Genomic DNA, 57,671 nt, shown 5'->3' on the forward strand with positions numbered 1-57,671 from the left:
GTCAGCGCGGCAACGAATTGCCTGGAGACGTTGCCGGACCAGTAGATGTAGGTTTCCAGATTGATGCTGCGCCGGGCCGCGTGGATCGAGGCCAGCATCGCGGGGAAGATCTCCGCGCCATTCTGGAAGTCCTGCACCGCATTGCCCGTGCTGACGCCGGTGCCCAGCAGCGCGCTCATCTCGCGCCGGAACTGCACGCTCTCCACCGCGCTGACGTGGCCTATCCGCTGCTGCAGGCCGCGCGTGTGCGGCCACAGGTTGAGCAGCACGATGCCCGCCAGGCACGTGGCAAGCACGCCCAGGCCCAGCCACAGCAGACGCCGCCGCCATCGCACCGCTGAAACCATCGTGATTCCTCATCCGGCAGTGGCACCAGCCTGCCTTCGAGGATGCAACGGGAGCGTGATGCAGGTGCGCGGACCACGCTCAGCGCGAGCGGGGCCGGGTCACCGTTTCAGGCTTCCCCGAATCACTAATAGCCCGCCGCCAGCCCCGCCGGCCGACGCGGATCGTTGGCGCCCTCCAGCAGGCCGGTCTTCGGGTTGAGCAGGATTGCCTCGACCGCACCGCCGCTGAACTGCTTGAACGTATAGCCCATCGATTCCAGCGTCTGCTGCGATTCGGGCGTGAGCAAGCCCTGCCCCGCGTAGACCACGTCGGGATACCACTGCTGGTGCAGGCGCGGCGCGTTGACGGCCTGCTGCATGTTCATGCCGAAGTCGACCACGTTGAGGAAGCTGCCCAGCACCGAGGAGATGATGGTGGCGCTGCCGGGGCTGCCGGTAAGCATGAACGGCTTGCCGTCGCGCAGCACGATGGTCGGCGTCATCGAGCTCAACGGCCGCTTGCCCGGTTCCACCTGGTTGATCACGCCCTGCACCAGGCCGGCGCCGTTGGCCACGCCCGGCTTGCCGGTGAAGTCGTCCATCTCGTCGTTGAGGAAGAACCCCGTGTCGCCCGCGATCTGCTTGTTGCCGAACAGGAAGTTGACGGTGTACGTGGTGGACACGGCATTGCCATCCTTGTCGACCACCGAATAGTGCGTGGTGTGATGGCCTTCCGGTGCGCCGAGGCTGCCGGTGATCTCCGACGACGGCGTGGCCCTGTCCGGCCTGATGGTGGCGCGCAGCTTCGCCGCGTGGGCGTCCGAGAGCAGCGTGTCGAGCGGGTTCTGCACGAAGGCCGGATCACCGAGGTAGGTGTTGCGATCGGCAAACGCGCGACGCTCGGCCTCGACGATGTAGTGCACGCTGTTCACCGAACCGTAGCCCCACTTCGCCAGCGGATACGGCTTGACGATCTGCAGGATCAGGCACAGCGTGGTGCCGCCCGAGCTGGGCGGCGGCGCCGACACCACGGTGTAGCCGTGGTATTCGCACTGGATCGGCTTTTCCCACTGCGCGGTGTAATCGGCGAAGTCGCGCAACGACAGGATGCCGCCGTTGGCATCGCTGCCCTTGACCACGGCTTTGGCGATCGGGCCCTGGTAGAACGCCTTGCTGCCGCCGTTGGCGATCAGCTCCAGCGTATGCGCCAGGTCCTTCTGCACCAGCCGCTCGCCGACCTTGAACGGCTTGCCGTGGTTGAGGAAGATCGCCGCCACGTTGGCATGTTTCGCGAAGCCGTCGTTGCCGGAACGCAGGCTGTCGACGTCGCCCTGCTGGAGGATGTAGCCCTCGCGGGCCAGCTTGATGGCCGGCGCGATGACCTGCTTCAGCGACATCGTGCCGTAGGCCTTCAGCGCGGTGTCGAAACCCATCACCGTGCCGGGCACGCCCACACCGAGATAGGTGTCGGTGCTGCGGCCTTCGACCACGTTGCCTGCGGCATCCTGGAACATCGTGGGCGTGGCCCTCGCCGGCGCCTTCTCGCGGAAGTCGAGGAACAGGTTGCGGCCGTCCTTGAGATGGATGGTCATGAAGCCGCCGCCGCCGATGTTGCCGCAGCATGGATGCACCACGGCCTCGGCAAAACCCACCGCCACCGCGGCGTCCACCGCATTGCCGCCGCGCTTGAGGATGTCCACGCCGACCATCGTGGCCAGGTGCTGCGCGCTGACCACCATCGCATGCTTCGCGGTCACCGGCCTGGCGTTCTGCAAGGCCTCGCGGGTGTTGGCCGGCTCATGTCCGGTCTCGTCGGGATTGACCTGCTGGGCCGGCGCCGGCGCGACGAACGCCGTCAGCATCGCCACCAGCAGGGCGCGACGTGGCCAGCGGCGGTGATGGAACGCCCCGGCGGCGGTGGCTGGGCTGCAATCGATGCGCGGCGTGTTCGTATCGGGCATGGCTTCATCCTCGGCAGTGATCGATCCAGCATAGCCCCACCCGCCCGCATCATGAAAAGCCGCAGTATCTTTCGCCAGTCTCCCCCGACTGGAGTGGGTCATGGCCCTGCGCTGGATCGTCTGCCTGCTGCTTCTTCTCTGCGCCGATGCCCGCGCGGACAGGCCCGCGACCGGCGGGCCCGCGTCCAGGGAACCCGTGGCCAGCGTGCGCGTGGCCTTCGATCGCGACGGCGTCACCGCCACGCGGGTGCATGGACTGGCCGACAAGGCCACCGGCCGCAAGCTCAGCGCGGACGATCCCGTGCGCATTGCCTCGATCTCCAAGCTGGTCACCACGCTGGGCGTGATGCGGCTGGTGGAGGCCGGCAAGCTCGAGCTGGATGCGGACGCCTCCGACCTGCTGGGCTGGCGCCTGCGCAATCCGGCGTTTCCGCAGGCGCCGATCACCCTGCGCCTGCTGCTGTCGCACCGCTCCAGCCTCACCGACGCGGCCGGCTACTGGCAGACGCCGCTGGGCGGCCAGCTGCGCGACATCGTCGAGGATCCGCGCGCGTGGGACACCCGCCATGCGCCGGGCACCTACTTCCGCTACACCAACCTCAACTTTCCGCTGGTGGCGCAGATCATGGAGCGCGCCACCGGCGAGCGCTTCGACCAGCTGATGGAACGCCTGGTGCTGCAGCCGCTGGGCATCCACGGATGCTTCAACTGGGACCGCTGCGACGCGGCGACCGCGGCGCGCGCCGTGGTGCTGTACGACGCGGACGGCAAGCCGGTGAAGGACGACAACCATGGCCGCAAACCCGATTGCCCGGTGACGCCGGCCGCCGACGGCAGCTGCGACCTGTCGCCATGGCGAGCCGGCGACAACGGCGCGCTGTTCTCGCCGCAGGGCGGCCTGCGCATTTCCGCCAACGGGCTGGCCCGCATCGGCCGCCTGCTGCTGGGCAACGGCAGCATCGACGGCCGGCGCCTGCTCAAGCCCGCCTCCGTGCAGGCGATGATCACCCCGCAATGGCGCTACCGTGCCGGCAATGGCCTGACCTACGAAGAAGATACCGGCGATGCCGATGCCGGCTTCTTCTGTCGCTACGGCCTGGCCGTGCAGACCCTCGCCACGCCCGTGCCGGGCTGCCGTGACGACCCGTTCGGCGACGGCGTGGCGCGCATCGGCCATTCCGGTTCCGCCTACGGACTGCAGGCCGGGCTGTGGGTCGACCGCAACAGCGGCACCGGCGTGGTGTGGTTCGCCACCGGCATGCCGGACGAGCGCACCGGCGGGAAGTCGGCGTTCAGCGCGGTGGAGGAGGCGCTGGCGCACTGAGTCCCCGGTCGACGCCTTGACGCCATCGTCGTCGATCGACCACCTCGCGTTAACCCGGCGCCGCCTAGCGTGCTTCGCTCCATCCCGTGAAGGAGCAGCGTCATGTCCAAGGGCGACAAGTCGTCGTACACCGACAAGCAGAAACGCGAAGCCGCGCACATCAAGCAGAGCGAGAAGAAGGAGGGCAAGTCGGAAAAGACCGCCGAGCGCATCGCCTGGGCCACGGTCAACAAGCAGGACGGCGGCGGCAAGAAGTCCTGAGCCACCGGGCATGCCTGGCCGCATCGCGGAGCTTGTCGATTCGGCCGCGGGTCGTTCGTCGTACAGTCGACGCTCCACGAGCGTAGAGTCTCCACACTTCGTGCCACCCGGGGAATGCCGCCATGACCAAGAAGATCTTCATCAGCCTGCCGATCGCCGACCTCAAGGCCTCGGTCGATTTCTACCGCGCCCTGGGCTTCGAACAGAACCCGCAATTCAGCGACGACAGCGGCGCCTGCATGGTGTGGAGCGAGGCGATCCACGTGATGGTGATCACCCACGCCAAGTGGCGCACGTTCACCGATCGGCCGTTCCCGCCGGCGGGAAGTTGCAACTCGATGCTCTCGCTGGCGCTGGACAGCCGCGCGGCGGTGGACGCGATGAACGAAGCTGCGGCAGCCCACGGCGGCCAGGCTGACGTGAACCCGGCCGAGGACATGGGCTTCATGTACACGCGCGATCTCGCCGACCCCGACGGCCACATGTGGGCGGCGCTGTGGATGGACCCGGCGGCGATGCCCGCCGCCGAACAGGGCTGAGTCCCCGTCCACGGTGCCGTCGATGGACGCCACCCGACGCAAACTGATCGTCGCCATCATCGTGACGACGCTGATGGCACTCATCGTGGTGATCGCCGACCTGGCGAGCGGTGGCCGTCCTGATCCGCCGGCGCTGCGCGCGGCGGCGACCCTGCTCGATGGCACCTGGCGATTCCATGCCGGCGACGATCCGCGCTGGGCCGACCCCGACATGGACGATACCGGCTGGGAAGTCATGGACATGACCGCCCCGCCCGGCAGCCACGACGGCGACGTGGGCCTGCCCGATTACGTCGACGGCTGGATGGCGCATGGCCATCCCGGCTATCGCGGCTACGCCTGGTATCGACGCGCGGTGACGGTGCCGGCGGGAAGCACGGCGTGGGACATCCTCGGCCCCACCCTCGTCGAGGACGGCTACGAGCTGTACTGGAACGGCCAGCGACTGGGCGGCTCGGGCAAGCTCGGTCCCGCCCCGCGCCTCGTCGGCACGCGGCCGCTGCGGTTTGCCCTTCCCGCCGGTGCGGCGGGCACTCGCGGCGTGCTCGCGGTCCGCGCCTATATGCTTCCCGCTTCAGCGATCAGCGCCACCGGCGGCGGCATGCACAGCGCGCCCATCCTCGCACCGCGGCCGATCGCCGCCGCACTCCACCGCGTGCAATGGCAGCGAACCATTGCCGGCTATATCGTCGACGTGATCGAGCCGATCGCCATGCTGGCGCTGATCGGCCTGGCGCTGGCCTGCGGGTCGCGCAGCCGGCGCAGGGGCTTCCTGATCTTCGCCGGCATCGCGCTGGCGCTTGCGGCAGCCAGGCGCCTCGACAATGCGATCGTTTCATGGACCGACCTGCAGGACCTGACCACTTACGCGTGGCTGGCGTCGGTGCTGTGGGTGCCGACGATCACCGCCTGGTTGCTGGCCTGGAACCGCTGGTGCCTGCGCCCGTGGCGAAGCATCGATGTGCTGACCGTCGCGCTGGCGATGGCCGGGACGGTCGGCGCCATGACGCACTCGGCGAGCTGGACCAGCGGCAGCCGGCTGGGCGCGATCGCGCTGTTCGTCGTCATCGCCGCGCGCATGCTGCGCCACGGCCCGCTGCGAATCCTGTCGCTGCTCACGCTGGCCTCGATCATGGCCGGGCTGTTCGGCGGCGAGCTGCTCGATCCGATCGGCGTGCCGGGCATCTGGTTTCCTTTCGGCATCGGCGTGTCACGCACGCAGTACGTCTACGCGCTCGCCATCCCGCTCCTGGCCCTGCTGATCGTGCGCACGCTCGCCCCGGGCACGGATCGGAGGATGAGCGATTCGGTCGGGTGACCTGTTTCGACTGGTCAGTTCAGCCGCCGGCGTCGACGAAGGCCCAGACCCGGGAGATCACCACCGAGCCCTCGCCGACGGCCGAGGCCACGCGTTTCACCGATCCGCTGCGCACGTCGCCCACGGCAAAGATGCCGGGCCGCGAAGTCTCGAACGGCGAGCTGGCGCCGACCGCCTCGCCGGTGAGCACGAAGCCCTTGTCGTCCAGCTTGACCAGATCCGTCAGCCAGTCGGTATTGGGGGCAGCGCCGACCATCACGAACAGCGCCCGGCTCGGCACCGTCTCTTCGGCGCCGCTGGCGGCATGGCGGATCGTCACCGCATCGAGGTGGTCGTCGCCGTGCAGCGCACTGACTTCGACGCCGTACTCGATGGTGATCGTGGGCTCGGCCTCGAGCCGGCTCGACAGGTAGCTCGACATCGACGCGGCCAGTGACTGGCCGCGCACCAGCAGGCGCACCCGGCTCGCCGTGCGGCTGAGGAACATCGCGGCCTGGCCGGCCGAATTGCCACCGCCGATGATGATCGCCTCGGTGCCCTTGCTGTAGCGGGCCTCGATATCGGTCGCGGCGTAATACACGCCGGCGCCTTCGAACTCGGTCAGCCGCGGAATCGGCAGGCGGCGATACTGCACGCCGGTCGCTACCACCACCGCCTTGCCCCGGACCCGCTTGCCGTTGTCGAAGGTGGCGCAGAAGCCGCCGTCCGGCAGCGCTTCGAGCCGGGCCACGCGGCGCGGCATGGCGAAACGCGTGCCGAACTTCATCGCCTGGATCTGGCCGCGCCAGACCAGGTCGGCACCGGAGATGCCGGTGGGAAAACCCATGTAGTTCTCGATCCGGCTGGACGTGCCGGCCTGGCCGCCGATGGCGACGTCCTCGGTCACCAGCGCACACAGGCCCTCGGCGCCGGCATAGACGCCGGCGGCCACGCCCGCCGGCCCGCCGCCCACGATCAGCACGTCGAAATCCTCGTCGTCGACCAGGTCCAGGTTCAGGCCGAGCAGGCGCGCGATCCTGTCCGGCGTCGGGTTGTCGATGACGGTGTCGCGGCCGAAGATCACCGCGGGCCGGCCGGGCGCCAGCGAACAAGTGGCAGCCAGCGCATCCGCCTCGGTGCTGCCCAGCGCATGCGAGGCGTAGGGAATGCGGTTGCGGTCGGCGAATTCGGCGATGCAGCGGACCTCGCGGTCGCGCTCCTCGCCGATCAGCACCAGCGTGCTGTCCCGCTGCTCGATCTGCCGGCGGCGACGCGCCGCAAAGACGGTGATGATGATGTCCGACATCTCGGGAATCCGCGACATCAGGGTCAGCATCGTGGCACGCGGCACCTCGATCACCGAGGTGTCGCGCACGGCACGCATCGCCATCGAGGCGTTGCCGCCGTTGAGGAACGATATCTCGCCCATGAACTGGGTCGGCCCCAGCGTCGAGGGCAGGTGGCGCTCATCGGTATAGGCGTTGACCACCTCGATCTCGCCGTCGAGGACATAGACGAAGCGATCGGCCAGCTGACCGGGCCGCGCCAGGTACGTGCCCGCCGTGTAGCTCACCTGCCTGCCCGCCTCGCGCAACGCGGCGACGTGCGCAGGCGCCAGCGGCGTGCGCTGCATCTCGCTCAGGTTGGCGCCGATCGATTCCATGGTTCTGTCCTTGCGGTGGGCGGGTCGGCCATCCTGCGCGGGTGGCTCCGGGAAGTCACGTCCGGCGAATCATGCCATCCGGGCGAACTCCGGCGATGGCCCGCGTCAGTCGTTGAGCAGATCCATCCAGTTCCGCGGCACCTGTCCCGCGGGACCGGGCACCGGCTGATCCAGCGGGTGCATGTGCGGTGCGCGCAGTGTCGGGCCGTTGAAGGTGGCACCGCTGCGGTAGTCGTAGAACCAGTCCTCGCCGGGCTCGAAGCTGGTGATGATCGGGTGGCCCGTCTCGCGGAAATGCGCGGTCGCATGCTGATTGGGCGACGTGTCGCAACAGCCGACATGTCCGCACGTGGCGCATCGGCGAAGATGGAACCACCACTGGCCAGCCTGCAGACATTCCACGCAGCCGGTGCCCGAAGGCGCCACCGCGGGATCGATATCGTCACTGTCGTGCGTCGCCATGGTGTCTTCCTCATCGTTTGCCGGTTTCCCACAGGGAAATTCACGCCATGCGCGCGCCCCGTGACCGGTGTCGCGATCGTACTTCACGTCCATGGCTTGATGTCCGGCCATGATCAGGCCGGCCTGACCGTGTGAGCGCCATCGCTCTTCCGCAACTGGCCCGTGGGCGTGACGACCGTCCTCATGGCCACGCCTGCAGGCCCCTTTTGCAAATGCCGGAAGACAGGCGGAAGATGCTTCGCCACGTTTCCTGCACGACGTACCCGGGGGAGGTAAGCATGGCCGCTGTCCTGTCGCCATCCGTCATCGAGGCTTCCAACAAGGCGCGGGACGCTTTCCTGCGCGCCATCGATCCGGGCGCCTTTCCACCCCCGCCCAGGCCAACGGTCGGCGGCGCGCCGCCTCCTCCCGGCCCCGCGGCCAAGAAGCTGATGTCGGGCGCCTACTATGGCGACAGTTTCTTCCGCATGATCTCGGAGATCATCACCAGGCAGAGCGCCGTGCTCAAGACCGGCACGACCACGGAGAACCTGGACTACGCCGGGTGGTTCAACTACTTCTTCACCGAGGCGAAGAAATCGGCGCAACCCGAAGCGATGGGTCGCATTTTGAGCGTTATTTTCGATCTCGACAGCGTGCTGTCCCGGGACAATCTGAAACTGGTGCAGAAGGCCGGCTTCACATTTCCCGCATCCCTGTCCACCGACTTCGCCAGAATGATCGCCATCGACCCGGCGGTGGTTCCGTTCGGGGTACTGGACTATCTGCTCAACGAGGGCTTCGAAACCTTCCCGCCGGTCGATGCGAAGTCCGGTGGCGTCGACACCGGCGAAGGCACCGTCGAGGACCCCAAGGTCAGCCACGTCTTCGGAACGGACTTCGACCTGCAGAGCGCCACCAGCACCCAGCCGACCGACCGCCACACCACACCCAATTACCTCATCTTCTATCGAGGCGACAACCGTCTCCCGAAAATGGTCATCGAACATGGCGGCGCGCGATGCCGGGCGGACCTTGCGCACTGGCGAAAGGCCGCGCACGTCGACGAGCCATGGCACCCGTGGAAGGACGCCGCAACCAGCAGGAAGATGTGGATCCGCAAAGGCAACGCCGACAACGACTATTTCACGGTCAACAGCATCGGCATGGATTTCCACATTTCGTGCGCCTATCCCATGCTTCGACTGTCGGAAATCGACAAGACCCTGACCGGCGACATCAGGGACTGGACCGATGCCGAACGCGCGCGCCTGCGCAGCAGCGGCAAGGCCGACTTTTGCCTGATCCAGCCGGCAAAAGGCCCACAGAAGGAGTTTGCGCTATGCGACAAGACGCGCGTCTATCTCTGCGCGTTCAAGGATGACACCCTGTTGTCGCCGACCTACACGCGCAATACCTATCCCGAGATGGGCGTGCGCGACGTCTCCCTGAACCAGATCATCGCCTGGGTGGAGATCGAACGGTTCCATCACAATGCCGATTTGCGCAAATCCGGCAGCGCGCGACCGAACATCTGCTACGACAGCACCACCGAAGGCAGCACGATGACGATCGTGGTGCGCGATTGGGGATGGATGAATGGCGCGACCGGCGCCAAGAACGTGCTGGCCATCGCCAATCCCGCCGTCTTCGAAAATCGGTTGAACAGCTTCAAGGGCAGCTCCTTCGAGATCAATCACTCCAGGCTGCTTTCAAGGAACAGCACCACCTACATTGTCTCAACGCGCCAGCATGCACCCAATGTATGGGCGACCGTCGCCCCGGCGACGCTGAAGAAGTGAATCGAATGGCCGTCCGCCGGGCATGGACGGCCATTGGCAAGCGTCGCTGCTGAAGTGCCTGGCCTCAGCTCGCCCCCCGAAGAACGTCGCTGGGCCGATGCGATCCTGTCCGCAAGCGGTTCGGTGAATGCGGTTCCGCTACGCCTGCTTCTGCGTGGACGGCGACTGCGCAAAATGCGGCAGGGCTTCGTCCAGGCAAACCCATGACGGTGCACTGGACGTCCAGATGTCCAGTGCCGGCCGGAAGCCACCGCTGTCGTCCAGGCTGCTGAAGCGGATGGACATGAAATCCGGCCTTGCCTCACCCGCGGTGAACAAGGGGCTGCCGCAGTGGGCGCAAAAGCTCCGCGTGACCAGCAGACCGCTGGATACGCGAACCGCATATTCCTGTGGCGAGCCCGTGACGTCGACGGACGCCCGCGGCACCACCACGCCCGAGGCAAACGGTGCGCCGCTCGACTGCTGACAATCGCGGCAATGGCAGTTCAGCATGGCCAGCGGCTCGCTGGAACACGCGTAGCGGATGCTGCCGCAGGCGCAGCCGCCCGAGAACGGAACCTTCATGCAAGCCTCTTGAAGACAGGGGTGGTGGGTGGCGAATGATGTCACGGGCAAGCGCCATCAGGCCACGGGAAACTGACTCCGGCACCGGATACCTTCGCCTGCTCGTCAGCAGGCCTGCTCTTGCGCCGAACCCGCATGACAACTGAGAGCAGTGGGAAGCCAGGCGGATGACGCGGCAATGCCCCCACGCACGCCGCCCCCTAGGGGTTGTGGGTGAATCCCGCCGCGGCAATGACCTGCTGCGATCCCCGCGTGAAGTATTGGCTCGCATCGGCGGGCGCCAGATAGAAGTTGCCGCTGATGACGCAGGCACCCGGATGGTGGGGACCGCCCGCGGCGGCGAAGACGTCCGGCAGGGAAATGCCGCCGATGAGCTTGCCCTGGCCGGCGAGCTCCAGCGTGTATTCGGCAATGCCCGTGGCGAACACGGTGAGCCAGACATCGCACGCGCCGGCCGTCACCGAGGGGGTGTAGCTGTATTGCCGAATCCGGCCGCCCTCCTCCACGAACTGAAGCCGCCACCCCGGCATGTCGTAGATCTGCCGGAACCTGCCCGTGGTATCCGCGAAGCCGGGGTCGACCAGTATCAGGTTCAAGTCGACCCGCTGCCGGATACAGTATTGGAGCAGCGAATCGGGGCATTGCTGGCGCTTGATCGAATCTTCGCCATGTCCATGGTCGAAGCAACCGATGCCGATGAACGTCATTTCGTCCGGGCCAAGTTCTCCGGCCGACAGCCGCAGGAAGGCCTGCAGCTTCGCCAATACGTTGTCGATCGGCGCATCTTCCCGGCGAGCGGGAAGCTCGACGGAAATCGTCTTGTACGCCTGGACATTCAGGTCGCCCAGCGTGAGCGCAGCTTTTGCGACAAGCTTGCCTTCATAGAAAATCTTGAGCTGGTCGTCTGGCGGGAGTTCGTCATGGGGCCAAAGCTCTCGGTACGCCTGCTCGACCACGCTGCGGAAGGTAGCATCGGGACCTGCAGCGAGTTCAACGTGTTTCTGATCCTGAAACTTCACGAATATCCTGGGCATGTCCGTGCTCCTGATGAATGGCGTTTTTCCGAAGTGCGTTCCACAAGCAGACAACAATGGGAGCGAACAACAAATCGACTTGATGACCTGCGCCCCTTTATTCCCGTGGTCAATCCATCGCCACCCGCGGATCTTCAACCACCGTCGAGACGGGAAGCCGACCTGCCCGGGTGAACCCATGCGCAAACAGGCCAGGTTCATTGACCGCATGCGGCTGATGAACCTGACCCTCTGTCCCGACCCCTCTACCGGGCGGCGCCCCTGACCCTGCGGCCTACAAATTCACCCGCTTGCCGACGACCCATCCGGGCGTGTGCCAGTCGATGTCGTACGAAGCGCCCTTTTCGTCGTGGTGCGAGCCCACTCCGATCACGCTGCCGACCTCGCCGGGCTCGAGCGTGAAGAACAGGGTGACGTGGCCGGCGCCCTTGCCCGTGGTGATATGGCGGATGCTCTTGCCATTGTGCCGAACGACCGAACCATTGCTGCGTCCGTCGTGACCGAGCACGTTGCCTGCCGCCGTCAGAAGACTTGCCTTCCAGGCGGGCGACCCGCCCCCGACCTTGGAAGTGATGAACGCGGCAATGTCTTCCGCCGTCATCGAACCGTGCTTTCCGCCTATCTTCTCGCCCCAGATCACTGCCATTTCGATCTCCCTGTTGGCTCACGCGAACTCGTCGACACCCGCCTGGCAAAGGCCATGGCATTGAAATGCTGAAAACGTCAGGACGCCATGCATTCCAATTCGCCGTTTATACGCTTCTTCTTCCCCGAGGACATCGGCTCATCGAACTTCTCTTCCGCGCCAATCCAGGGTGATCCAGTCGCCTCCTTCGAACCAGCTGTGTTCACCATCCGTCTTCGAGCGGCATCCGGTGCAGGCTCTCCATCCCACGCCTGGCTGGTAGTCGAGGATGCCGTCGTAACTCGGCGGCACGACCAACCTTCCCTCCTCGTCCGCCAGCCCCCACTTGCCAGCCTGATTGACGCGAACCAGTCCGTGGTGGAACGCGCCGGCATCGTTGTCCATCGCCGCCACGTGACGCACCACGACTTTCCCGCTTCGATCGATGTATGACCAGCCACTGTCGGGAAGCATCCTCGCCACCAGATGCTCGTGGCTGCCACTGAAGAGCTTCGGCAGGTAGCGTGCCGCCACGTAAGCGTGGCCATGTCGGGTTTCCATCGCGCAGGGCGGCAGGCTCCACGTCTCGCCATCCACGACGCACGCGGCCGGTGGCGCTTTCGGCGCGGGCCAGGCCGATGCCGTCAGACAGGACAAGACACCAAGCAATCCAACCATCCAGTGAAGGCTTGACGACTGCTTCATGAGTCCCATTCCGTCACCGTGGATCGACGATCGCCAGGGTCAGGCCGGTACGTCGAGCACCTGCATGGACACCACCTTGCCGCCGTCGACCCGCCGTTGCCCGACTTCGTGGAAGCCTTGCCTGGCATGAAAACGTGCGGAGGCCGGGTTGGGTGGGTCGATATCGAATTCGCAGGCGATCAGCGGCACCGCGTCCGCCGAGGCCAGCGCACGGACATCGGCATAGAGCCGACTGCCGATGCCCCCGGCCTGCCCGCCACCAGCGACCACGATGCGGTCCACGTACAGGAAGCGCGCATGGCGCTGTGCGAACCAGCGGTAGTTGGCGCCGTCGTAATCCGCGCCCTCGCGGAAGGCGAGCAGGAAAGCCTCGATCCGGCCTTCCCGCTCGACCACCCGATGCACGGCCGCCTGCTCGTGCAGCTGCGCCAGGCGCCCTGCGTCCAGCGGACTGAGCACGGCGACGAAAGCCTCGTTGAGGGCGAGGATCGCGGGAAAGTCGGCAGGATGGGCGTCTCGAAGCATCGGGCGACCTTACATGGATTCATGCGGGAAGGGACGCGCATGCATCGGGCAAAGGCATCCCTCCATCCGGTTTCGCGGTTTCGTCTGCTCAGGACGGCGTCAACTGCCGGTTCAAGTGTGGCGGCAAGGCACCGGCATTGTGTCGCCAGTGCGTCGCGCCCAGCTCCACGATGTCGTAGTGGTCAATGCGCCAGGCCGCATACTGCATCTGCCGTGACCAAGTCTTTCAGAGACAGAGAACACTACTCGCCAGGCGGTATCGCAGTCACGCCGCGGGAGCGTGCCCAGCCCCGGGGCGCCGAGACGGCATGCCGCCGGCAACCCGGATCTCCTGCGCAACTGTCCGCGACTCGACCAACGGACACGAGAGTTCCAAGGCCCGACTCCCCGACGCAGAAAGGGTGATGCCTCTATGGAGACACGATCGGCCGATGGCCGTAACTGAAGATGCGGGTCGCTTCCCATTTCCCGGCCTGCTGTCGCCAGACGATCAGGAACTTGGCCTCGCCAAAACACTGGCCGGTCTTCAGGTCGCAGAACTTGTGCCAGCCTTGCTCGATCGCACCGAAATCCTTGATGGGAAAGACTTCGAGACTGCCGGGGACGAGTTCGCGCCGGAAATGTCCGCACACGTTCTTTTCCGTGTTGGCGAGGTAGGCGGCGCGCGTCCAGGTCACACCACCCTTGTCGTGATAGAACTCAAGATCCTTCGCCAAGTAACCCGCATGCTTTTGCAGCTCCCCGGGGGTGTCGCAATGATTGAAGGTATCGAACAAGCCGGCATCCAGGCGGGTAACCGTCCTGGTCAACGCAAGCTCGTCGGAGGCAGCGCTGCCCGCGCCTGAAGCAGCCGCCGCGCTCGCTGCCATGGCTGCAAGCAGGATGCCGAAGAAGGGGGCGATTCTGTTCACGTTGATTTCCTTGGTGATTGGCGGTTTGGCGGCGACGCTCAGGATCGCCAGATACGAAAGGTACGCTACTGGCTCGGGTTTCTGCTGCTCCCAAAAATCGCCGCTTCGAAAGAGTGACGTCGCAAACGAAGCCCGCCCGGTTTCTCGCTTGCCAGACGACAAACGAACTTAATTAGCCACGCCCCCTTTAATTCCGTCGGAAACGCAAATTTGGCTTAAACCGGAACTTTCGCTAGATGCCGACTGAGCCACCCATAGCTATTCATAAAGTCCTCCATTTGTTCAGGTGTTACGCTCTTCGTATGGCCATCGTGGCGCCTTGCCACATTTATCGTGTCCATATTCATCTCGAAGCGCTGTCTGTGACCGCCAAAAAGCGGCCCAAGAACACCCCAGCTTTCAAGAACGATATTTCTCAAATCAAGGGTGTAGAGATCCTCCATGACATCCTTGACTTTTCTTCCCTCAAACAACGCTACCGGATCGGGTCGATCGCTCCTCCGCTTGAGCCCTCTGACCAAGTCCTTCGCCATTAGCGATTCGTCCCAACTGCGGTTGATTCCTACGTACATAACAATCGCCCGCCGTAATGAAACCTCAACCTCACACCGCTTTTCGAACAAGCGCCCAAGGGCTTCAAGATCAGGTACCGCGGGAAGGAGGTCCGGGGCAATTTCAGAGCGGGCAAATGGCGAGATCTCTGCCTTGTAGGACTCGCCGTATTCCCTTAGGAAGAGTTTGATATCGTCAATGGCAAAGTCATTCGTGCCTTCATCCAGAAGGCCATAACGCGCAAACCGAACAAAGTTACTAGGCTCGGCGGACAAGTACTCCGCAACAAAGCTAGCATCTCCGTCGGCGAGGATTTGCAGCAGTTGATATTCCTCCGGGTACCACCAAACAAGGGATAGAAGGATGTCTTTGATTGGCTGCATTAAACGCACCCTTATGTGCGCCGAGTCAGCTTGAAAGTCTGGAACATTAAGACGTTCCAGTTTAGCAGGGTCGTTCTTGTTGCCTCTCGACCACACTTCACTGGCAGCCAGACGTATCAGAAAAGGATGACCACCAAACTGCTTCGTAAGAAACGGGATAACCGGCTCGTCAAAAAATACCCCGGAATAGCGCCCAAAAAAACGAAGCATTTTACGGACAGCTTCATCATTGAACGGTTCAAGATACTTGGGCTGAGCCAGCTGAAAGATGGGGTTTGGCAACCCATCGAAGGAGGTGTTCTCAACAGCAGACGGGTTTACGCCAGCAAGTACAAATGTTAACCGCCCCATCAGTTCTTGATGTGTAGCGCGGATGGTTTGCCAGAATGGCACAAAGTCCTCGTCCCAGTGAGCACCGAGAGCGCCGCTAAGTTTTGGGGTAATAAATTCGATCTCGTCCAGCAATAGAACGACGCCACATCCCGCGGCTCCTACGATCTCCGAAATATCTGAGGAAAATCTAGTCCCGCAATTATGCGGGCCGTAGTTTAGTTGTAATGCGACTTCTTTGTGGAACTCACCGCGTGCTTTGATGCTTAGTCGCTCAACTATATTCTCTAGCGCTTGCCACCATCGTGCCGCGTGGAGCCCGGGGTTATGACAGTCCACATAGTCAGAGATAACGCCCTGAGCATCCAACCTGCGCCTCATCGCGTGCAAAACCGAGGTTTTTCCGGTCTTTCTCAATCCAAAGAGACCACTGTTTTGGCCCTTGCTGGCTACGTTCTGAACCAGTTCCTGAACCAAGGCATCCCTCCCGAAAAAGTACTTGTCCGAACCGATCGGCGATGTCATTCCAAGAAGGTCGATATTGCCAAACCTTTCAGCGATCCTCGCACGCAAGAATAGGCTACCCCGAGTGGGATCAAGTAGCTCACTTACGTTTAAGCCGATTAACACCCTATCAGTGTCGGACTCAAGCAAGGCCGTCGTGGGGCCTTTAGCCCCCGCATGCACGACAAGTACCAACACTTTATCAAGGCGATGTTTGAAATCAGGACTCCGCATTATCTGCTCGATGGACGTAAGTATTCGAGCGTCTGACGTTGTTTGCGGCGAGTAGATAACGAGAACTTCATTCTGGAGACCAAAGCGCTCTCGCATATGCTGTTTTGGATCAGCCAGCCAAAACGCCTTGTCGCCGCGTGCATTACCAAAAGTAATATCGAACCCCTCGTCGAGGTGTTCAGCGAGCGCGCGCTCCTCTGGCCGTGCAGCGAAGTATGTATTGATAGCATCCGGCTTAATCATATGCGTCCTGTTTTCAAGAAAAAGGCGGCATTGCTGCCGCCTTTCATACTCTCAGTTTCCCACTCACCCGCACTTCGAATACCCACAGTTCAGACAAGTCTGGCAGTTGTCCATCAGCACCAGGGCCTTGGTGTTGCACTTGTCGCACATCATCGAGCCCGGGGGAAACGTCAGCGCATCGGTAGCGGTTGTCCCAGTGGTGGCACTGGCTTCGGTCTTTGCGCTGGCCGCCTCGTAGGCTTTCCGCTTGTCGGCAATCAGCTGCCGCGTCGCCGCATCCATCTCCGGATCGTGGATCAGCCCGATGTTCTTCATGTGCTGCTCCACCACCGAGCCGATCTCGGCCACGATGCTGGACATATACACGCCGCCAGACTTGAAGTAGCCGCCACGCGGATCAAACACGGCTTTCAGCTCTTCCACCACGAAGGTGACGTCGCCGCCCTTGCGGAACACGGCGGACATCAGCCGGGTCAGCGCCACGATCCACTGGAAGTGGTCCATGTTCTTCGAGTTGATGAAGATCTCGAACGGGCGGCGCTGCTCGTGCCTGGTGCCGGCGTTGAGCACGATGTCGTTGATGGTGACGTACAGGGCGTGTTCGAACAGCGGCGACTTGATCTTGAAGGTGGAACCGACCAGGGTTTCCGGCCGCTCGACACTTTCGTGCATCTGGATCACTTCGGCCTGCTTGGGTTCGCTGGCTTTATCGCTGACTCGCGCGTCTTTCACGGCGGCAACGGCCGCACTGGCAACCTTGTCTTCGGGTTTGACCACGTTGTAGCCGGTGATCTTCTTTTCGATCTTGATTGCCATGGTGTTCGCTTCGTTGTTCTTGGAGTTATGGGTGCCGGGTTGCACACGGCCTGGGACGGAAAGTCATCCGACCCGGCGCATGGCCGGGCCGGATGCGGTGTTGCTTACTTGCGTTTTGCAGCGGCCTTCTTGGCGGCAGCCTTTTTCACCGGGCGTGCCGACTTGACGCTCGCCTTCTTGCTGGCAGTGGACCTCTTTGCCGTCTTGGCGACGGCTTTCTTGCTGGCGGACTTCTTGACTGCCGCCTTTTTCGGTGCGGCCTTCTTGCTGGCCGACTTCTTGCTGCTGACCTTCTTTGCGACCTTGGGGGCGCTCTTCCTGACCGCCTTGGCAGCTTTCCTTGCGACCTTCCTTGCGGCCTTTTTCGGCGCCGCCTTTTTCGCGGCGGCCTTCTTCACGGCCTTCCTGGGGGCTGCCTTTTTCGCGGCGGCCTTTTTCACGGCTTTCTTCGGTGCAGCCTTCTTTGCAGCCTTCTTCGGTGCCGCCTTCTTCGGTGCCGACTTTTTCACCGCTTTCTTGGCAGCTGCCTTCTTGGCGGCCTTTTTCGGAGCCGCCTTCTTCGCGGCAGCCTTCTTGGGAGCGACCTTCTTCGCCGCAGCCTTCTTCGCCGGAGCCTTCTTCGCCGGAGCCTTCTTGGGAGCCGCCTTCTTTGCAGCCGCCTTCTTCGGCGCGGCCTTCTTCCTGGCGGCGGTCTTCTTCACCGCCACCGGCGCGGCCGCCGGAGCGGCCGCGGGCACCTCCGGCAGGACCGGGAGGGTGACGGCCGGTGCTTCGACGGCTACGGGCGTGCTGCTTGCTTCAACTTCGTTATCGATGGACATGCGGGTGTTCCCCTCCGAATTGATGTCAATACGTGACGCGGCCTTTCGGGAATCGACGCCTCCTGGGGGAACACCGCACACCTCGGTGCGAGCTGCGTGTGTGCCTAGAACTTGCCGTAATACCCTTCCTTCAAGGCATCGAAGAGGTTGGCGGCCGAATGCATCTCGCCGTCGTATTCCACCTGCTCATTGCCTTTCAGTTCGACAACACTACCGTCGTCCAGCTCGAAGCGGTAGAGGGTGTTTTCAAGATCGGAATCCTTGACCAGCACGCCCTGGAATGCCGCCGGGTTGAAGCGGAACGTGGTGCATCCCTTCAGGCCCTGCTTGTAGGCGTAGAAGTAGATGTCCTTGAAGTCTTCGTAGGGGTAGTCGGTGGGCACGTTCGCGGTCTTGGAGATCGACGAGTCGATCCACTTCTGCGAGGCGGCCTGGATGTCGACGTGCTGCTTCGGGCTGATGTCGTCGGCCGCCACGAAGTAGTCCGGCAGCTTGTTGCCGGCCTCTTCGGTATACGGCTTGGCCTCGGCATTGATCAGCGCGCGGTAGGCCAGCAGCTCGAAGCTGAGCACCTCGACCTTTTCCTTGGACTTCTTGCCTTCGCGGATCACGTTGCGCGAGTAGCTGTGCGCGAAGCTGGGCTCGATGCCGTTGCTGGCGTTGTTGGCCAGGCTCAAGGAGATGGTGCCGGTGGGCGCGATCGAGGTGTGGTGGGTGAAGCGCGCGCCGGTTTCGGCCAGCTGCTCGACCAGGTTCGGCGCCACGGTGGCGATGCGCTGCATGTAGCGGCTGTATTTCGCGTGCAGCACGCGGCCGGGGATGCTGTCGCCGACCTTGTAGCCGTCGGCGGCCATTTCCGGGCGCTTGCGCAGCATGTCGCCGGTGACGGTGAAGTCACGCAGCAGCACCGGCGCGGCGCCCTTCTCTTTCGCCAGTTCCAGCGCCACTTCCCAGCCGGCCACCGCCATCTCGCGCGAGACTTCCTCGGTGAAGGCGACCGCCTCGGCGCTGCCGTAGCTGTGCTTGAGCATGGTCACGGTGGAACCGAGGCCCAGGAAGCCCATGCCGTGGCGGCGCTTGCCCATGATCTCGTTGCGCTGCTGTTCCAGCGGCAGGCCGTTGATCTCGACCACGTTGTCGAGCATGCGGGTGAACACCTTGACCACTTCGCGGTACTCGTTCCAGTCGAAACTGGCCTTGGGACCGAACGGGTCGCGCACGAACTTGGTCAGGTTGACCGAGCCGAGCAGGCAGGAGCCGTAGGGCGGCAGCGGCTGTTCGCCGCAGGGGTTGGTGGCGCGGATGTGCTCGCACCACCAGTTGTTGTTCATCTCGTTGACCTTGTCGATCAGGATGAAGCCCGGCTCGGCATAGTCGTAGGTGGACACCATGATCATGTCCCACAGGTGCCGCGCCCGGATGTGGCCGTAGATCTTGCAGGCGACCAGGCCGTCCTCGCGGTCCACATAGTTCTCGTGGGTGGGCCACTCGCGCCACACCACCTGGGCCGGGTCATTGACGTCGACCTCGCCTTTTTCCTTGACGTGCACCGGGAACACCAGCGGCCAGTCCTGGTCGTGCTCGACCGCCTGCATGAAGCCGTCGGTGATCAGCAGGCTCAGGTTGAACTGGCGCAGGCGGCCGTCTTCGCGCTTGGCGCGGATGAATTCCTTGGCGTCGGGATGGCTGATGTCGAACGTGCCCATCTGGGCGCCGCGGCGACCGCCGGCGGACGACACGGTGAAGCACATCTTGTCGTAGATATCCATGAACGACAGCGGGCCGCTGGTGTACGCGCCGGCGCCGGAGACGTAGGCGTTGCGCGGACGCAGGGTGCTGAACTCGTAGCCGATGCCGCAGCCGGCCTTCAGGGTGAGGCCCGCTTCGTGGACCTTCTCCAGGATGTCGTCCATCGAGTCGTGGATGGTGCCCGACACGGTGCAGTTGATCGTGCTGGTGGCCGGCTTGTGCGCCAGCGCGCCCGCGTTGGAGGTGATGCGGCCGGCCGGGATCGCACCGCGGCGCAGCGCCCACAGGAACTTTTCGTACCAGTGGGCGCGCAGCTCGTCGGTGGCTTCCACGTCGGACAGGGCACGCGCCACGCGCTGGTAGGTCTCGTCGATGGTGGCGTCGACCGGCTCGCCGGATTTCGCCTTCAGCCGGTACTTCTTGTCCCAGATGTCCCAGGACGCGGGTTGCAGGGGAATTTCCACGACGGCATCACGACCGGTGGCGGAACTGGCGGCTGGGGCACTCGATGTGCTCATCGGCTTCTGGAACCTCTCGCTGCGGCCTTTCGGCCGGCGTTGTTTTTATGTGTGGCGGCTGGGCCGCGCATGACTGTTTCGATGGCGGCGCAAGCCCGTGAGGATGCCCTCCGGCCTGCGCTGCCAACGCTTTCCCGACAACAACGACTCCCCCTCAAGAGTGCGATGTTCGACACCAGTGCTAGTTAAAGCGCCAAGTTCTCGACACAAGATGTTGTGGTTGTTACCGGGTAGGCAAGTTAACCCCGACGTCGACCGATGTAAAGTCCCACGACAGCCATCGGCGTTGCGGAACCGTGGCGCGGTGTTCCGGTCGAAGCAGCGCCGTCATCGATGCCCAAGGAGGACCCATGTCGCACTCATCTTCACGCCCGGCGCGCTGGCTTGGCGGTGCGCTGGCCGCGCTGTTCGTGGCGCTGGCCCCGCTGGCCGGCCACGCCGCCAGCCTGCCCGCCGCGGTCGACGGCCAGCCGATGCCGTCGCTGGCGCCGATGCTGACCCGGGTGACCCCGGCCGTGGTGAACATCTCCACCACCACGCGGGTGCCGGTGCGTGATGCGTATTTCGACGACCCGATGATGCGGCGCTTCTTCGGCCTGCCCAGCGCGCCGCGCGAGCGCGTCGAGCAGAGCCTGGGTTCGGGCGTGATCGTGGACGCGGCGAAGGGCTACGTGCTGACCAACAACCACGTGGTCGGCGGCGCCGACGACATCAGCGTGACGCTGCAGGACGGGCGCACGTTCAAGGGCAAGCTGGTCGGCACCGATGCCCCCACCGACGTGGCGGTGGTGCAGATCCCCGCCCAGAAACTGCAGGCGCTGCCGCTGGCCGACTCCTCGCGCCTGCAGGTGGGCGACTACGTGGTGGCGGTGGGTGACCCGTTCGGGCTGGGCCAGACGGTCACCGCCGGCATCGTCTCGGCGCTGGGCCGCTCCGGGCTGGGCAGCAATGCGTCGGGCCGGAATTTTTCGGGCGTGGGCGGCTACCAGAACTTCATCCAGACCGATGCCTCGATCAACCCTGGCAACTCCGGCGGCGCCCTGGTCAACCTGCGCGGCGAGCTGGTCGGCATCAACACGATGATCTTCTCGCCCTCGGGCGGCAATGTCGGCATCGGTTTCGCGATCCCCAGCAACCTCACCAGCGAGGTGATGGCGCAGTTGCTGGCGCACGGCAAGGTGCAGCGCGGCAGCCTGGGCGTGCAGACCCAGCTGATCACGCCGCGCATCGCCAGCGCGCTGCAGCTGAAGGATCGTGATGGCGTGCTGGTCACCGGCGTGCGCGACGGTTCGGCCGCCGAGCGCGCCGGCCTGCAGGCGGGCGACGTGCTGACCACGTTGAACGGCAAGCCGCTGCATACCGTGCAGGAACTGAACAATGCCGAGGGCCTGTTGCCGCTGGGCAGCACGCTGCGACTGGGCGTGCTGCGCGAGGGCAAGCTCAGCGAGGTCAGCGCCACGCTCACCGCCGAGAAGCTGGCCACCGCCGAGGGCGGCGAACTCGATCCGCGGCTGGCCGGCGTGCGCTTCAGCGAGCTGAGCCAGGAGCAGCGCAACCAGGGCTGGTACGGCGTGGCGGTCAGCGCGGTGCAGCCGGGCAGTCGCGCCGCGCGCGCGGGCCTGAGCACCGACGACGTGGTGATCGGCGTGGGCAGCCAGCGCATCACCAGCCTGCACGTGTTGCGCGGGCTCGCCGGGGTGAAGCCGCGCCAGCTGGTGCTGGTGGTGGCCGGCGACGACGGCACCCGCTACGTGGTGATCAACTGAACGAGGCCCGCCCGTTCAGCAAAAAGCGTGGCGGGGATCGCTCCCGACGCGTGTTCCGGCGCACAGCCCGGGCCGCCGAGGGAGCGCAAATGCATGAAAGTGCTTGATGTTCCGCACCCGGGCCGATGAAATACCCGCATCGCTTCAGCCTGCGTGCGCCCGCGAGGCGCCATACTCGCGTCCATAACATCCAACCATCATCATGCCGGGGTTCTCCGCCACCATGTCCGTTCGTCTTGTCCGCCTGCTGTCCGTCGCCCTGATCGGGGCCTGCCTCACCACTCCTGCCGTCGCCAAGAGCCATCCCAAGGCGAAGGCGAGTGCGCCGGCCAAGAGCAGCCTGATCTGGCGTGGTGACGTGGCGACGGCCAACGGCGTGGTCGGCGAAGTGGCCACCGCGTGGGAGAAGAGCGGCCATGGCCGCATCGAACTGCAGCCGTTCAACACCGCCTCGGGCATCGACGCGGTCGCCAGCGGCACCGCCGACCTGGCCGGCAGCGCACGCCCGGCCGACAACAGCGCGCAGAACGCCCGCCTCACCTTCACCCCGGTGGCGTGGGACGGCCTGGTGATCATCACCCAGTCGTCGAACCCGATCAGCGGGCTCACGCTGAAGCAGGTGCACGACATCTACTACGGCAAGATCCACAACTGGAGCGAGGTCGGCGGCCGCAACGCGCCGATCGACGTGTACGCGGTGGCCAGCCCCGGCGACGGCGTGGAATACAGCCTGCGCACCCTGCTGTTCGGCCGCGGCAACCAGCCGGTGGCCGCGCCACGGCTGTACGTCAACACGCGCAAGCTGGAAGAAGGCATCGCGCTGAACCCGAACGGCCTGGGCGTGGCCACGCTGTCCGGCATCAGCGGCAACCCGAAGCTGAAGGCGATTCCGGTCAACGGCAAGCGGGCCACCGTGGCCAACATCGCCGACGGCAGCTATCCGCTGTTCATCCCGCTGTACCTGGTGACCAACCCGAGCAGCCCGAAGGCGAGCCAGGCGCAGGCCTTCGTCGACTTCGTGCAGAGCGAGCCGGGCAAGGCCGCGCTGCGCAAGCACGCAGTGCTGCCGTACCAGGACGGCGGCGCGCTCGTCGCGCTGGACAGCTCGCGCCGCAGCACGATCCTGGCCGAGGTCGGCGCGCGCGTTCCGCATGGCACACCGGTGTCGGCGCCGGGCGCCACCTACGCGGCACGCGCCGCCATCGCGCCCACCTCGGCCGATACGCTGGCCGCGCGCATGGCGCTGGAAAAGCGCGAGGACGACAAGAAGCAGAACGCGCGCCTGAGCAAGATCCAGGGCAGCGTCAGCGGCGTCAGCGTGACCAGCACGGCGCACGCCAGCGGCAGCGCCACCACGGTCAGCCGCAACGACAGCGCGAATTTCGGCAAGGTCAGCGCCAGCACCAGCCAGACCACCACGACGTACAAGGTGGTCAAGGGCGACACGCTGTCGACGATCGCCAAGCGCCACTCGGTCGACGTGGCCCAGCTGCGCGAGTGGAACCACCTGAAGGGCGACCAGATCAAGCTGGGCCAGGTGCTGCGCATCAGCAAGCTCTGAGCACGGCGTGGCGCCGATACTCGCGCTGACGCTGGACCTGGACGACACCTTGTGGCCGGTGCTGCCGGCCCTGGAACGCGCCGACCAGGCGGTGGATGCCTGGCTGCGGCAACACCATCCCGAGGTGGCGCGGTCGTGGCCGATCGAGGCGATGCGCGAGCTGCGCGCCCGGGTCGCCGCCGAACGGCTCGACCTGGCGCACGACTTCACCACCCAGCGCCAGCTCACCCTGCAACACGCGTTCGCCAGCTGCGGGGTGGCCGACGCGCCGATCGACGCGCTGTGGGAAATCTATTTCGCCGCCCGCAACAGCGTCGAGCTGTTTCCGGACAGCCTGCCCGCGCTGCAGCGGATCACGGCGCGCTGGCCGCTGGCCAGCCTGACCAATGGCAACGCCGACCTGCAGCGCATCGGCATCCACGCGCATTTCGCCCATCACATCTGCGCCCGCGACAGCGGCATGGCCAAACCGGATGCGCGGATCTTCCTGGCCGCCGCCGAGCGGCTGGGCGTGCCTGCGCAACAGATCCTGCACGTGGGCGACGATCCGTCGATGGACATGGCCGGCGCCCGCGACGCCGGGCTGCGCACCGCCTGGCTCAATCGCGACGGCGCCCGCTGGCCCGACGACATGGGCGAGCCGCCCGAACTGGACCTGCGCGACATGACCGCGCTGGCCGACTGGCTCGAAGCGCAGCACCCCATCCCGTAGATCTCCCGCCCGTAGATCTCCCGGCAGCGGCGTGTAGGCAAGCGGCGGCGATTGCGCGCATCATTGGCGTTTTGGCCCGTCGCCGAAAGCCATTCGTCGAGTCCGGCAGCACAGCCGGCGCAAGTCCGAAGGAATCCGCATGTCCGCCCTGATCGAACGCCAGTCCGGCAACCGCCACAGCATCGCCATCGAAACCACCGACGCCGCGCACTACGCCGCGAGCAGGCGGCGGCTGACCGCCGCGCAGAAGCGCTGGCTGGGCGACAGCGGTTTCCAGGCGGCGCCGGGCACGTTCGCGCTGCTGTCCGATACGGCCGGCAAGCTGGTGCGCGTGCTGGTCGGGGTGGAGCCTCAGCAGCCGCTGGCGGCGCTGGCCGCGCTGCCGTTCGGCCTGCCCGAGGCCAGCTACCACCTCGCCGACGAAGGCGTGCTGGACAACCGCGAGCAGGCGGCGCTGGGCTGGGCCCTGGGCGCGTACCAGTTCGATCGCTATCGCCAGCCGAAGCGCGCGCCGGCGCGGCTCGCGGTGTCCGCCGCCGAACTGCTGGCGCTGGCGCCGCTGGTCGAGGCCACCGCGCTGGTCCGCGACCTGGTCAACACGCCGACCGAGGACATGGGTCCGGAACAGTTGAGCGACGCCATCCGCCGGCTCGGCAAGACGCACAAGGCCAAGGTGCGCGACTGGGTTGGCGACGAATTGCTCAAGGCGAATTTCCCGACCATCCACGCGGTGGGCCGCGCCAGCCATCGCGAGCCGCGGCTGGTCGAACTGAGCTGGGGTCGCAAGGAGCACCCGCGACTGGTCGTGGTCGGCAAGGGCGTGTGCTTCGACACCGGCGGGCTCGACCTGAAATCGTCCGACGGCATGCGCTGGATGAAGAAGGACATGGGCGGCGCCGCCCACGCGATCGCGCTGGCCGGGCTGGTGATGCAGGCCAGCCTGCCGGTGCGGCTGACCCTGCTGGTGCCGGCGGTGGAGAACGCGGTGGCCGGCAATGCGATGCGCCCGGGCGAGGTAATCACCACTCGCGCCGGCCACACGGTGGAAGTCGACAACACCGACGCCGAGGGCCGGCTGATCCTGTGCGACGCGTTGGCCTACGGCGCCGAGCAGCAGCCCGACCTGCTGCTCGATTTCGCCACGCTGACCGGCGCCGCCCGCGTGGCGCTGGGCCCGGACCTGCCCGCGCTGTTCGCCAACGACGATGCCGCGGCCGCCGCGCTGCTGGCCGCCGGTCGCGCGGTCGACGATCCGCTGTGGCAGATGCCGTTGTGGCGGCCGTACCGCAAGATGCTCGACTCGTACCTGGCCGACTTCGCCAATGCCGGCCCGTCGCGTCATGCCGGCGCGATCACCGCGGCGCTGTACCTGGAGCGTTTCGTGCCGGACGGCACGCCGTGGCTGCACCTGGACACCTACGCCTGGAACGACGCGGACCGTCCCGGCCGTCCCCGCGGCGGCGAGGCGATGGGCGTGCGCGCGATGTTCGCCTACCTGCAGCAGCGCTACGCCGGCTGAGAGGTTGTGAGTTTTTCAACCTCTCAGGTCGGCCAGGGACGGCCGAGCATGAAGCAGTCGCGCAAGTGACTGTTTCATGTGAGCGAGTCCGGACATGCGCCGGACTCGCGATAGAAGAAAACCACAGGAAGTGATTTTCTTCACAGGCTCTGAGCGAACCGGCGCGGAGGGATGACCTCCGCCCCTGACTTCCGGCCATGACTTCTGGCCATGACTTCTGGCGTTGTCGCCCGCCGCTGAAAGACTGCATGCTGCGCGAGATACCGTCCCCCGGAAGCCATCCCATGTCCGCTCGCCTGCATCTGCTCGCCCTCGGCGTCGCACTCGGCCTTGCCAGTTTCGGCAGCGCCGCGGCCGACACCGCCACCCAGCCGGCGCTGACCGCGCTGACCATGAGCTCCGGCGGCGTGATGCCGGCCGAACAGGCGCGCGTGCATTTCGATCGTGCCGACCTGCACTTCACCATCGACGCCGCGCAGCAGCGCATCGAGGCCAGCGCCACGCTGAGCTTCACCGCGAAGTCGGCCACCGACGTGTTGCTGCTGGACCTGGACCGCAACCTGCCGATCAAAGGCATCGAGCTCGACGGCAAGCCGCTGGCCGCCAGCCGCTGGAGCAACCCCGACGGCCGCCTGCGCGTGCAGCTGCCCGCCACGCTCGCGGCCGGCGGCAAGGTCAGCGTGACCGTGCGCTACGGCGGCAAGCCGCACGTGGCCAAGCACGCCCCGTGGGACGGCGGCTTCGTGTGGAGCCACACCGCCGACGGCCAGCCGTGGGTGGCCAGCGCGGTCGAAGGCGAAGGCTGCGACCTGTTCTGGCCGTGCATCGACCAGCCGCAGGGCGAACCCGACCTGGTCGACACCTGGATCACCGTGCCGAAGACGCTGGCCGCGCCCGGCAACGGCGTGCTGATCGGCATCACCGACCAGGGCGACCAGCACACCTACCACTGGCGCGCCAAGCACCCGGACACCTACGCGATCTCGATCAACGTGGGCCCGTTCAAGCTGCTCAAGGGCGATTACGCCAGCCGCTACGGCAACACCATCCCGCTGGAGCTGTGGTACCTGCCCGAGCATGCGGAAGGTGCGCAGCGGCTGTTCGGCGAGTTTCCGCGCATGCTGGATTTCTTCGAGCAGCAGATCGGCCCCTACCCGTTCGGCGACGAGAAGATGGGCGTGGTGGAAACCCCGCACCTGGGCATGGAACACCAGACCATCAACGCCTACGGCAACGGCTACCCGCGCAGCGAGTACGGCTTCGACTGGCTGCTGCAGCACGAGTTCTCGCACGAATGGTTCGGCAACCAGGTGACCAATGCCGACTGGGACGACATGTGGCTGCACGAGGGTTTCGGCACCTACATGCAGCCGCTGTACGGCCAGTACCTGCACGGCGACATGGCGTATTTCGCGATGCTGCACACCGAGCGCATGTCGTTGCGCAACAAGTACCCGGTCGTTTCCGGCCACAGCCAGGACGAGCACGAGGTGTACGACGCCGAGCACGGCCCGGGCAACGACATCTACTACAAGGGTTCGCTGATGCTGCACACGCTGCGGCAGCTGATCGGCGACAAGGACTTCTTCGCGAGCATCCGCAGCCTGGTCTACGGTCGCCCCGACCCGAAGCCGGGCAACTTCCGGCCGCGCTATTCGAGCACCCGGGACTACGTGGCGATCGTCGACAGGATCACCGGGCGCAAGCTCGACTGGTTCTTCGACGTCTACCTGCGCGACGCCGCATTGCCGCGGCTGGACGAGCAGCGGGTGGGCGACACGCTGAAGCTGCGCTGGGTCACCGAGCACGGCAAGCCGTTCCCGATGCCGATCGAGGTGCAGGTGGGCGACACCGTGCACACCGTGCCGATGAGCGACGGCAGCGGCCAGCTGCAGGTGCCGGCGGGCAGCCTGCTGGTGATCGACCCGCGCTCGAAGGTGCTGCGCGAGGCCCCCTACGTCGGGGACTACCAGCAATGGATGAAGCAGCAGCGGGCGAAGCAGCAGGCGGCGAAGAAATAGCGCCGACACGGGGCGCTGGCGCTCGGCCCGCATTCCCGTGATCATCGGCGAGCCGCCACAGCGAGCCTGCCGATGAACCAGCCATCCGATGCCACCCTCGCGAGCTGCCGCGAGCAGGCGCTTGCCGCGTGGCAGCGCGGCGACCTGGCGGCGGCCGAGGTCGCCTTCCGGCGCCTGCTCGAATGCCAGCCCCACGACGCCGAGGCGTTGCAGTTCCTGGCCGACCGCCAGTGGGCGGCGGGCAACGCGGCGGGTGCGGTCGAGCTGTTGCAGGCGGCGCATCGCGTCGAGCCGCAGGATGCCGGCGTGCTGCATCGGCTGGGCGAACTGCAGATGCTGGCCGGGGCATGGCCGGACGCCGTCGACAGCCTGCGCAAGGCCCTGCAGCTCGCGCCGGGCATGTTCGTGGCGGGGCTGCGCCTGGGCGTGGCGCTGGAACGGCAAGGCAGCCGGCATGCCGCAATGCTGGCCTATCTCGGCGCGATCGACACCGCGCAGGCGCAGGGGCGCTGGCTCAGCGACGACACCACGGCGCCCGGCCTGCGCGACGCGGTGAAACACGCCACGCGCTTCGTGGCGGCCGGTCGGCGCGAACTGTTCGACGCGGTCATCGAGCCGCTGCGCCAGCGCTACGGACGCTCCGAACTGGCCCGCGTCGACCAGTGTCTGACGATCTATCTCGGCGAGCAGGCGGCCAACCTGCCGGACCCGCGGCAGCGGCCGAAATTCCTGTACTTCCCGGGCATCCCCAGCCGGACCTTCTATCCGCCCGAACGCTTTCCGGCGCATGCGCGGCTGGAGGCGGCCTGCGACACGATCCGCGAGGAACTGCGCGCGGTACTGGCGCACGCGGCGGACTCTCTGGTGCCGTTCCTGGACGCGCCTTCGAGCGCGGCCGTGGCGGCCGAACTGCTGGCCGCCTCCGGCCCGCAGGAAGCGGCGTGGGATGCGTTCTTCTTCCAGCGGCATGGCGTGCGCCACGACGCGCACTGCCTGCGCTGCCCACGGACCAGCGCGCTGCTGGATGCGTTGCCGCTGGTGCGGATTCGCGAGCACGCGCCGGAAACGCTGTACTCGGTGCTGCGCCCCGGCACGCATATCCTGCCCCACCGCGGCGTCACCAACACGCGCCTGGTTACCCACCTGCCGCTGATCGTGCCGCCGGACTGCGCCTTGCGCGTGGGCGGCGAGACGCACGTCTGGCAGGAAGGCCGCTGCGTCACCTTCGACGACACCTTCGAACACGAGGCGTGGAACCACAGCGACCGCGACCGCGTGGTGTTGATCCTGGACAGCTGGAACCCCGACCTCAGTGAGGCGGAGCGGGCGGCGGTGGCCGACCTGGTCGCCGCCATCGGCGATTTCAACCGCGCCAGCCAGCTGACCGCACCGCCTCCGACGCAGGCCTGATTGGCTGCTGGCGAAAAGACGGCCAAACCGTCCGCCGGTTGCGCGCGCAAGCGGATCTCGGAGTAATCTTCGGGCGGTTGCACGACGTTGACGAACCACGCCACGTCGCGCGACGTGTGCCCGGGGGGGGACTCGACAAAGATCGAAGGCTGGGAACGGACTACCAACAACCACTGGGGAGACCAAATGAAATACGGCATGAACCACCTGTCACTGGCGGTGCGCCTGGCCCTGACCGCCGGCACGCTGACGATCGCCGGCCTGGCCCAGGCGCAAACGCAGACGCCACCGGCCGATACGCCGTCCTCGACGGATCAGAACACGCCACCATCCAGGAACAAGGCCAAGACCCTGCAGTCGGTCGTGGTGACCGGCTCGCTGATCCGCCGCGTGGAAGTCGAGACGGCCAGCCCGGTGGTGACGCTGGATCGCGACACGCTGACCAACTCGGGCAAGCCGGTTCTGGGCGACGTGCTGCAGCAGATGCCGAGCATCTCCGGCAATGCCACCAACCCGGCGAACAACAGCAACGGCGGCGGCGTGGCCAGCCCCCTGCTGGAAGCCGGCGATGGCGCCTCGCGCGTCTCGCTGCGCGGCTTGGGCATCAACCGCACCCTGGTGCTGGTCAACGGCCAGCGCATGTCCAACCCGGACATCAACCTGATCCCGCCGGAGATGATCGACCGGGTCGACGTGCTGGCCGAGGGCGCCTCCACGGTGTACGGCTCGGACGCCATCGGCGGCGTCGTCAATTTCATCCTGCGCAAGGATTTCCAGGGCGCCCAGATCAGCCTGAACGACGGCATCTCCAGCCACGGCGACTCCCAGCGCCGGGGCTTCAACCTGACCGCCGGCGCCACCGGTGACAAGTTCAGCATCGCGGCCGGCCTCGACTACAACAAGTACGACGAGACGCTCGCCTCCCGGCGCAAGTTCTCCAGGCAGCAGCTGTACCTGTCCGGTGGCTCCGTGGTGGCCGCCGGTTCCAGCTCGATCCCGACCGGGCGCATCCAGGTGCCCTCCGCCATCGCCGCGCAGTACGGCTGCGACATCGATCCGGCGACCGACACCGCGATGGTGACGCTGGCCCAGGGCGATGGCTCCAGCCAGGCCGACTACCGTTGCCGGCTCGGCTCGGACACCTACAACTACGCCGCGCTCAACTATATCCAGACCGCGCAGAAGCGCACCAACGGCTTCGTGCTGGGCAACTACAACTTCACCGACAGCCTCACCGGCTTCGTCGACGCGTTCTACAACCGCACGGAATCCAGCGGACAGGACGCGCCCTCGCCGGTGGGTACCGGTGACGGCCTGATCATCTCGTCGGACAATCCGATCAATCCGTTCGGCGTGACCTTCAGCCACGGCGCCGTACCCGGCGACCCGGACAGTGGCTACAGCTTCCAGACCCGCCTGACCGGCGCCGGCACCCGCGTGCACAGCTACAAGACCAACACCGCCCAGATCAACACGGGGCTGCGCGGCAACTTCGGCCAGGACAGCAGCTGGATCTGGGATGCGTCGATCAACTACAGCCACACCAAGCGCGACCAGCGTGATACCAACGAGGTGGACATCCCGTCGCTGCAGGCCGCCGTCGACGCCGGCGCGAACATCTTCGACCAGGCCAGCGTCGGCGACCAGCTGAGCAAGGGCGTGAAGACGCCCATCTACGTCTTCACCCAGTCCACCAAGCAGGCCCAGTTCAACGCCAGCGGCGAGTTGTGGGACCTGCCGGCCGGCGCGATGCAGCTCTCCGCCGGCGCGCTGTACCGCAAGCAGATGATGAACTACACGGTCAGCGACTTTGCCGTGCTGGACCCGGTCACCACCACCTGCCAGATCCTGCAGGAAGCCTGCGGCTCGCCCGGACGCGGCGATTTCGACGTCAAGGAGGTCTACGCGGAAACGCTGATCCCGCTGCTGGCCGACCAGCCCTGGGCGCACTCGCTGAACCTCGACCTGGGCATCCGCAGCTCGAACTACAGCACCACCGGCACGACCACCAACGGCAAGGTCGCGATCGAGTGGCGCCCCACCGCCCAGCTGCTGTTGCGCGGCACGATCTCGCAGGTGTTCCGCGCGCCGAACCTCAACGAGCTCTACGACGGCCGCACCCTGGTCCAGCCGAACCTCAACGACCCCTGCGTGGGCCGCACCGCGGACGAGCTGGCGGCACACGCGGCCGCTTGCCAGTACGTGCCGGTGAACTGGGCCGGCAACTCGCCGGCGCAGGTCAACACGTTCTACTCCGGCGCCAACACGGTGGGAGCGAAGCTGAAGCCGGAGAAGGGCAAGTCGGTCAATATCGGCCTGGTCTACGATCCGGACTGGATCCCCGGCCTGTCGACCAGCCTCGATTTCTGGCACATCTACCTGTCCGACACGCTGACCGCGATCCAGGCCGACACCGTGGTCAGCTCCTGCTACAACAACGCCAGCAGCCCGTATTGCTCGTTCATCCAGCGCGAGGACAACACCAGCCGGCAACCGGGCCAGGTGTTCCTGATCAACACGCCGGTGGTCAACCTGGGCAACACCAGCACCAGCGGCATCGACTACACCCTGCGCTACAAGATCCCGCACTTCGACCTGGGCGGGATGGACCCCGGCAATTTCCGCGCCGGCCTCAACACCAGCTACACCTCGACCTACAACGTCAACGCCACGCCCGGCGAGCCCGGCGCGAAGACGGTCAACTACGCCGGCACGTTCACCCCGCAGTTCGGCAACATCTCGCGCTGGCGCGGCACGCTCACGCTCAACTGGGACAAGGGCAACTGGAATGCCCAGTGGCAGTCGCGCTACGTGCACCGGCTGACCGCGCTCAACGGTGACGCCGCGGTCGCCGGGGTGAACATCCCGATGGCTTCGGTGCTGTACCACTCGATCCAGCTGGGCTACGCGGTGCCGTCGATCCACACCCGCTTCGACGTGGGCGTGGACAACCTCAGCAACAAGCTGCCACCGCTGATCTACCAGAATGGCGGAAACTACAACGTCGACACCGCCACCTACGACGTGCTCGGCCGCTACTACTGGGCGCGCGCCACGGTCAAGTTCTGAGATCCGCTGCAACCGGGCGCGGCGGAAGTTCCGCAGCGCCCATCCAGGAGGGCCGCGATCCGTCGCGGCCCTCTTGCATAATGCGTACTGGATTGACCGACGGAGCACGCATGTCCACTGCGACGGATCTGGCCAGGACGATGGCGGCGGCCTGGAACGCCGGTGATCCGGAGCGGGTCGTCGCCCTCGCCGGGCAGGCCACGCCGTCGTGGCAGGATGACGAAGCCGTGCTGTTGCTGCTCGGCCTGGCGCAGCAGGCCTGCGGCCGCGTGCAGCAGGCCGCGACGAGCTTCCGCCGGCTGGCGCAGTTGCGACCGGAGGTTTCCGCACACTGGAACAACCTCGCCGTGGTCTGCCGCGAGGCGGGCGACCTGGCCGAGGCCGAACAGGCCTTGCTGACGGCGCTGGCACTGGCGCCCGATGATGCCGAAGTGCACTACAACCTCGGCCTGCTGCGCATCCAGCAGCGGCAGTGGCTGGCCGCCCGGCAGAGCCTGCTGGACGCCGTGCAGCTGTCGCCGCATTTCATCGAGGCCCGCCTGCAGGCAGCCCACGCCTGCCACGTCTGCGGAGACAACACCCAACAGGAAGCGCTGCTGGACGGCGCCGGCGACTGGCCGCCGCAAACGGCCGAGCATGCGCTGCTGCTGTCGGCGATGCTCTCCGTCCAGGACGAACTGGACGCCGCGCTGCGCACGCTGGCCCGCGCGCAACTGCCGGCCGAACCGGCGGCCACGATCATGCGCCTGCGCATCGCGGCGCAGCGGGTGCTGTTGTACGAACGGAACAACCGGCTCGACGCAGCGCGGGAAGCACTGGAGCAGCTGCCCATCGATGCGCTCGAGGCCCTGCCCGCGCAGGCGGAACAGGCGCGCGCCGAAGGCTGGCGTGCGCACGCCGCCATGGCGATGCGCGCAGGCGAGGCGGCCGTGGCCGCGACGCTGCAGGCCCGCGCACTGGCCAGCGCGAGCGACGACGAGAGCCGGGCCGCTGCCGCCTTCGGGCTCGCCTCCGCGCTTGATCGACAAGGTCACTACGCCGAAGCCTGGCAAGCCTTGCAGCAGGCGCACTCCGCCCAGCGCGAGATCGCCCGCCACGTGGTGCCGGAGCTGCTGGCGACCGACAGCCGACCGCTGCAGGTGAGCGCCGAGCGGGTCGGCCGCGACGAGCACGCCCGCTGGCGCCCGCTGGCCGCCCCCGACAGCCGGCACAGCCCGGTCTTCGTGGTCGGTTTCCCCCGCTCGGGCACCACCTTGCTGGAACAGATGCTCGACGCCCATCCGGACTTCCGCTCGATGGACGAGCGTGCCCACGTGCATGACCTGATCGAGGCGATGCAGCTGGTCGGCCAGCGCTATCCGGCGGACCTGGCGGAACTGAGCCAGCAGGATGCCGATCAACTGCGCAGCGTGTACTGGCGGCAGGCGCGACGGGTCGCGCCCGATCTCGGCGCGCGGCGTCTGGTCGACAAGAATCCGCTCAACATGCTGTGCCTGCCGATGATCATGCGGCTGTTTCCGCACGCGCGCATCATCCTGTGCCTGCGCCATCCCTGCGACGTGCTGCTCAGCTGCTACATGCAGTCGTTCCGCTCGCCGGCCTTCATGATGCTGTGCTCGTCACTGCCGCGACTGGCGCAGGGCTACGCCCACGCGTTCGAGCAATGGTTTGCCGACACCGAGGTGTTCGCGCCCGCGGTGGTGGAGTGGCGCTATGAATCGGTGGTCAGCGGGCTGGACGAGCAGCTCGCCCGGCTGGGGGACTTCCTCGAGACGACGGACACCGCGGCGATGACCCGCTTCGCCGAACATGCACGGGGCAAGCGATTCATCAGCACGCCCAGCTATGCGCAGGTGACCGAAGGCGTCCATCGGCGGGCGGTGGGGCGCTGGCAGAACCATCGCCGGCAGTTCGAGCCGGTACTGCCGGTGCTGCAACCGTGGATCGAACGGCTGGGCTATCGCCCATGAAAAAGGAGGCGGTGCCATGCACCGCCTCCTTTCAGGCTTGCCACTGTTGCCGCGCGGATCGACTCAGCGCCTGTGAAGAAAACCACTTCCTGTGGTTTTCTTCTATCGCACGTCCGGTACATGCCCGGACGTGCTCACGCGGATCAGTCACTGGCGTGACCGGTCCGCGGTCGGCCGTGCCTGGCCGACCTGAGAGGTTGGAAAACTCTCAACCCCTCAGTGCCTGTGAAGAAAATCACTTCCTGTGGTTTTCTTCTATCGCACGTCCGGTACATGCCCGGACGTGCTCACGCGGATCAGTCACTGGCGTGACCGATCCGCGGTCGGCCGTGCCTGGCCGACCTGAGAGATTGGAAACTCTCAACCTCTCAGTGCTGCTGCAGCACGCCGGACTCGTCCGGCTGGGCATTCACCACGCTGACGCCCGACTTGCCGCCATAAGGCAGCACTTCACTGGCCAGTTTCGGATCGGCCTTGATCATGCCGATCGCGTCGAACAGGATGTGCGCCGTTTCGTTGAGCTGCACGTCCTTGGCCTTCTTGGCGTCCTTCTCCTGCTTCAGCTCGCTCTTCAGGCTGCGCTCGTTCGCGTTCAGCCCGTCGTCCAGGCTGCTGGCCTCGTCGGCGAGCGAGGCGTCGGTGCCGTCGATGGCCTTGTGCCGCGCGCGGAAGTCGGCCTGGATCGCCTCCAGCTTCTTGCGCTCGGCTTCGCGGGTGGCGAGGTTCAGCGAGATCGAGGTTTTCGCCCGCATCGTGCGGTACTGGGCCAGTTCGTCCAGCATCAGCTTCCACGCCGGCGACTGCGCCACGCGATCGGCGTGCAGCTTCTCCAGCCGCGGCAGGTAGTCGGCGAAATTCGCCACCACCTGGTAGTCGGCCGGCGCGATCTGGGTCCACTTCAGCGCGTTCTCGTAGGTGGATTCGCCGAAGTCCTTCTCGTCGCCGTTCTTCGGGAACGCGATGTCGGGGGTGACGCCCTTCAGCTGGGTGGAGCCGCCGTTGATGCGGAAGAACTCCTGGATGGTCATCTTCAGCTCGCCGAGCTGCGGCTTCTCGTCGTCGCTCTGGGCGAAGCGGTCCAGGTCGACCAGATTCTGCACGGTGCCCTTGCCGAAGGTGGGCTCGCCGATGATCAGGCCGCGGTGGTAGTCCTGGATCGCCGCGGAGAAGATTTCCGAGGCGGACGCGGTGCCGCGGTTGACCAGCACCGCCAGCGGGCCGCTCCACACCATGCCCGGGTCGTCGTCGCCCTGCTGCTCGACCTGGCCCTTGGAGTCGCGCACCTGCACCACCGGGCCCTTGTCGATGAACAGGCCGGTCAGCGAGTTGGCCTCGGCCAGCGAGCCACCGCCATTGTTGCGCAGGTCGACCACCACGCCCTGCACGCCTTCCTGCTTCAGCTCGCCGAGCAGGCGGGCCACGTCGCGGGTGGCGCTCTTGAAGTTCTTGTCGCCGGCGCTGCGCGCACCGAAGTCGGAATAGAAGGTGGGCAGGTCGATCACGCCGATCTTGCGGGTGACCCCGCCGTCCTTGATCTCGACGACCTTCTTCTTCGCCGCCTGCTCCTCGATGCTGACCTTCTTGCGCACCAGGGTGACGATCTCGTGCTTGCCGTCCACGCCGGCGTCGGCGGGCAGGATTTCCAGCCGCACCACGGTGTCCTTCTTGCCGCGGATGCGGTTGACCACGTCGTCGAGGCGCCAGCCGATCACGTCGACGATCGGGCCGTTGTCGCCCTGGCCCACGCCGACGATGCGATCGCCGACCTGGATCTTGCCGGACTTGCTTGCCGGACCGGCGGGCACCAGCTCGCGGATCTGGGTGTAGTCGTCACGCGCCTGCAGCACCGCGCCGATGCCTTCCAGCGACAGCTTCATCGAGATGTCGAAGTTCTCCGCCGCGCGCGGGCCGAGGTAGTCGGTGTGCGGGTCGGTGGTTTCGGCATACGCGGTCATGAAGGTCTGGAACGCGTCCTGCCCGTCGAGCTGCCTGATCCGCTCGATGTAGGCGGCGTAACGCTTGTCCAGCGTCTTGCGGATGTCCGCGTCGTCCTGGCCGGCCAGCTTCAGGCGCAGCCAGTCGTTCATGGTGCGCTTGCGCCACAGCTCGTCGAGCTCGGCCTGGTCCTTCGGCCAGTCGGCGTGTTCGCGGTCGAAGGTGTAGCTCTGCTCGACGGAGAAGTCGAAGCCCTGCTTGAGCAGGCCGCGGGCGTAGGTCATCCGCTCCACGGCGCGCTGCACGTAGGCGTTGAAGATGGCGAACGGCGCGGACAGGTCCTGGTTCCAGATCGCGTCGTCCAGCTTGGTCTTGCTGGGTGCGAACTGCGCCATGTCGGCCTGGGTGAAGAACACCTTCTCGCTGTCCAGCAACTTGAAGTAGGCGTTGTAGATGCGCGCCGACATCGCGTCGTCCAGCGGCTGCGCATCGTAGTGGAAGCGGGTCAGGAAGCGCGCCGACAGCTGCGCGGCCTGCGCCTCCTCCGGGGTGGAGGTCAGCGGCCAGGTGGCTGCCTTGCGCGGCTTGCCCGCGCCCATGTCGGCGGCGGACTGCGCCTGGGCGCCGGTGGCGGCAAGGGCTAGCAGCAGGAACAGCGCGGGGCGAAATTTCATGGAGGCTCTCAGGCTGACTCGGTGACACCGGCTGCATGGGCCTGCAGGTCGGCGTGGTAGGACGAACGTACCAGCGGACCGGAGGCGACGTGATGGAAGCCCATCGCCTCACCGGCTTCGCGCAGCATGTCGAATTCTTCGGGGGTCCAGTAGCGCACCACCGGATGATGGTGGGGCGTGGGCTGCAGGTACTGGCCGATGGTGATCATCTCGACGTCATGGGCGCGTAAATCGCGCAACGTCTCGATCACCTGGTCGTAGGTCTCGCCGAGGCCCAGCATGATGCCGGACTTGGTCGGCACGTCGGGATGCTGCGCCTTGAAGCGCTTGAGCAGGTCCAGCGACCACTGGTAGTCGGCGCCCGGGCGCACTTCGCGGTACAGGTGCGGCACGGTTTCCAGATTGTGGTTGAACACGTCCGGCGGGAAGTCCTTCAGCACTTCCAGCGCGCGTTCCATGCGGCCCTTGCCGCGGAAGTCGGGGGTGAGGATCTCGATGCGGATGTTCGGGCTGGCGTGGCGCGTGGCGCGGATGCAGGCGGCGAAATGCTCGGCGCCGCCGTCGCGCAGGTCGTCGCGGTCGACCGAGGTGATCACCACGTACTTCAGGCGCATGTCGCGGATGGTCTCGGCCAGTCGCGCCGGCTCCAGCGTGTCCGGCGGCAGCGGCCGCCCGTGCGCCACGTCGCAGAACGAGCAGCGCCGGGTGCACACCTCGCCCAGGATCATGAACGTGGCGGTGCCCTTGCTGAAGCATTCGTGGATGTTCGGGCAGGACGCTTCCTCGCACACGGTGACCAGCGAGTTCTCGCGCAGGCGCGCCTTCAGCTGCTGCACCGCGTTGCCCTGGGGCAGGCGCACCCGGATCCACGACGGCTTGCGCAGGGTCGGCACGGCGGTGTCGAAGCCGGCGCGGTTCAGCGCGATCTTGTCGTTGCCCAGCTGCTTTTCACCGGCCGGGGCGTTGCCGACCACGGTGATCGGGATGACCCGGGTCGACGATGTGGTTGATTCGCTCATGTAGAAAGCTCAGACCGCCGCGCGCGCGGGGAGTTCGGGTAATAGGGAAGCCGCGGGCTCGGCGACGAAACCGAACTGGCGACAGAACTGCGCCACCAGCACGTCCTCGACCGTGGCCAGGCTTGAAGGGCCGCCCAAGTCTAGCAGTTGCGTGACCGCCAGATCCTTGTAACCGCAAGGGTTGATGCGGTGAAACGGCTCCAGGTCCATGGCCACGTTGAAGGCCAGCCCGTGGAAGCTGCAGCCGCGGCGCACGCGCAGACCCAGCGCGGCGACCTTGGCCGCGCCCACGTAGACACCCGGCGCGCCTTCGCGGCGCGAGGCGTTGACGTTCCAGTGCGCCAGCGTGTCGATCAGCGACTGCTCGATCCGGTGGACCAGCTCGCGCACGCCCACCCCGATCCGGCGCAGGTCGATCAGCGGGTAGCCGACGATCTGACCCGGGCCGTGATAGGTCACCTGGCCGCCGCGATCGACCGGAATCACCGGGATGTCGCCTGGCGCCAGCACGTGCTCCATCTTGCCGGCCTGGCCCAGGGTGAACACCGGGTCATGCTCCAGCAGCCACAGCTCGTCCGGCGTGTCGGCGGTGCGGTTGTCGGTGAACGCACTCATCGCCCGCCAGGTCGCCGCGTAGGGCTGGCGACCGAGCCGACGGATTTTCAGCGGCCGGGAATCGGGAATGGGGAATGGGGAATCGTCGGTCACGGGAGGATTGGAATTGCGTGGATCTTCATGCGTGGATGAGCGTGCAGGACACGGAATGGCTGCTGTTCAATTCCCTGTTCCCGATTCCCTGTTCCCGGCTCTCACATCGTGTACCGGATGTCCGGATCACCGCGCAGCGCGTGGTGCGCCGCCTCGTACTGCTCGCGGTTCTCGCAGTGGAAGCTGACCGTGACCGAGACGTAGTTGCCGGCGCCGGAGTGCCGGTGCCGCACGGTCTCATGCAGCACGCGCAGGCCGGCGCGCTCCAGCAGCTGCGGCACATGGGTCGGCAGGTTCGCGCTGGACTTGCCCACCGCGGTGATCTCGAACTCGCCGGGGAATTCGAAACCCTTGCCTTCCTCTTTCGCCCTGGTGAAGTCGATCGGCTGCATTACTTCGCGTCCGTACCCTTGGCCGGCGCCGCGGCGTCGGCCTTCTTGTCGCTGTGGAACCACAACAGGATGCTGTCCCACAGGCGCGAGAAGAAGCCGCCCTGCGGCGCATCGGCCAGCACCACCAGCGGCACGTTCTGCACCGGCTTGCCGTCCAGCGTGATGTGCAGCGTGCCCACCTGCTGACCCTTGGTGAACGGCGCGACCAGGGTGGCGGGGATGTCCATGGTGGCCTTCAACTGGTCGTACTGGCCGCGCTTGACGGTGACCTGCACGTTCTCGTTCACTCCGAGCGGCAACTGGTTGGACGCACCCTTCCACAGCTTCGGCGTGGCCAGCGGCTTGCCGGCTTCATACAGCTTGTGGGTCTCGTAGAAACGGAAGCCGTAGTTGAGCAGGGCCATCGCCGAATCGGCGCGCGCCTTCTCGCTGCTGGCACCCATCACGATCGCGATCATCCGCGACTCGCCCTGCTTGGCCGAAGCGGCCAGGCAGTAGCCGGCGGCGGCGGTGTGGCCGGTCTTGATGCCGTCCACGCTGGGATCGCGCCACAACAGGGTGTTGCGGTTGTGCTGCTTGATGCCGTTCCACTCAAACTCCTTCACCGCCGAAATCGCGTAGTCCTCGGGGAAGTCGTGGATCAGCGCGCGCGACAGGATCGCCACGTCGTGCGCGGTGGTGTAGTGGTTGGCGATCGGATAACCGGAGGCGTTCTCGAAGTTGGAGTTCACCATGCCGAGTTGCCTGGCATAGGCGTTCATCAGGCCGGCGAAGGCCTGCTCGGAGCCGGCGGTGTGTTCGGCCAGCGCGATCGCCGCGTCATTGCCGGACTGGATGATCATGCCGTACAGCAGGTCCTTCAGCGGCACCTGGCTGTTGAGCTTCATGAAGCTGGTGGAGCCGTCGGTGCCCGCGCCACCGCCACGCCAGGCGTTTTCGCTGATGGTCACCGGGTCGGTCATGTGCACCTTGCCGTTGGCGACCTCGGCCGAGACCACGTAGTCGGTCATGATCTTGGTGATCGATGCCGGCTCCAGCCGCAGGTCCGGCTCCTTGCTGGCCAGGATCTGGCCGGTGGCGTAATCCATCAGCACCCAGCTCTTGCCGTCGACGTCCGGCGGCGGCGGCACCGGCGCCTCCGGCACCACCGGACGCGGCACCGGTGACGGACGCGGCGGGGTCTGGGCAACGGCGACGCCGACCAGCAGGGTGACGGCGGCAAGCGGAAGCAGGGTGCGGCGGAAGAAATTCATCGTGTTGTTCAGTCCGGTGTCTGGCGTTCGACGTCGCAGGCGTCGATCAAGGTGGAAAAGGTTGCGCAAATCCTGCTCAGTCTACCGCGACCTGCGGCCGGGGCAGACCCATGCCTTCGATCCGGCTGCTGACCTGGTCGGCGCGATCGACGCTGGCCAGCGGCCCGACCCGCACCCGACGCACGCGCTGGCCGTTGATCACCGCGTCGGTGACCTGCACCGCGCCGAGGTTGGCCTGGCGCAGGCGCTGGGCCAGGCGGTTGGCGTTGTCCGCGTCGGCGAACGCGCCAATCTGCAGGTAGATGCCGGGATGTGAGCCTGTGACCACGGGCGCCGGCGGCAGTTCCTTGCCGGGCCGGGACGGGTCGATGCCCTGCACCTCGACCAGGCCGGTGCCCTTGGGCCAGATGCCGATCTTCACCGCAGCGGCGTAGGACAGGTCGATCAGCCGGTTGTCGTGGAACGGGCCGCGGTCGTTGACCCGCACGATCACGCTCTTGCCGGTCTCGAGATTGGTCACCCGTGCATAGCTGGGCAGCGGCAGCGTGGTGCTGGCGGCGCTGAACGCATACATGTCGTAGGTTTCCAGGCTGGAGGTCTTGTAGCCGTGGAACTTGTTGCCATAGAACGAGGCGATGCCGCGCTCGTCGTAGCCGCGCGCGCTGGGCAGCACGCGATAGCTCTTTCCGCGCACGCTGTACGGCGACTTGTTGCCATACAGCGAGCGCGGCTCGACCTTAGGCACCGGCTCGACCAGCTTGCTGACGTCCAGTGGCGGCGGCACGCTGTCCTCGCCGTCGCGGTAGCGGCTGCCCTGCGGCTTGCTGAGGTCGTCCTCGAAGCGGTCGTCGCCGGAGGTCCGGGACGGGCTCGACGGCGACGTCCGCGAATGACCGTCGCGATGGGCGGGCTTCGTGCGGTGGCCACCGCACGCGGCCAGCAGCAGGCCCGCCGCCAGCACCAGCGCGACGCGGGCCAGCCTCATCGCGTCGCTTCCGCCGGGCCGACGCCAGCCTCGATGGCCTGCGCCAGCTGGTTCACCGCCATCGCGTACAGCGGACTGCGGTTGTAGCGGGTGATCACGTAGAAGTTCTGGAAGGTGAACCAGTATTCCGGCCCGTTCGGGCCTTCCAGCGTCTGCAGGCTGCTGGGTTCGGCCGGCGACAGCGGTTGCAGCGGCGCATAGCCCCACGCCTCCAGTTGCTCCAGTGGCCAGGTCGGCTTGGTGTCGGTCACCGTGGGCGGTGTTGCCGATGCATCCGGCTGCGCGCGCGCCGCCACCGGACCACCGGTGACCCAGCCGTGTTTCACGAAGTAATTGGCCACGCTGGCGAAGATGTCCGGCAGCGAGTTTTGCAGATCGATGTGACCGTCCTGGTCCGCGTCCACCGCGAAATCGCGGATGCTGGTGGGCATGAACTGGCCCCAGCCCTGGGCGCCGGCATACGAGCCGGTGAGCGTGTCCAGCGGGCCGGCCAGGTGGTTGTCCGGCAGGCTCAGCAGTTCCTTCAGCTGCTCGCGGAAGAACTTCGCCCGCGGCGGGTAGTACAGACCCAGCGTGACCAGTGCGTCGAGCACCCTGTACTTGCCGGTATTGCCGCCGTAACTGGTCTCCACGCCCACGATGGCCACGATGTATTGCGGCGCCACGCCGTACTGCCTGCCGATCTGATCCAGCAGCGCACGATGCTCGCGATAGAAGGCCACGCCATCGTCGATGCGCTTGTCGGTGAGGAAGATCGGCCGGTAGTCCTTCCACGGCTTGCCCTCCGCCGGCCGGCTGATCGCATCGAGGATGCCCTGCTGCATCTTGGCGCCGTCCAGCAGCGCATTCAGCGCCTGCGGACTCTTGCCGGTTTCCCGCGCCACCTCGCGCACCAGTTCGGCCTGGCCGGGATGGGTGGCCGCCAGCACCGGCGTCAGCGAGGCCACCCACAACAGGCTGAGGACGGCGAGAAAACGGGCCGGGCGCGGCGCAGGCGTGGCTGTCATGTTGTGGTTTCGCTCACAGAATTGCCATGTCCACGAAAGCCTAACACGCAGGCGCGCGCAACTTCGGGCACGCACGGGACGATGCGCTGGCGAGGTTCAGAGATGCGTCTTGCGGTTGGCGTGGATCGACATCAGCACGCCGAAGCCGGTCAGCAGCGAGACGGCCGAGGTGCCGCCGTAGCTGATCATCGGCATCGGCACGCCGACCACCGGCAGCATGCCGGCGACCATGCCGCCGTTGACGAAGACATAGACGAAGAAGCTCATGCCGATCGCGCCGGCCAGCAGGCGCGAGTAGGTATCGCGCGCCTCCATCGCGATCCACAGGCAGCGGCCGATGATGAAGGCGTACAAAGCCACCAGCGCGCACACGCCGACCAGGCCGAACTCCTCGGAGAACACCGCGAAGATGAAGTCGGTGGTGTGCTCGGGCAGGAAGTCCAGCCGCGACTGCGTGCTGTGTTGCCAGCCCTTGCCGAAGACGCCGCCGGAGCCCACCGCGATCTGCGACTGGATGATGTGCCAGCCGTTGCCCAGCGGATCGGATTCGGGATTGAGCAGGGTCAGCACGCGGTCGCGCTGGTACTGGTGCAGGAAGTGCCAGCCGACCGGGATCATGCTGCCGACCGCCCCGACCAGCAGGCCGATCCGCCACCAGGCCATGCCGGACAGGAACAGCGCGAACGCACCGGCGGCCGTCACCAGCACCGCGGTGCCCAGGTCCGGTTGCTCGGCGATCAGCCCGGCCGGGATCGCGATCAGCAGGCCGACCACGGCGATGTCCTTCCAGCCCGGCGGCAACTGGCGCGGGTGCAGGTACCAGGCGACCATCATCGGCATGGTCAGCTTGAGCAGTTCGGACGGCTGGAAACGCATGAAGCCGAGGTCGAGCCAGCGGATCGAGCCACGCCCCTCGCCGAGGATCGCCACCACCACCAGCAACGCGGTGCTGCCGCCATACAACCACGGCGTCCAGCTGCGCAGCACCGAAGGCGGGATGCGCGACACCAGCAGCAGCAGGCCTGCGCCCAGCACGAAGCGACCGGCCTGGCCGCCGACCAGGGACAGGTTGGCGTCGCCGGCGCTGTACAGCGTGACCAGTCCGGCGATCGCCAGCACGAACAGGCCCAGCGCCAGCGGCAGGTCGATCCGGGGCCGGGTCAGTATCCGCCGCAGGAAGCGCCGGCCACGCGCGTAGAGCACCTCGATCATGGCGTGTCCCCGCTTGAGGTGGCCTGGGCCGGGATGTCTTCGACCGGTTCGTCGTTCGGGACCTCGGCGGGAGCGCTCGCCGGCGCGGCGTTCGATACCGGCAGGCGTTCCGCGTCGGGAATCACGCCGCCGTGCGAGGCGAGCCACGCGTCGAGGATCTGGCGGGCGATCGGGCCGGCCGAGCTGGCGCCCCACGCGCCGGATTCCAGCAGCACGGCCACCGCGATCTGCGGGTTGTCCGCGGGCGCGTAGACCTCGAACCAGGCGCGGTTGCGGCTGGCCAGATAGGCCAGGTTGCTGCGGTCGTCGTAGGCATTGGTGGTGCGCGAGTAACGCTCCGCGGTGCCGCTCTTGCCGGCCAGGCGGTAGGGGAAGCCGGCCACCAGCGTGCGTCCGGTGCCCCGCTCGCCATACATCACCCGCTCCATGCCCAGGTTGACGGCATCCCAATCGGCCGGCTTGCGAATCACCGACGGTCCGCTGGGCGGGTTGGCCAGTGGCTGCAGCGGCGCGTTGACGCCATCGCGGGTCGCCATCACCAGCCGTGGGGCGTAGGGAATGCCATGGCCGGCAAAGGTGGCGATCGCATGGCCGAGCTGCAGCGGCGTCACCGCCCAGAAGCCCTGGCCGATGCCGGCGATGACCGTTTCTCCGGGATACCAGGGTTGTCTGGAGTTGGCGGCTTTCCATTCGCGCGAGGGCAGCACGCCCGCAGATTCGCCGATCAGGTCGATCCCGGTCGGCTTGCCGAAGCCGAACTCGGCCATGTAGGCACTGAGCTTGTCGATGCCCATGTCCAGGGCGAGCTTGTAGAAATAGGTGTTGACCGATTGCTCGATCGCACCGGCCAGGTCCACGCGCCCCACGCCGCCGCGCTGGTCATCGCGATAGCCGCGGGCCTGGCCGGGAATGTAGAACACGCCGGTGGAAACCACAGTGTCCTGTGGCGTACGCAGGCCGCTCTCCAGGCCAGCCAGGCCGACCAGCGGCTTGACGGTGGAGCCTGGCGGATAGACGCCACGCAGCGCCCGGTTGTAGAGCGGCTTCTCCGGATCGTTGGTCAACGCGCTGTAGTCGGCCTGGCTGATGCCGTTGACGAACAGGTTGGGATCGAAGGTGGGCACGCTGACCATCGCCAGCACCTGGCCATTGCGCGGATCAATCGCCACCGCGGCGCCGGGCCGGCCGGCGAACGCCTCTTCGGCGGCCTTCTGCAGGCGCACGTCGATGCTGAGGTAGAGGTTCTTGCCCGGCTTGGGCGCATGCGTTTCCAGCACGCGCTGGGTGCGGCCGTCGGCGTTCACCTCCAGCAGCTCGTAGCCCGGCGTGCCGTGCAGCATGTCTTCGTAGGACCGCTCGATGCCACTGCGGCCGACGTGGCTGGTGCCCTTGTAGCGGACCGGATCGAGGCGATCCACGTCGTCGGCGTCGATGCGCCCGACATAGCCCACGACATGGGCGAACATTGCGCCCAGCGGATAACGCCGGGTCAGGTACGGCACCACGTCCACGCCGGGGAAGCGCCAGCGGTTGACCGCAAAGCGGTCGATCTCGTCCTCGGTCAGGCGCAGTTTCAGCGGCACGCTCTCGAAGCGCCGGCTCTGCCTGAGCTGCTTGTGGAAGGCGTCCAGATCGTCCCGGTCCAGCGGCACCACGTGGCCCAGCTGCTCCAGCAATGCCGGCATGTCCTTGACCTGCTCGGGCACCACTTCCAGCCGGAACGCCGGCACGTTGTCGGCCAGCAACACGCCGTTGCGGTCGTAGATCAGGCCGCGCGCCGGGGGAATCGCCCGCGGCTTGACCCGGTTGTTCTGCGAGCGGGTGACGAATTCCTCGTGGTGCGCCACCTGCAGGTAGGCAAAGCGCACCAGCAGCAGACACAGGCCCAGCAGGATCAGCACGAAGGCAGCCGCGGCGCGACGCCTGAACAGCAGGCTTTCGCCACGCGGGTCCTTGATCGATCGCCGGATCTTCATGTCACTGGTTCATGTCTCATTGGATCCGCAGCCGTGCGCGCAGATCGTCGAGCAGCAGGAACAGGAACGGCCACAAGGCGGCGCCGACGAAGGGTGAAATCCACCAGCTGGCCGGCGGCAGCGAGGCGCCGGCCAGCAGCCGCACCAGCAACAGCAGGATGCGGTCGTTCAACAATAGCGCGAGCACGGCCAGCGCCTGCTGCCACATCGGGAAAAAGCGCAGCCGCGAACGGAAACGCAAGGCGATGAAGACCAGCGCGCACAGGCGCAATGCCTGTTCGCCCAGCACCACGCCGTTGAGCAGGTCGGCGCCGAGTCCGATCATGAAAGCCAGCCCCAGGGTGACCCGGTCCTCCGATTCCAGCGACCAGTACAGCAGGAACAGCGCCGGCCAGTACGGCTTGAACGGCTCCAGCACGCCGGGCAAGGGCACCAGCATCGACAGCAGGGCGAACACCAGGGTGCCGGCAAACCACCACTGGCTCAGGCGTTGCCGGCTCATGGCTTCACCTCGCCGGCCGCAGCCGGTGCGCCGACACTGGCGCCAGGCGCCAGCTGGCTGGGCGGGCCCATCGGCTTGACCGGTGCGGGCGGGCCATCCGGCTCGGCCTGGTCATGCAGCAGCAGCACGTCCTCGCTGCGGTCGATGTCCGCCGCCGGCTTCGCCAGCGCGACCAGGAACATGCCGGTGGGCGCTGGCGCCACCGAGCGCACGTCGCCGACCGGGAAGCCGGGCGGGAAGCGACCACCGAGGCCCGAGGTGAGCAGCTTGTCACCGACGCGCACGTCCGCCGCCAGCGGGATGGTGGGCAGCGCCAGCTCGTCGCCGTCGCGGGAACCGTAGGCCACGGTGCGCAGGCCGGTGCGCTCGACCACCACCGGAATCGCATGGGCCGGATCGGTGATCAGCATCACCACCGAGGTGGTCGGCAGAACTTCCTTGACCTGCCCCATCACGCCGTGGGCATCGATCACCGGCTGGCCCGGCCGGACACCGTCGCGGGCGCCCATGTTCAGGGTCAGCTGGTAGCGATACGCGCCGAGATCCACTCCGATCACCCGCGCCAGCTGCACGTTGAGATCGAGGCTGTGCTGCGTGTCCAGCAATTCCTTCAGGCGCTGGTTCTGTTCCGCCACGGCCGCCATGCGGTTGAGCTTGGCGTTCGCCAGCAACAGGTCTTCGCGCAGACGCTGGTTCTGTTCGGTAAGACGCTGGCGATCGGCGAAGGCCACGCTCATCGTGCGCACCCCGACGGCAGGCAGGCCAGCCAGGCGGTACACCGGCTCGACCACGGCTGACGCGGTATCGCGCAATCGCCACAGCCAGCCATTGCGATGGTCCAGCACCATCAGCACCATGGCCAGCGCCAGGTAGACGATCAGCCGCAGGGTTCCCGCGGCATTGCCGGCGAACAGCGGCGAGGATTCGTCGCGCGCACGCGCCATGAGCAGGCTCTCGCCTTATTCGGGTGCGAAGAAGTCGCTGCCGTGCTGATCGATCAGCTCCAGCGCCTTGCCGCCGCCACGCGCCACGCAGGTCAGGGGGTCGTCCGCCACCTGCACATGCAGGCCGGTTTCCTCGGAGATCAGCCGGTCCAGGTCGCGCAGCAGGGCACCGCCACCGGTGAGCACGATGCCGCGCTCGGCGACGTCGGAGCACAGTTCCGGCGGAGTCTGCTCCAGTGCCGACTTCACCGCGGCCACGATGCCGGCCAGCGGCTCGTGCAGGGCTTCGAGGATCTCGTTGGAGTTGATCGTGAACATCCGCGGCACGCCCTCGGCGAGGTTGCGGCCGGAGATCTCGATCTCCTTGACGTCGGCTTGCGGGAAGGCACAGCCGATCTGCAGCTTGATGCGCTCGGCGGTGGATTCGCCGATCAGGGTGCCATGGTTGCGGCGCACGTAATTGATGATCGCCTCGTCGAAGCGATCGCCGCCGACACGCACGGATTGCGAGTAGACGATGCCGTTCAGCGAGATCACCGCGACCTCGGAGGTGCCGCCGCCGATGTCCAGCACCATCGCGCCACGCGCCTCGTGCACCGGGATGCCGGCGCCGATCGCCGCCGCCATCGGCTCCTCGATCAGGAACACGTCGCGGGCACCGGCGCCTTCGGCCGATTCCTTGATCGCGCGGCGCTCGACCTGGGTCGAGCCGCACGGCACGCACACCAGCACGCGCGGGCTCGGGCGCAGGAAGCGCGACTTGTGCACCTGCTTGATGAAGTGCTGCAGCATCGCCTCGGTCATGGTGAAGTCGGCGATCACGCCGTCCTTCATCGGACGCACGGTGGCGATATTGCCCGGCGTGCGACCCAGCATGCGCTTGGCATCGCCACCGACTGCGGCGATCGTGCGCGGACCACCCGGGCCACGATCCTGGCGGATCGCCACCACCGACGGTTCGTTCAGCACGATGCCCTGCCCACGCACGTAGATCAGCGTGTTGGCCGTGCCGAGGTCGATGGAGATGTCGTTGGAGAAGATCCCGCGAAACTTCTTGAACATGGGTCCGCCGTGGTCCGGCCTGGTTAAAAAGTAAGCTCGCCAGTCTAGTCAGCGTGTCCTGCATGCGCAAGGACAATAACGTTAAGAAATCCTTCTACAACACGACCCTAAGCACGTTTTCTGCGTCGCAAGCTGAGCTTCGATGGCTGGCCGAAAGTCGCCAATCCGGGCGGATGGCGTTAAGATCGCCCCTTTGACCGGGGCCGTCCGGTGCGGCCTGCGCCGTCCCGCGGCGATACGGTTTTCCACTTCTGCCCGGGGGCTCCCGCACATCATGTCTGCCGTCATCTGCGGATCGCTGGCCTACGACACCATCATGGTGTTCCAGGACCAGTTCAAGAACCACATCCTGCCCGATCAGATGCACATCCTGAATGTGTCGTTCCTGGTGCCACGCATGCGGCGCGAGTTCGGCGGCTGCGCCGGCAACATCGCCTACAACCTCAAGCTGCTCGGCGGAGATCCGCTGCCGGTGGCTGCGGTGGGCCAGGATTTTGCGCCGTATCGCGCGCACATGGAGCAGTGCGGGATCCGCCTGGACAGCGTGCGCGTGTTCGACGACCAGTTCACGCCGCAATGTTTCATCACCACGGACCTGGACAACAACCAGATCACCGCGTTTCATCCCGGCGCGATGTCCAGCGCCCAGGAAAATCACGTACGCGACATCCCCGACATCGATTTCGCGATCGTGGCACCGGACGGCCGCGAGGCGATGCTGCAGCACGTCGACGAGTTCGCCGCCCGCGGCGTGCCCTTCATCTTCGATCCGGGCCAGGCGATGCCGCTGTTCAGCGGCGAAGAGTTCCGTTCGATGATCACCAAGTCGACCTACGTGATCGTCAACGATTACGAGTCGCAGCTGCTGCAGACACGCACCGGCTGGAGCGCCGAAGAGATTGCGCAGAGAGTGACCGCGTATATCGTCACCCAGGGCCCGCGCGGATCGATCATCCACGTCGGCAGCGAGACCCACCATATCCCCCCGGCCCGCGAGCGGCAGATCGTCGACCCCACGGGTTGTGGCGACGCTTATCGCGCCGGGCTGATGTTCGGCATCATGCGCGGCAAGGACTGGCCGACCGTGGGTCGCATGGCCTCGCTGATGGGTGCACTCAAGGTTGAGCATCCCGGCACGCAGAACCAGCGCTTCGGCTACGCCGACTTTGCCGCCGAATTCCTGGACCAGTTCGGCTACACGCTCGACTGAAGCCGGCCACCACCGATCGAAGGACGAGGCCCCGCGCATGCCGGGGCCTCGTTTCTTTCAGGCCATCCGGAAGCCGATGGTGGCATGCACCGCGTCGCGCCAGCCCTGATACAGGCGTTCGCGGTCGGGTTCGGCCATCAGCGGTTCGAAGCGCCGATCGATCTGCCACAACGTCGCTATCTGCGCTCGACTTTCCCAGAATCCCACCGCCAGCCCGGCCAGACAGGCTGCGCCCAGCGCCGTGGTCTCGACGACCTTCGGACGCAGCACCGGCACACCGAGCATGTCGCTCTGGAACTGCGCCGTGAAATCGTTGGCGATCGCCCCGCCATCGGCGCGCAACTCTTTGAGCGGAATGCCTGCGTCGGCTTGCATCGCGGACAACACGTCGCGCGACTGGTAGGCCATCGATTCAAGTGCGGCGCGCACCACGTGCTCCTTGCGCGTGCCCCGCGACAGGCCGAACATCGCACCCCGCACGTCGCTGCGCCAGTACGGCGCTCCAAGACCGACGAAGGCCGGCACCAGGTACACGCCTTCGCAGGAGTCCACGCTTTCGGCGCAGGCTTGCGAGTCACTGGCACATTCGAGCATGCGCAAGCCATCGCGCAGCCACTGCACCACCGAGCCGGCGACGAAGATGCTGCCTTCGAGCGCGTACTCGACGACGCCATCCAGCTTCCACGCAATGGTGGTCAGCAAGCCGTGTCGCGAAGGCACCGCCTGCGTACCCGTGTTCATCAGCATGAAGCAGCCGGTGCCATAGGTGTTTTTGGCCATGCCCGGCTCGAAGCAGGCCTGGCCGAACAACGCCGCCTGCTGATCACCGGCCACGCCGCTGATCGGCACTCCGGCCGGCACGCCGGGGAAAGCCACGGTATGGCCGTAGACCTCGCTGCACGGGCGCACTTGGGGCAACATGCTGCGCGGGATGTCCAGCATGCGCAGCAGCTCGTCGTCCCACTGGCAGGCGTGGATGTCGAACAGCAACGTCCGCGCCGCATTGCTGATGTCGGTGACATGCAATGCCCCGCCGCTGAGATTCCAGATCAGCCAGCTGTCGATCGTGCCGAACAGCAGGTCACCGCGTTCCGCCTGGGCACGCGCGCCATCGACGTGATCGAGGATCCAGCGAATCTTGCTGCCGGAGAAATACGCATCGATCAGCAGGCCGGTCTTCTCGCGCACCAGTGATGCGTAGCCGTCCGCTTCCACCTGCTCGCAGATCGCCAGGCTCTGCCGCGACTGCCACACGATCGCGTTGCAGACCGGCTTGCCGGTGTGCCGGTCCCACACCACGGTGGTCTCGCGCTGGTTGGTGATGCCGATGCCGGCCAACATCGTCGCCGCATCCGGCACCCGGGCCAGAACTTCGACCACCGTCGCCAGCACGCTCGACATGATCTCCTGCGGGTCGTGTTCGACCCAGCCGGGCTGCGGAAAGATCTGTCGAAACTCGCGTTGCGCCGATCCGACGACTGCGCAGGCACGGTCAAACAGCATCGCGCGTGAACTGGTCGTCCCCTGGTCTATCGCCAAAATGTAACGCTGTTCCACCGCACGTCCCTTCACGCGAACCCATCGGTCAAGAGTAGCAACTGGCCTGCGCGATGGGTGGTCGTCGTGATTCGATCGGTCGCGCTCAGTGTGCTTCGGCGTGTCTGCCGACCGGCTGGGTCAGCTTGTCGATGTACGCGAGTGCCACCGCCGACACCACGAAAGTCAGATGCAGCAGGATCTGCCACATGATCGTCTCGCCATCCATGTTTCGCGCCTTGATGAATGTGGCGAGCAGGTGGATCGAGGAGATGCCGATGATCGCCATCGCCAGCTTCACCTTCAAAACGGTGGCATTCACGTGCGACAGCCATTCGGGCTGGTCCGGATGTCCTTCCAGCCGCAGGCGGGAGACGAAGGTCTCGTAACCTCCCACGATGACCATCACCAGCAGGTTCGAGATCATCACCACATCAATCAAACCGAGCACGGTCAACATGATCGTGGCCTCGGCGCTTTCCACCCCGCCGGCGTCGACGCCGTTGTGGAACAACGTGGTCGAGACCAGATGCCACAGCTCGCGCAGGAACTGCACGACGTAGATGCCCTGGGCCACGATCAGGCCCAGGTAGAGCGGAAGCTGCAACCAGCGCGAAGAGAAGATCAGATACGACAAGGGGCCGAGGCGGCTTGGGTTGGAAGTCGTCATGCGGTTCCGTGATGGGAGGAATCGGTCGATTCTAGCGATCACCGCAAGAAGTTGCGTTCGCGTATTCCGCACTGCGGCAATTTGCCTCGCGTGGCCGCGATCTGTTGCGGGCTGCGACCGGCGGTCGCCACCGCAACAGCGCCAAAGAAACACCCCCACCGTTTCCGGTGAGGGTGTTTCAGGATAAAGCCCTTGGCGGTGACCTGTTGCGGGCTGCGACCGGCGGTCGCCACCGCGACAGCGCCAAAGAAAAACCCCCACCGTTTCCGGTGAGGGTGTTTCAGGATAAAGCCCCTGGCGGTGACCTGTTGCGGGCTGCGACCGGCGGTCGCCACCGCAACAGCGCCAAAGAAAAACCCCCACCGTTTCCGGTGAGGGTGTTTCAGGATAAAGCCCCTGGCGGTGACCTACTCTTGCATGGCAAAGCCACACTACCATCGGCGCATGCGCGTTTCACTTCTGAGTTCGGGATGGGATCAGGTGGGACCACGCCGCTATGGCCGCCAGGGAAGGGGTGGGAGCAGCGCTGTTGCGCCGGCTCCACATCTTCTTGAAAGGCCCGGTCAATACAGCTGACCAGACATTTCCGTGAGTGGAAACTCACGTTATAAATCGTAAACGAGTGACAAGCGTCGAGGTGAAATTCGAATCAGACAAGCTTCGGGAACGAACGAAGCGTCTTGGGGTTATATGGTCAAGCCTCACGGCTCATTAGTATCAGTTAGCTCAATGCATTGCTGCACTTCCACACCTGACCTATCAACCACCTAGTCTTGATGGTGCCTTAAGGAGAGTCAAGCTCTCGGGAGATCTCATCTTGGGGCGTGCTTCCCGCTTAGATGCTTTCAGCGGTTATCACTTCCGTTCGTAGCTACCGGGCAATGCCATGGGCATGACAACCCGAACACCAGCGGAACGTCCACTCCGGTCCTCTCGTACTAGGAGCAGCCCCCCTCAAATCTCCAACGCCCACGACAGATAGGGACCGAACTGTCTCACGACGTTCTGAACCCAGCTCGCGTACCACTTTAAATGGCGAACAGCCATACCCTTGGGACCGGCTACAGCCCCAGGATGTGATGAGCCGACATCGAGGTGCCAAACACCGCCGTCGATATGAACTCTTGGGCGGTATCAGCCTGTTATCCCCGGAGTACCTTTTATCCGTTGAGCGATGGCCCTTCCATACAGAACCACCGGATCACTATGACCTACTTTCGTACCTGCTTGATCCGTCGATCTCGCAGTCAAGCACGCTTATGCCATTGCACACAGTGCGCGATGTCCGACCGCGCTGAGCGTACCTTCGTGCTCCTCCGTTACTCTTTGGGAGGAGACCGCCCCAGTCAAACTACCCACCATACACGGTCCCTGACCCGGATTACGGGCCGAGGTTAGAACGTCAAGCACTTCAGGGTGGTATTTCAAGGATGGCTCCATGCAAACTGGCGTCTGCACTTCAAAGCCTCCCACCTATCCTACACAGAAGAACTCAACGTTCAGTGTAAAGCTATAGTAAAGGTTCACGGGGTCTTTCCGTCTTGCCGCGGGAACGCTGCATCTTCACAGCGAATTCAATTTCACTGAGTCTCGGGTGGAGACAGCGCCGCTGTCGTTACGCCATTCGTGCAGGTCGGAACTTACCCGACAAGGAATTTCGCTACCTTAGGACCGTTATAGTTACGGCCGCCGTTTACTGGGGCTTCGATCAAGAGCTTCGCCTTGCGGCTGACCCCATCAATTAACCTTCCAGCACCGGGCAGGCGTCACACCCTATACGTCCACTTTCGTGTTTGCAGAGTGCTGTGTTTTTGATAAACAGTCGCAGCGGCCAGGTTACTGCGACCCTTCAACGCTCAGTCACGCATGTGACCACGTCGAAGGGCGCACCTTCTCCCGAAGTTACGGTGCCATTTTGCCTAGTTCCTTCACCCGAGTTCTCTCAAGCGCCTTGGGATTCTCACCCTGCCTACCAGTGTCGGTTTACGGTACGGTTTTTCTTAAGCTGAAGCTTAGTGGCTTTTCCTGGAAGCGTGGTATCAGTCACTTCGCCCAAAAGGGCTCGTCTCGGTGCTCGGCATAAAGGGTCCCGGATTTGCCTAAGACCCATGCCTACCGCCTTTCCCCGGGACAACCAACGCCCGGTAGACCTAACCTTCTCCGTCCCCACATCGCACTTAAGAAAAGTGCAGGAATATTAACCTGCTTCCCATCGACTACGCATTTCTGCCTCGCCTTAGGGGCCGACTCACCCTGCGCCGATGAACGTTGCGCGAGGAAACCTTGGGCTTTCGGCGTGGGGGCTTTTCACCCCCATTATCGTTACTCATGTCAGCATTCGCACTTCCGATACCTCCAGCATGCTTTACAACACACCTTCACAGGCTTACGGAACGCTCCTCTACCGCGTACACATAAATGTGCACACCCCGAGCTTCGGTGCATGGCTTAGCCCCGTTAAATCTTCCGCGCAGACCGACTCGACCAGTGAGCTATTACGCTTTCTTTAAAGGATGGCTGCTTCTAAGCCAACCTCCTGGCTGTCTATGCCTTTCCACATCGTTTTCCACTTAGCCATGACTTTGGGACCTTAGCTGCGGGTCTGGGTTGTTTCCCTTTTCACGACGGACGTTAGCACCCGCCGTGTGTCTCCCGGATAGTCTGTCCTGGTATTCGGAGTTTGCCATGGTTTGGTAAGTCGCGATGACCCCCTAGCCATAACAGTGCTCTACCCCCAGGAAGATTCGTCCGAGGCGCTACCTAAATAGCTTTCGAGGAGAACCAGCTATCTCCGAGTTTGTTTAGCCTTTCACTCCTATCCTCAGCTCATCCCCATCTATTGCAACAGATGTGGGTTCGGTCCTCCAGTGCGTGTTACCGCACCTTCAACCTGGCCAAGGATAGATCACTCGGTTTCGGGTCTACTGCCTGAGACTATGCGCCCTATTCAGACTCGATTTCTCTTCGCCTCCCCTATACGGTTAAGCTTGCCACAGACAGTAAGTCGCTGACCCATTATACAAAAGGTACGCAGTCACCCTTGCGGGCTTCCACTGCTTGTACGTATACGGTTTCAGGGTCTATTTCACTCCCCTCTCCGGGGTTCTTTTCGCCTTTCCCTCACGGTACTAGTTCGCTATCGGTCAGTCAGTAGTATTTAGCCTTGGAGGATGGTCCCCCCATGTTCAGACAAGGTTTCACGTGCCCCGCCTTACTCAATTTCACACAAAGTGCCCTTTCGTCGACTGGGCTATCACCATCTATGGCCGGGCTTTCCATCCCGTTTGACTAGAACACAATGTGCTTTTGGGCTAGTCCCCGTTCGCTCGTCGCTACTCAGGGAATCTCGGTTGATTTCTTTTCCTCCGGGTACTTAGATATTTCAGTTCCCCGGGTTCGCCTTGCATGGCTATGTATTCACCATGCAATACCGCTTGCGCGGTGGGTTTCCCCATTCGGACATTGCCGGATCAAAGCTTGTTGCCAGCTCCCCGACACTTTTCGCAGGCTGCCACGTCCTTCATCGCCTCTGACTGCCAAGGCATCCACCGTATACGCTTAGTCGCTTGACCATATAACCCCAAGTCGCCTCGGGGCATGCACCCTCATCAGGTGCAGCCAAGTTACTTCGTTTTCGTGCCTTAACACTTGCCTCGGTTCGGTTTCGAACCAAGACGCTTGTCACTCGTTTACTTGTTTTCAAAGAACATCACGCCGGCCTCAATGCCGGATGATTTCAACAAATCTTGTGTGTGCTGATACTTCACGCGTCGGATCGAACCTTGGTGGAGCCTGTCGGGATCGAACCGACGACCCCCTGCTTGCAAAGCAGGTGCTCTCCCAGCTGAGCTAAGGCCCCAAGGAAACCTTGGCATAATGGTGGGTCTGGGTGGACTCGAACCACCGGCCTCACCCTTATCAGGGGTGCGCTCTAACCACCTGAGCTACAGACCCAGAGATCGAACCCCAGAACCTGAACCAGACGACCTGGAACCTAGGTTGAACGATTGCGTGAAGTACAGGTGTCTTGTGTGGACGTCTTGCGTGAAGACTCACGCCGTCATTTCTTGAAAGGAGGTGATCCAGCCGCACCTTCCGATACGGCTACCTTGTTACGACTTCACCCCAGTCATGGACCACTCCGTGGGCGTCGTCCCCCTTGCGGTTAGACTAACGCCTTCTGGAGCAACCCACTCCCATGGTGTGACGGGCGGTGTGTACAAGGCCCGGGAACGTATTCACCGCGGCATAGCTGATCCGCGATTACTAGCGATTCCGACTTCACGGAGTCGAGTTGCAGACTCCGATCCGGACTGGGATCGGCTTTCTGGGATTGGCTCCACCTCGCGGTATTGCAACCCTCTGTACCGACCATTGTAGTACGTGTGTAGCCCTGGCCGTAAGGGCCATGATGACTTGACGTCATCCCCACCTTCCTCCGGTTTGTCACCGGCAGTCTCCTTAGAGTTCCCACCATTACGTGCTGGCAACTAAGGACAAGGGTTGCGCTCGTTGCGGGACTTAACCCAACATCTCACGACACGAGCTGACGACAGCCATGCAGCACCTGTGTTCCGATTCCCGAAGGCACTCCTCGATCTCTCAAGGATTCCGGACATGTCAAGGCCAGGTAAGGTTCTTCGCGTTGCATCGAATTAAACCACATACTCCACCGCTTGTGCGGGCCCCCGTCAATTCCTTTGAGTTTCAGTCTTGCGACCGTACTCCCCAGGCGGCGAACTTAACGCGTTAGCTTCGACACTGATCTCCGAGTTGAGACCAACATCCAGTTCGCATCGTTTAGGGCGTGGACTACCAGGGTATCTAATCCTGTTTGCTCCCCACGCTTTCGTGCTTCAGCGTCAGTGTTGTCCCAGATGGCCGCCTTCGCCACTGATGTTCCTCCCGATCTCTACGCATTTCACCGCTACACCGGGAATTCCACCATCCTCTGACACACTCTAGCTCGCCAGTATCCATCGCCATTCCCAGGTTGAGCCCGGGGATTTCACGACAGACTTAACGAACCGCCTACGCACCCTTTACGCCCAGTAATTCCGATTAACGCTTGCACCCTTCGTATTACCGCGGCTGCTGGCACGAAGTTAGCCGGTGCTTATTCCTCAGGTACCGTCAGCCCCATAGGGTATTAACCCGTGGTATTTCGTTCCTGATAAAAGTGCTTTACAACCCGAGGGCCTTCTTCACACACGCGGCATTGCTGGATCAGGCTTGCGCCCATTGTCCAATATTCCCCACTGCTGCCTCCCGTAGGAGTCTGGGCCGTGTCTCAGTCCCAGTGTGGCTGATCATCCTCTCAGACCAGCTAGCGATCGTCGCCTTGGTAGGCCATTACCCTACCAACTAGCTAATCGCACATCGGTCCGTCCAACCGCGCAAGGCCCGAAGGTCCCCTGCTTTCTCCCGTAGGACGTATGCGGTATTAGCGTAAGTTTCCCTACGTTATCCCCCACGTCTGGGTAGGTCCCGATGCATTACTCACCCGTCCGCCACTCGCCACCCACAGAGCAAGCTCTGCTGTGCTGCCGTTCGACTTGCATGTGTTAGGCATGCCGCCAGCGTTCAATCTGAGCCAGGATCAAACTCTTCACTTAAGTTTTCGACCATGTCATCACCTTGCAGCGATGGATGATCTATCTTTCTGAAGCGTTGTTCCCAACCAATCAAAACTCATTACTGACTTTTTACTTGGTGGGACGCTTGCATTGCTTGGACAGGTCGTGACCCATTCAACACAAGACGTCCACACAATTCACCTGCGCACACTGTCAAAGATCGTTCGCTTGCATCCCGTTTCCGGTTTGCGCCCCAAGACGTTTCGTCCTAGGTGAGCCGCCCATTCTACATCGCTTTTCCTCTCCGTCAACACCCTCGTGGAAGCTTTTTTCGAGATTGTTTGGAGCAGGAACCTTCGCAGCAGGACGTCTCGTCGAAGGGGCGTGAATCATAGCGCCAGGCAACCGATCTTGGAAGGGGGGCGCGACAATTTTTTGCAACATCGTTTCCTCACGGCGAGCGTTCCATGCCGCACTACACTGGCCCGCACCCTTTCATGGCGGATGCGCAAGTGATGAGACGGTGGCTGACCACGATTCCGTTCCTGCTGGCTGCGTGCTCCTGCAGTACAAGGACACATGAAGCTCCGACCGCAGTCGCACTGGACGGCCACCGGTTCTCGGTCGAACTGGCCACGGACGATGCCGGTCGCCAGCGTGGCCTGATGATGCGCACCACGCTGGCGGCCGATCACGGCATGCTGTTTGTGTTTCCCGCGAGCGGCCCGCAGGCCTTCTGGATGAAGAACACGCTCATTCCGCTGGACATCCTGTACTTCGACGAGCAAAAGCGGCTGGTTTCGGTGCAGCAGAATGTACCGCCCTGCAAGGCCGATCCCTGCCCGGTCTATCCA

42 protein-coding genes, 2 tRNA genes, 3 rRNA genes and 1 pseudogene (2 of these 48 only partly in view) are annotated in these 57,671 nt (G+C 65.0%); 15 read left to right on the top strand and 33 right to left on the bottom strand.

Annotated features, from left to right (window positions below):
- Positions 1–317 carry the start of a phospholipase D-like domain-containing protein gene (locus tag ABNK63_RS14850; protein WP_350017227.1) on the bottom strand. It extends 946 nt beyond the left edge of the window, so only the first 317 of its 1,263 coding nucleotides appear in the window; the start codon lies at positions 315–317; the stop codon falls past the left edge of the window.
- Positions 318–472: 155 nt separating this feature from the next.
- The gene (gene ggt, locus ABNK63_RS14855; RefSeq protein ID WP_350016068.1) at positions 473–2,287 is read right to left on the bottom strand and encodes a gamma-glutamyltransferase; all 1,815 of its coding nucleotides are present in this window, start codon (positions 2,285–2,287) and stop codon (positions 473–475) included.
- Between the two features lie 100 nt (positions 2,288–2,387).
- Between ggt and ABNK63_RS14860 the strand changes: the two genes are divergently transcribed.
- The 4 genes and pseudogenes from ABNK63_RS14860 to ABNK63_RS14875 all read left to right on the top strand — a co-directional run bounded on the left by ABNK63_RS14860 (position 2,388) and on the right by ABNK63_RS14875 (position 5,729).
- The gene (locus tag ABNK63_RS14860) at positions 2,388–3,611 is read left to right on the top strand and encodes a serine hydrolase domain-containing protein (RefSeq protein WP_350016069.1); all 1,224 of its coding nucleotides are present in this window, start codon (positions 2,388–2,390) and stop codon (positions 3,609–3,611) included.
- A 102-nt stretch (positions 3,612–3,713) separates the two neighbouring features.
- Positions 3,714–3,869: pseudogene (locus ABNK63_RS14865) on the top strand (HupB); the annotation flags it as partial.
- A 125-nt stretch (positions 3,870–3,994) separates the two neighbouring features.
- Positions 3,995–4,411: a VOC family protein gene (locus ABNK63_RS14870; protein WP_007809260.1), complete on the top strand. Its 417-nt coding sequence runs from the start codon at positions 3,995–3,997 to the stop codon at positions 4,409–4,411.
- A gap of 22 nt (positions 4,412–4,433) precedes the next feature.
- Positions 4,434–5,729, top strand: a complete 1,296-nt coding sequence (locus ABNK63_RS14875; protein ID WP_007809259.1) for a hypothetical protein — start codon at positions 4,434–4,436, stop codon at positions 5,727–5,729.
- Between the two features lie 19 nt (positions 5,730–5,748).
- Here ABNK63_RS14875 and ABNK63_RS14880 read toward each other — a convergent pair whose 3' ends face one another.
- The gene (locus ABNK63_RS14880) at positions 5,749–7,371 is read right to left on the bottom strand and encodes an FAD-dependent oxidoreductase (protein ID WP_350016070.1); all 1,623 of its coding nucleotides are present in this window, start codon (positions 7,369–7,371) and stop codon (positions 5,749–5,751) included.
- A 105-nt stretch (positions 7,372–7,476) separates the two neighbouring features.
- Positions 7,477–7,833 (bottom strand): UBP-type zinc finger domain-containing protein, encoded by a 357-nt coding sequence (locus ABNK63_RS14885; RefSeq protein WP_350016071.1) that lies wholly within the window; start codon positions 7,831–7,833, stop codon positions 7,477–7,479.
- Positions 7,834–8,111: 278 nt separating this feature from the next.
- On the opposite strand from ABNK63_RS14885, the gene ABNK63_RS14890 reads away from it, so the two are divergent.
- The gene (locus ABNK63_RS14890) at positions 8,112–9,614 is read left to right on the top strand and encodes a hypothetical protein (protein WP_350016072.1); all 1,503 of its coding nucleotides are present in this window, start codon (positions 8,112–8,114) and stop codon (positions 9,612–9,614) included.
- A 138-nt stretch (positions 9,615–9,752) separates the two neighbouring features.
- Here ABNK63_RS14890 and ABNK63_RS14895 read toward each other — a convergent pair whose 3' ends face one another.
- The 10 genes from ABNK63_RS14895 to ABNK63_RS14940 form a co-directional block, all read right to left on the bottom strand.
- On the bottom strand, positions 9,753–10,178 hold the full coding sequence (locus tag ABNK63_RS14895) for a GFA family protein (protein WP_350016073.1): 426 nt from the start codon (positions 10,176–10,178) through the stop codon (positions 9,753–9,755).
- A 200-nt stretch (positions 10,179–10,378) separates the two neighbouring features.
- On the bottom strand, positions 10,379–11,212 hold the full coding sequence (locus ABNK63_RS14900) for a hypothetical protein (protein ID WP_350016074.1): 834 nt from the start codon (positions 11,210–11,212) through the stop codon (positions 10,379–10,381).
- A 274-nt stretch (positions 11,213–11,486) separates the two neighbouring features.
- Positions 11,487–11,858 (bottom strand): hypothetical protein, encoded by a 372-nt coding sequence (locus ABNK63_RS14905; protein WP_007809253.1) that lies wholly within the window; start codon positions 11,856–11,858, stop codon positions 11,487–11,489.
- 138 nt (positions 11,859–11,996) lie between these two features.
- A complete protein-coding gene (locus ABNK63_RS14910) occupies positions 11,997–12,542 on the bottom strand; it encodes a WG repeat-containing protein (protein ID WP_350016075.1) in 546 nt (181 codons plus the stop codon).
- Between the two features lie 39 nt (positions 12,543–12,581).
- Entirely contained in the window at positions 12,582–13,067 is a 486-nt protein-coding gene (locus tag ABNK63_RS14915; RefSeq protein WP_350016076.1) for a GNAT family N-acetyltransferase, read from the bottom strand.
- Positions 13,068–13,477: 410 nt separating this feature from the next.
- Positions 13,478–13,978 carry a nuclear transport factor 2 family protein gene (locus ABNK63_RS14920; RefSeq protein ID WP_350016077.1) on the bottom strand — a complete coding sequence of 167 codons (501 nt, stop codon included), beginning with the start codon at positions 13,976–13,978 and terminating at the stop codon, positions 13,478–13,480.
- Positions 13,979–14,193: 215 nt separating this feature from the next.
- Positions 14,194–16,224, bottom strand: coding sequence for a hypothetical protein (locus ABNK63_RS14925; protein WP_350016078.1), 2,031 nt, complete (start codon positions 16,222–16,224; stop codon positions 14,194–14,196).
- Between the two features lie 63 nt (positions 16,225–16,287).
- The gene (locus tag ABNK63_RS14930; protein ID WP_350016079.1) at positions 16,288–17,040 is read right to left on the bottom strand and encodes an NrdJb; all 753 of its coding nucleotides are present in this window, start codon (positions 17,038–17,040) and stop codon (positions 16,288–16,290) included.
- Positions 17,041–17,144: 104 nt separating this feature from the next.
- Positions 17,145–17,861, bottom strand: a complete 717-nt coding sequence (locus ABNK63_RS14935) for a hypothetical protein (protein WP_350016080.1) — start codon at positions 17,859–17,861, stop codon at positions 17,145–17,147.
- Between the two features lie 104 nt (positions 17,862–17,965).
- Positions 17,966–20,128 carry an adenosylcobalamin-dependent ribonucleoside-diphosphate reductase gene (locus tag ABNK63_RS14940; protein WP_350016081.1) on the bottom strand — a complete coding sequence of 721 codons (2,163 nt, stop codon included), beginning with the start codon at positions 20,126–20,128 and terminating at the stop codon, positions 17,966–17,968.
- Between the two features lie 350 nt (positions 20,129–20,478).
- Here ABNK63_RS14940 and ABNK63_RS14945 point away from each other — a divergent pair, with 350 nt between their 5' ends.
- The 8 genes from ABNK63_RS14945 to ABNK63_RS14980 all read left to right on the top strand — a co-directional run bounded on the left by ABNK63_RS14945 (position 20,479) and on the right by ABNK63_RS14980 (position 34,156).
- On the top strand, positions 20,479–21,894 hold the full coding sequence (locus ABNK63_RS14945; protein ID WP_350016082.1) for a Do family serine endopeptidase: 1,416 nt from the start codon (positions 20,479–20,481) through the stop codon (positions 21,892–21,894).
- 223 nt (positions 21,895–22,117) lie between these two features.
- Positions 22,118–23,455 (top strand): substrate-binding domain-containing protein, encoded by a 1,338-nt coding sequence (locus tag ABNK63_RS14950; RefSeq protein WP_350016083.1) that lies wholly within the window; start codon positions 22,118–22,120, stop codon positions 23,453–23,455.
- A 7-nt stretch (positions 23,456–23,462) separates the two neighbouring features.
- Positions 23,463–24,167, top strand: coding sequence for an HAD family hydrolase (locus ABNK63_RS14955; protein ID WP_007809231.1), 705 nt, complete (start codon positions 23,463–23,465; stop codon positions 24,165–24,167).
- Positions 24,168–24,306: 139 nt separating this feature from the next.
- Positions 24,307–25,686, top strand: coding sequence for a leucyl aminopeptidase family protein (locus ABNK63_RS14960; RefSeq protein WP_007809228.1), 1,380 nt, complete (start codon positions 24,307–24,309; stop codon positions 25,684–25,686).
- Between the two features lie 284 nt (positions 25,687–25,970).
- Positions 25,971–27,707 (top strand): M1 family metallopeptidase, encoded by a 1,737-nt coding sequence (locus ABNK63_RS14965; RefSeq protein WP_350016084.1) that lies wholly within the window; start codon positions 25,971–25,973, stop codon positions 27,705–27,707.
- A gap of 72 nt (positions 27,708–27,779) precedes the next feature.
- The gene (locus ABNK63_RS14970; RefSeq protein WP_350016085.1) at positions 27,780–29,117 is read left to right on the top strand and encodes an aspartyl/asparaginyl beta-hydroxylase domain-containing protein; all 1,338 of its coding nucleotides are present in this window, start codon (positions 27,780–27,782) and stop codon (positions 29,115–29,117) included.
- A 198-nt stretch (positions 29,118–29,315) separates the two neighbouring features.
- Positions 29,316–32,186: a TonB-dependent receptor gene (locus ABNK63_RS14975; RefSeq protein WP_350016086.1), complete on the top strand. Its 2,871-nt coding sequence runs from the start codon at positions 29,316–29,318 to the stop codon at positions 32,184–32,186.
- A gap of 110 nt (positions 32,187–32,296) precedes the next feature.
- The gene (locus tag ABNK63_RS14980) at positions 32,297–34,156 is read left to right on the top strand and encodes a sulfotransferase (protein ID WP_350016087.1); all 1,860 of its coding nucleotides are present in this window, start codon (positions 32,297–32,299) and stop codon (positions 34,154–34,156) included.
- A 368-nt stretch (positions 34,157–34,524) separates the two neighbouring features.
- Here ABNK63_RS14980 and ABNK63_RS14985 read toward each other — a convergent pair whose 3' ends face one another.
- From ABNK63_RS14985 to ABNK63_RS15040, 12 genes are all read right to left on the bottom strand, one after another.
- A complete protein-coding gene (locus tag ABNK63_RS14985) occupies positions 34,525–36,765 on the bottom strand; it encodes a carboxy terminal-processing peptidase (RefSeq protein ID WP_350016088.1) in 2,241 nt (746 codons plus the stop codon).
- A gap of 8 nt (positions 36,766–36,773) precedes the next feature.
- On the bottom strand, positions 36,774–37,784 hold the full coding sequence (gene lipA / locus ABNK63_RS14990) for a lipoyl synthase (RefSeq protein ID WP_007810434.1): 1,011 nt from the start codon (positions 37,782–37,784) through the stop codon (positions 36,774–36,776).
- 9 nt (positions 37,785–37,793) lie between these two features.
- Positions 37,794–38,399 (bottom strand): lipoyl(octanoyl) transferase LipB, encoded by a 606-nt coding sequence (gene lipB / locus ABNK63_RS14995; RefSeq protein ID WP_007810435.1) that lies wholly within the window; start codon positions 38,397–38,399, stop codon positions 37,794–37,796.
- Between the two features lie 194 nt (positions 38,400–38,593).
- Complete coding sequence (locus tag ABNK63_RS15000; protein WP_007810436.1) at positions 38,594–38,884, bottom strand: DUF493 family protein; 291 nt, start codon at positions 38,882–38,884, stop codon at positions 38,594–38,596.
- On the bottom strand, positions 38,884–40,137 hold the full coding sequence (locus ABNK63_RS15005) for a D-alanyl-D-alanine carboxypeptidase family protein (RefSeq protein WP_007810437.1): 1,254 nt from the start codon (positions 40,135–40,137) through the stop codon (positions 38,884–38,886). The genes ABNK63_RS15000 and ABNK63_RS15005 overlap by 1 nt, the downstream gene beginning before the upstream one ends.
- Before the next feature lie 76 nt (positions 40,138–40,213).
- Positions 40,214–41,122, bottom strand: a complete 909-nt coding sequence (locus tag ABNK63_RS15010) for a septal ring lytic transglycosylase RlpA family protein (RefSeq protein ID WP_007810438.1) — start codon at positions 41,120–41,122, stop codon at positions 40,214–40,216.
- On the bottom strand, positions 41,119–42,129 hold the full coding sequence (gene mltB, locus ABNK63_RS15015) for a lytic murein transglycosylase B (protein WP_350016089.1): 1,011 nt from the start codon (positions 42,127–42,129) through the stop codon (positions 41,119–41,121). The genes ABNK63_RS15010 and mltB overlap by 4 nt, the downstream gene beginning before the upstream one ends.
- Positions 42,130–42,225: 96 nt before the next feature.
- Complete coding sequence (gene rodA / locus ABNK63_RS15020) at positions 42,226–43,341, bottom strand: rod shape-determining protein RodA (RefSeq protein WP_350016090.1); 1,116 nt, start codon at positions 43,339–43,341, stop codon at positions 42,226–42,228.
- On the bottom strand, positions 43,338–45,317 hold the full coding sequence (gene mrdA / locus ABNK63_RS15025; RefSeq protein WP_350016091.1) for a penicillin-binding protein 2: 1,980 nt from the start codon (positions 45,315–45,317) through the stop codon (positions 43,338–43,340). Before mrdA ends, rodA begins: the two co-directional genes overlap by 4 nt.
- Before the next feature lie 16 nt (positions 45,318–45,333).
- Positions 45,334–45,819 carry a rod shape-determining protein MreD gene (gene mreD, locus ABNK63_RS15030; protein WP_007810444.1) on the bottom strand — a complete coding sequence of 162 codons (486 nt, stop codon included), beginning with the start codon at positions 45,817–45,819 and terminating at the stop codon, positions 45,334–45,336.
- Positions 45,816–46,763: a rod shape-determining protein MreC gene (gene mreC, locus ABNK63_RS15035; RefSeq protein WP_007810446.1), complete on the bottom strand. Its 948-nt coding sequence runs from the start codon at positions 46,761–46,763 to the stop codon at positions 45,816–45,818. Before mreC ends, mreD begins: the two co-directional genes overlap by 4 nt.
- 15 nt (positions 46,764–46,778) lie before the next feature.
- Positions 46,779–47,825 carry a rod shape-determining protein gene (locus ABNK63_RS15040; RefSeq protein WP_007810448.1) on the bottom strand — a complete coding sequence of 349 codons (1,047 nt, stop codon included), beginning with the start codon at positions 47,823–47,825 and terminating at the stop codon, positions 46,779–46,781.
- Positions 47,826–48,099: 274 nt separating this feature from the next.
- On the opposite strand from ABNK63_RS15040, the gene ABNK63_RS15045 reads away from it, so the two are divergent.
- Complete coding sequence (locus ABNK63_RS15045) at positions 48,100–49,035, top strand: carbohydrate kinase family protein (protein WP_350016092.1); 936 nt, start codon at positions 48,100–48,102, stop codon at positions 49,033–49,035.
- 57 nt (positions 49,036–49,092) lie between these two features.
- On the opposite strand, the gene glpK is transcribed toward ABNK63_RS15045, so the two are convergent.
- The 7 genes from glpK to ABNK63_RS15080 form a co-directional block, all read right to left on the bottom strand.
- Complete coding sequence (glpK, locus tag ABNK63_RS15050) at positions 49,093–50,592, bottom strand: glycerol kinase GlpK (protein WP_350017228.1); 1,500 nt, start codon at positions 50,590–50,592, stop codon at positions 49,093–49,095.
- Between the two features lie 85 nt (positions 50,593–50,677).
- Positions 50,678–51,241, bottom strand: a complete 564-nt coding sequence (locus ABNK63_RS15055; protein WP_350016093.1) for a TIGR00645 family protein — start codon at positions 51,239–51,241, stop codon at positions 50,678–50,680.
- Between the two features lie 394 nt (positions 51,242–51,635).
- Positions 51,636–51,749, bottom strand: a 5S ribosomal RNA gene (gene rrf / locus ABNK63_RS15060).
- 182 nt (positions 51,750–51,931) lie between these two features.
- Positions 51,932–54,813: ribosomal RNA gene (locus tag ABNK63_RS15065) — 23S ribosomal RNA — on the bottom strand.
- Between the two features lie 211 nt (positions 54,814–55,024).
- Positions 55,025–55,100 (bottom strand) — tRNA-Ala (locus ABNK63_RS15070).
- 18 nt (positions 55,101–55,118) lie between these two features.
- Positions 55,119–55,195, bottom strand: a tRNA-Ile gene (locus ABNK63_RS15075).
- Between the two features lie 116 nt (positions 55,196–55,311).
- Positions 55,312–56,856: ribosomal RNA gene (locus tag ABNK63_RS15080) — 16S ribosomal RNA — on the bottom strand.
- The 16S, 23S and 5S rRNA genes sit together here with 2 tRNA genes alongside, the layout of an rRNA operon.
- Positions 56,857–57,332: 476 nt before the next feature.
- On the opposite strand from ABNK63_RS15080, the gene ABNK63_RS15085 reads away from it, so the two are divergent.
- A protein-coding gene (locus ABNK63_RS15085) for a DUF192 domain-containing protein (protein WP_350016094.1) crosses the window boundary here: on the top strand, positions 57,333–57,671 show its 5' portion. It continues 114 nt past the right edge of the window; the window shows 339 of its 453 coding nt (coding positions 1–339); the start codon lies at positions 57,333–57,335; its stop codon lies off the right edge, out of view.

The sequence above is a fragment of the Rhodanobacter sp. IGA1.0 genome (genome assembly GCF_040208325.1).
GTDB classification, from domain to species: domain Bacteria; phylum Pseudomonadota; class Gammaproteobacteria; order Xanthomonadales; family Rhodanobacteraceae; genus Rhodanobacter; species Rhodanobacter spathiphylli.

What these genes read in the sequence shown, in the direction of transcription:
- ggt (WP_350016068.1), bottom strand. Translation starts at nt 2,287, where the DNA reads ATGCCCGATACGAACACGCCGCGCATCGATTGCAGCCCAGCCACCGCC.
- ABNK63_RS14860 (WP_350016069.1), top strand. Translation starts at nt 2,388, where the DNA reads ATGGCCCTGCGCTGGATCGTCTGCCTGCTGCTTCTTCTCTGCGCCGAT.
- ABNK63_RS14870 (WP_007809260.1), top strand. Translation starts at nt 3,995, where the DNA reads ATGACCAAGAAGATCTTCATCAGCCTGCCGATCGCCGACCTCAAGGCC.
- ABNK63_RS14875 (WP_007809259.1), top strand. Translation starts at nt 4,434, where the DNA reads ATGGACGCCACCCGACGCAAACTGATCGTCGCCATCATCGTGACGACG.
- ABNK63_RS14880 (WP_350016070.1), bottom strand. Translation starts at nt 7,371, where the DNA reads ATGGAATCGATCGGCGCCAACCTGAGCGAGATGCAGCGCACGCCGCTG.
- ABNK63_RS14885 (WP_350016071.1), bottom strand. Translation starts at nt 7,833, where the DNA reads ATGGCGACGCACGACAGTGACGATATCGATCCCGCGGTGGCGCCTTCG.
- ABNK63_RS14890 (WP_350016072.1), top strand. Translation starts at nt 8,112, where the DNA reads ATGGCCGCTGTCCTGTCGCCATCCGTCATCGAGGCTTCCAACAAGGCG.
- ABNK63_RS14895 (WP_350016073.1), bottom strand. Translation starts at nt 10,178, where the DNA reads ATGAAGGTTCCGTTCTCGGGCGGCTGCGCCTGCGGCAGCATCCGCTAC.
- ABNK63_RS14900 (WP_350016074.1), bottom strand. Translation starts at nt 11,212, where the DNA reads ATGCCCAGGATATTCGTGAAGTTTCAGGATCAGAAACACGTTGAACTC.
- ABNK63_RS14905 (WP_007809253.1), bottom strand. Translation starts at nt 11,858, where the DNA reads ATGGCAGTGATCTGGGGCGAGAAGATAGGCGGAAAGCACGGTTCGATG.
- ABNK63_RS14910 (WP_350016075.1), bottom strand. Translation starts at nt 12,542, where the DNA reads ATGAAGCAGTCGTCAAGCCTTCACTGGATGGTTGGATTGCTTGGTGTC.
- ABNK63_RS14915 (WP_350016076.1), bottom strand. Translation starts at nt 13,067, where the DNA reads ATGCTTCGAGACGCCCATCCTGCCGACTTTCCCGCGATCCTCGCCCTC.
- ABNK63_RS14925 (WP_350016078.1), bottom strand. Translation starts at nt 16,224, where the DNA reads ATGATTAAGCCGGATGCTATCAATACATACTTCGCTGCACGGCCAGAG.
- ABNK63_RS14930 (WP_350016079.1), bottom strand. Translation starts at nt 17,040, where the DNA reads ATGGCAATCAAGATCGAAAAGAAGATCACCGGCTACAACGTGGTCAAA.
- ABNK63_RS14935 (WP_350016080.1), bottom strand. Translation starts at nt 17,861, where the DNA reads ATGTCCATCGATAACGAAGTTGAAGCAAGCAGCACGCCCGTAGCCGTC.
- ABNK63_RS14940 (WP_350016081.1), bottom strand. Translation starts at nt 20,128, where the DNA reads ATGAGCACATCGAGTGCCCCAGCCGCCAGTTCCGCCACCGGTCGTGAT.
- ABNK63_RS14945 (WP_350016082.1), top strand. Translation starts at nt 20,479, where the DNA reads ATGTCGCACTCATCTTCACGCCCGGCGCGCTGGCTTGGCGGTGCGCTG.
- ABNK63_RS14950 (WP_350016083.1), top strand. Translation starts at nt 22,118, where the DNA reads ATGTCCGTTCGTCTTGTCCGCCTGCTGTCCGTCGCCCTGATCGGGGCC.
- ABNK63_RS14960 (WP_007809228.1), top strand. Translation starts at nt 24,307, where the DNA reads ATGTCCGCCCTGATCGAACGCCAGTCCGGCAACCGCCACAGCATCGCC.
- ABNK63_RS14965 (WP_350016084.1), top strand. Translation starts at nt 25,971, where the DNA reads ATGTCCGCTCGCCTGCATCTGCTCGCCCTCGGCGTCGCACTCGGCCTT.
- ABNK63_RS14970 (WP_350016085.1), top strand. Translation starts at nt 27,780, where the DNA reads ATGAACCAGCCATCCGATGCCACCCTCGCGAGCTGCCGCGAGCAGGCG.
- ABNK63_RS14975 (WP_350016086.1), top strand. Translation starts at nt 29,316, where the DNA reads ATGAACCACCTGTCACTGGCGGTGCGCCTGGCCCTGACCGCCGGCACG.
- ABNK63_RS14980 (WP_350016087.1), top strand. Translation starts at nt 32,297, where the DNA reads ATGTCCACTGCGACGGATCTGGCCAGGACGATGGCGGCGGCCTGGAAC.
- ABNK63_RS14985 (WP_350016088.1), bottom strand. Translation starts at nt 36,765, where the DNA reads ATGAAATTTCGCCCCGCGCTGTTCCTGCTGCTAGCCCTTGCCGCCACC.
- lipA (WP_007810434.1), bottom strand. Translation starts at nt 37,784, where the DNA reads ATGAGCGAATCAACCACATCGTCGACCCGGGTCATCCCGATCACCGTG.
- lipB (WP_007810435.1), bottom strand. Translation starts at nt 38,399, where the DNA reads ATGAGTGCGTTCACCGACAACCGCACCGCCGACACGCCGGACGAGCTG.
- ABNK63_RS15000 (WP_007810436.1), bottom strand. Translation starts at nt 38,884, where the DNA reads ATGCAGCCGATCGACTTCACCAGGGCGAAAGAGGAAGGCAAGGGTTTC.
- ABNK63_RS15005 (WP_007810437.1), bottom strand. Translation starts at nt 40,137, where the DNA reads ATGAATTTCTTCCGCCGCACCCTGCTTCCGCTTGCCGCCGTCACCCTG.
- ABNK63_RS15010 (WP_007810438.1), bottom strand. Translation starts at nt 41,122, where the DNA reads ATGAGGCTGGCCCGCGTCGCGCTGGTGCTGGCGGCGGGCCTGCTGCTG.
- mltB (WP_350016089.1), bottom strand. Translation starts at nt 42,129, where the DNA reads ATGACAGCCACGCCTGCGCCGCGCCCGGCCCGTTTTCTCGCCGTCCTC.
- rodA (WP_350016090.1), bottom strand. Translation starts at nt 43,341, where the DNA reads ATGATCGAGGTGCTCTACGCGCGTGGCCGGCGCTTCCTGCGGCGGATA.
- mrdA (WP_350016091.1), bottom strand. Translation starts at nt 45,317, where the DNA reads ATGAAGATCCGGCGATCGATCAAGGACCCGCGTGGCGAAAGCCTGCTG.
- mreD (WP_007810444.1), bottom strand. Translation starts at nt 45,819, where the DNA reads ATGAGCCGGCAACGCCTGAGCCAGTGGTGGTTTGCCGGCACCCTGGTG.
- mreC (WP_007810446.1), bottom strand. Translation starts at nt 46,763, where the DNA reads ATGGCGCGTGCGCGCGACGAATCCTCGCCGCTGTTCGCCGGCAATGCC.
- ABNK63_RS15040 (WP_007810448.1), bottom strand. Translation starts at nt 47,825, where the DNA reads ATGTTCAAGAAGTTTCGCGGGATCTTCTCCAACGACATCTCCATCGAC.
- ABNK63_RS15045 (WP_350016092.1), top strand. Translation starts at nt 48,100, where the DNA reads ATGTCTGCCGTCATCTGCGGATCGCTGGCCTACGACACCATCATGGTG.
- ABNK63_RS15055 (WP_350016093.1), bottom strand. Translation starts at nt 51,241, where the DNA reads ATGACGACTTCCAACCCAAGCCGCCTCGGCCCCTTGTCGTATCTGATC.